The 57271-nt window shown below is 70.3% G+C and carries 47 protein-coding genes and 2 riboswitches (1 of these 49 running past the window's edge); of the genes, 32 read left to right on the plus strand and 15 right to left on the minus strand.

What is annotated here, in order from left to right:
- Positions 1-63 carry the beginning of an MATE family efflux transporter gene (locus tag ABD235_RS05230; RefSeq protein WP_344170219.1) on the minus strand. It extends 1212 nt beyond the left edge of the window, so 63 of the gene's 1275 nt are visible here — the first part of the coding sequence; the start codon lies at positions 61-63; its stop codon lies beyond the left edge, outside the window.
- 67 nt (positions 64-130) lie between these two features.
- Here ABD235_RS05230 and ABD235_RS05235 point away from each other — a divergent pair, with 67 nt between their 5' ends.
- Both ABD235_RS05235 and ABD235_RS05240 read left to right on the plus strand, forming a co-directional pair.
- Positions 131-1822, plus strand: coding sequence for an MmpA family trehalose lipid delivery protein (locus ABD235_RS05235; RefSeq protein ID WP_344170222.1), 1692 nt, complete (start codon positions 131-133; stop codon positions 1820-1822).
- 221 nt (positions 1823-2043) lie between these two features.
- Positions 2044-2211 carry a DUF2613 family protein gene (locus ABD235_RS05240; RefSeq protein WP_344170226.1) on the plus strand — a complete coding sequence of 56 codons (168 nt, stop codon included), beginning with the start codon at positions 2044-2046 and terminating at the stop codon, positions 2209-2211.
- On the opposite strand, the gene ABD235_RS05245 is transcribed toward ABD235_RS05240, so the two are convergent.
- Positions 2196-3320: a glycosyltransferase family 4 protein gene (locus tag ABD235_RS05245; protein WP_344170229.1), complete on the minus strand. Its 1125-nt coding sequence runs from the start codon at positions 3318-3320 to the stop codon at positions 2196-2198. The genes ABD235_RS05240 and ABD235_RS05245 overlap by 16 nt on opposite strands.
- A gap of 107 nt (positions 3321-3427) precedes the next feature.
- On the opposite strand from ABD235_RS05245, the gene ABD235_RS05250 reads away from it, so the two are divergent.
- Both ABD235_RS05250 and ABD235_RS05255 read left to right on the plus strand, forming a co-directional pair.
- Positions 3428-4186, plus strand: a complete 759-nt coding sequence (locus ABD235_RS05250) for a class I SAM-dependent methyltransferase (RefSeq protein WP_344170232.1) — start codon at positions 3428-3430, stop codon at positions 4184-4186.
- The gene (locus ABD235_RS05255) at positions 4183-8280 is read left to right on the plus strand and encodes an alpha-(1->3)-arabinofuranosyltransferase (RefSeq protein WP_344170235.1); all 4098 of its coding nucleotides are present in this window, start codon (positions 4183-4185) and stop codon (positions 8278-8280) included. The genes ABD235_RS05250 and ABD235_RS05255 overlap by 4 nt, the downstream gene beginning before the upstream one ends.
- Here the strand turns inward: ABD235_RS05255 and ABD235_RS05260 are convergent.
- The gene (locus ABD235_RS05260) at positions 8169-9392 is read right to left on the minus strand and encodes an acyltransferase family protein (protein ID WP_344170238.1); all 1224 of its coding nucleotides are present in this window, start codon (positions 9390-9392) and stop codon (positions 8169-8171) included. The two genes, ABD235_RS05255 and ABD235_RS05260, sit on opposite strands and share 112 nt — an antisense overlap.
- A gap of 13 nt (positions 9393-9405) precedes the next feature.
- Complete coding sequence (locus ABD235_RS05265; protein WP_344170241.1) at positions 9406-11247, minus strand: hypothetical protein; 1842 nt, start codon at positions 11245-11247, stop codon at positions 9406-9408.
- Between the two features lie 120 nt (positions 11248-11367).
- Between ABD235_RS05265 and pgfA the strand changes: the two genes are divergently transcribed.
- On the plus strand, positions 11368-12432 hold the full coding sequence (gene pgfA, locus ABD235_RS05270; RefSeq protein ID WP_344170244.1) for a cell envelope lipid trafficking protein PgfA: 1065 nt from the start codon (positions 11368-11370) through the stop codon (positions 12430-12432).
- On the opposite strand, the gene ABD235_RS05275 is transcribed toward pgfA, so the two are convergent.
- The 4 genes from ABD235_RS05275 to ABD235_RS05290 are packed head-to-tail and all read right to left on the minus strand — an operon-like array spanning position 12429 to position 15031.
- A complete protein-coding gene (locus ABD235_RS05275) occupies positions 12429-13220 on the minus strand; it encodes a class I SAM-dependent methyltransferase (RefSeq protein WP_344170247.1) in 792 nt (263 codons plus the stop codon). The genes pgfA and ABD235_RS05275 overlap by 4 nt on opposite strands.
- 34 nt (positions 13221-13254) lie before the next feature.
- Positions 13255-13893 carry a TipAS antibiotic-recognition domain-containing protein gene (locus ABD235_RS05280; RefSeq protein WP_344170250.1) on the minus strand — a complete coding sequence of 213 codons (639 nt, stop codon included), beginning with the start codon at positions 13891-13893 and terminating at the stop codon, positions 13255-13257.
- A gap of 32 nt (positions 13894-13925) precedes the next feature.
- Entirely contained in the window at positions 13926-14474 is a 549-nt protein-coding gene (locus ABD235_RS05285; RefSeq protein WP_344170253.1) for an SRPBCC family protein, read from the minus strand.
- Positions 14471-15031: a TetR/AcrR family transcriptional regulator gene (locus tag ABD235_RS05290; protein ID WP_344170256.1), complete on the minus strand. Its 561-nt coding sequence runs from the start codon at positions 15029-15031 to the stop codon at positions 14471-14473. Before ABD235_RS05290 ends, ABD235_RS05285 begins: the two co-directional genes overlap by 4 nt.
- 124 nt (positions 15032-15155) lie before the next feature.
- Here ABD235_RS05290 and ABD235_RS05295 point away from each other — a divergent pair, with 124 nt between their 5' ends.
- From ABD235_RS05295 to ABD235_RS05310, 4 genes are all read left to right on the plus strand, one after another.
- A complete protein-coding gene (locus ABD235_RS05295; protein ID WP_344170259.1) occupies positions 15156-16049 on the plus strand; it encodes an SGNH/GDSL hydrolase family protein in 894 nt (297 codons plus the stop codon).
- Between the two features lie 37 nt (positions 16050-16086).
- On the plus strand, positions 16087-16992 hold the full coding sequence (locus ABD235_RS05300) for a phosphotransferase family protein (RefSeq protein ID WP_344170262.1): 906 nt from the start codon (positions 16087-16089) through the stop codon (positions 16990-16992).
- Positions 16993-17241: 249 nt separating this feature from the next.
- Positions 17242-18732, plus strand: a complete 1491-nt coding sequence (gene rpsA / locus ABD235_RS05305; RefSeq protein WP_344170265.1) for a 30S ribosomal protein S1 — start codon at positions 17242-17244, stop codon at positions 18730-18732.
- Positions 18733-18822: 90 nt separating this feature from the next.
- Positions 18823-19173: a YrdB family protein gene (locus ABD235_RS05310; RefSeq protein ID WP_344170268.1), complete on the plus strand. Its 351-nt coding sequence runs from the start codon at positions 18823-18825 to the stop codon at positions 19171-19173.
- Positions 19174-19185: 12 nt separating this feature from the next.
- On the opposite strand, the gene ABD235_RS05315 is transcribed toward ABD235_RS05310, so the two are convergent.
- The gene (locus ABD235_RS05315) at positions 19186-22041 is read right to left on the minus strand and encodes an AfsR/SARP family transcriptional regulator (RefSeq protein ID WP_344170271.1); all 2856 of its coding nucleotides are present in this window, start codon (positions 22039-22041) and stop codon (positions 19186-19188) included.
- 495 nt (positions 22042-22536) lie between these two features.
- On the opposite strand from ABD235_RS05315, the gene coaE reads away from it, so the two are divergent.
- The 7 genes from coaE to ABD235_RS05350 all read left to right on the plus strand — a co-directional run bounded on the left by coaE (position 22537) and on the right by ABD235_RS05350 (position 30491).
- Positions 22537-23145, plus strand: coding sequence for a dephospho-CoA kinase (gene coaE, locus ABD235_RS05320; protein ID WP_344170274.1), 609 nt, complete (start codon positions 22537-22539; stop codon positions 23143-23145).
- 81 nt (positions 23146-23226) lie between these two features.
- Entirely contained in the window at positions 23227-24384 is a 1158-nt protein-coding gene (locus tag ABD235_RS05325; protein WP_344170277.1) for a PrsW family intramembrane metalloprotease, read from the plus strand.
- On the plus strand, positions 24381-25415 hold the full coding sequence (locus tag ABD235_RS05330; RefSeq protein WP_344170279.1) for a hypothetical protein: 1035 nt from the start codon (positions 24381-24383) through the stop codon (positions 25413-25415). The genes ABD235_RS05325 and ABD235_RS05330 overlap by 4 nt, the downstream gene beginning before the upstream one ends.
- The gene (locus tag ABD235_RS05335) at positions 25412-26392 is read left to right on the plus strand and encodes a hypothetical protein (protein WP_344170282.1); all 981 of its coding nucleotides are present in this window, start codon (positions 25412-25414) and stop codon (positions 26390-26392) included. Before ABD235_RS05330 ends, ABD235_RS05335 begins: the two co-directional genes overlap by 4 nt.
- Positions 26393-26447: 55 nt before the next feature.
- Positions 26448-27257 (plus strand): hypothetical protein, encoded by an 810-nt coding sequence (locus ABD235_RS05340; RefSeq protein ID WP_344170285.1) that lies wholly within the window; start codon positions 26448-26450, stop codon positions 27255-27257.
- Positions 27258-27326: 69 nt separating this feature from the next.
- On the plus strand, positions 27327-29429 hold the full coding sequence (gene uvrB, locus ABD235_RS05345) for an excinuclease ABC subunit UvrB (protein ID WP_344170288.1): 2103 nt from the start codon (positions 27327-27329) through the stop codon (positions 29427-29429).
- Between the two features lie 327 nt (positions 29430-29756).
- On the plus strand, positions 29757-30491 hold the full coding sequence (locus ABD235_RS05350) for an SDR family NAD(P)-dependent oxidoreductase (protein WP_344173660.1): 735 nt from the start codon (positions 29757-29759) through the stop codon (positions 30489-30491).
- 26 nt (positions 30492-30517) lie between these two features.
- On the opposite strand, the gene ABD235_RS05355 is transcribed toward ABD235_RS05350, so the two are convergent.
- Positions 30518-31447, minus strand: a complete 930-nt coding sequence (locus ABD235_RS05355) for a nitrilase-related carbon-nitrogen hydrolase (protein ID WP_344170290.1) — start codon at positions 31445-31447, stop codon at positions 30518-30520.
- A 137-nt stretch (positions 31448-31584) separates the two neighbouring features.
- Entirely contained in the window at positions 31585-32139 is a 555-nt protein-coding gene (locus tag ABD235_RS05360) for a GNAT family N-acetyltransferase (RefSeq protein ID WP_344170293.1), read from the minus strand.
- Between the two features lie 149 nt (positions 32140-32288).
- On the opposite strand from ABD235_RS05360, the gene ABD235_RS05365 reads away from it, so the two are divergent.
- The 3 genes from ABD235_RS05365 (at position 32289) to ABD235_RS05375 (ending at position 34858) form a co-directional block, all read left to right on the plus strand.
- The gene (locus ABD235_RS05365; protein ID WP_344170296.1) at positions 32289-33047 is read left to right on the plus strand and encodes an SDR family NAD(P)-dependent oxidoreductase; all 759 of its coding nucleotides are present in this window, start codon (positions 32289-32291) and stop codon (positions 33045-33047) included.
- 36 nt (positions 33048-33083) lie between these two features.
- Positions 33084-33452: an MmcQ/YjbR family DNA-binding protein gene (locus tag ABD235_RS05370; RefSeq protein ID WP_344170299.1), complete on the plus strand. Its 369-nt coding sequence runs from the start codon at positions 33084-33086 to the stop codon at positions 33450-33452.
- Between the two features lie 254 nt (positions 33453-33706).
- Complete coding sequence (locus tag ABD235_RS05375; protein WP_344170302.1) at positions 33707-34858, plus strand: TerC family protein; 1152 nt, start codon at positions 33707-33709, stop codon at positions 34856-34858.
- Positions 34859-34908: 50 nt separating this feature from the next.
- Here the strand turns inward: ABD235_RS05375 and ABD235_RS05380 are convergent, their stop codons facing one another.
- The 3 genes from ABD235_RS05380 to ABD235_RS05390 are packed head-to-tail and all read right to left on the minus strand — an operon-like array spanning position 34909 to position 37646.
- Positions 34909-35775, minus strand: a complete 867-nt coding sequence (locus tag ABD235_RS05380; protein ID WP_344170305.1) for a C40 family peptidase — start codon at positions 35773-35775, stop codon at positions 34909-34911.
- Positions 35772-36839, minus strand: a complete 1068-nt coding sequence (locus ABD235_RS05385; protein WP_344170308.1) for a mandelate racemase/muconate lactonizing enzyme family protein — start codon at positions 36837-36839, stop codon at positions 35772-35774. The genes ABD235_RS05380 and ABD235_RS05385 overlap by 4 nt, the downstream gene beginning before the upstream one ends.
- Complete coding sequence (locus tag ABD235_RS05390; RefSeq protein WP_344170311.1) at positions 36840-37646, minus strand: serine hydrolase; 807 nt, start codon at positions 37644-37646, stop codon at positions 36840-36842.
- A gap of 78 nt (positions 37647-37724) precedes the next feature.
- Between ABD235_RS05390 and ABD235_RS05395 the strand changes: the two genes are divergently transcribed.
- Genes ABD235_RS05395 through ABD235_RS05405 form a run of 3 tightly spaced genes read left to right on the plus strand, consistent with a single transcriptional unit; the run spans position 37725 to position 40332 of the window.
- Positions 37725-38696, plus strand: a complete 972-nt coding sequence (locus ABD235_RS05395) for a cobalamin biosynthesis protein (protein ID WP_344170314.1) — start codon at positions 37725-37727, stop codon at positions 38694-38696.
- Positions 38693-39376 carry a phosphoglycerate mutase family protein gene (locus ABD235_RS05400; RefSeq protein WP_344170317.1) on the plus strand — a complete coding sequence of 228 codons (684 nt, stop codon included), beginning with the start codon at positions 38693-38695 and terminating at the stop codon, positions 39374-39376. The genes ABD235_RS05395 and ABD235_RS05400 overlap by 4 nt, the downstream gene beginning before the upstream one ends.
- A complete protein-coding gene (locus tag ABD235_RS05405; RefSeq protein ID WP_344170320.1) occupies positions 39367-40332 on the plus strand; it encodes a DUF3500 domain-containing protein in 966 nt (321 codons plus the stop codon). The genes ABD235_RS05400 and ABD235_RS05405 overlap by 10 nt, the downstream gene beginning before the upstream one ends.
- Before the next feature lie 3 nt (positions 40333-40335).
- Here ABD235_RS05405 and ABD235_RS05410 read toward each other — a convergent pair whose 3' ends face one another.
- Complete coding sequence (locus ABD235_RS05410) at positions 40336-41598, minus strand: vanadium-dependent haloperoxidase (RefSeq protein ID WP_344170323.1); 1263 nt, start codon at positions 41596-41598, stop codon at positions 40336-40338.
- A gap of 172 nt (positions 41599-41770) precedes the next feature.
- Positions 41771-41887: riboswitch (cobalamin riboswitch) on the plus strand.
- Between the two features lie 34 nt (positions 41888-41921).
- Between ABD235_RS05410 and cobN the strand changes: the two genes are divergently transcribed.
- The 10 genes from cobN (at position 41922) to ABD235_RS05465 (ending at position 56993) form a co-directional block, all read left to right on the plus strand.
- On the plus strand, positions 41922-45644 hold the full coding sequence (gene cobN / locus ABD235_RS05415; RefSeq protein WP_344170326.1) for a cobaltochelatase subunit CobN: 3723 nt from the start codon (positions 41922-41924) through the stop codon (positions 45642-45644).
- 12 nt (positions 45645-45656) lie between these two features.
- On the plus strand, positions 45657-46418 hold the full coding sequence (gene surE / locus ABD235_RS05420) for a 5'/3'-nucleotidase SurE (RefSeq protein WP_344170329.1): 762 nt from the start codon (positions 45657-45659) through the stop codon (positions 46416-46418).
- Positions 46419-46565: 147 nt separating this feature from the next.
- Positions 46566-46701, plus strand: a riboswitch (cobalamin riboswitch).
- Between the two features lie 72 nt (positions 46702-46773).
- A complete protein-coding gene (locus tag ABD235_RS05430) occupies positions 46774-49113 on the plus strand; it encodes a magnesium chelatase subunit D family protein (protein WP_425553077.1) in 2340 nt (779 codons plus the stop codon).
- 31 nt (positions 49114-49144) lie between these two features.
- Positions 49145-49759 carry a cob(I)yrinic acid a,c-diamide adenosyltransferase gene (gene cobO / locus ABD235_RS05435; RefSeq protein WP_344170332.1) on the plus strand — a complete coding sequence of 205 codons (615 nt, stop codon included), beginning with the start codon at positions 49145-49147 and terminating at the stop codon, positions 49757-49759.
- Complete coding sequence (locus ABD235_RS05440) at positions 49756-51108, plus strand: cobyrinic acid a,c-diamide synthase CobB (RefSeq protein WP_344170335.1); 1353 nt, start codon at positions 49756-49758, stop codon at positions 51106-51108. The genes cobO and ABD235_RS05440 overlap by 4 nt, the downstream gene beginning before the upstream one ends.
- Positions 51105-52529 (plus strand): 5,6-dimethylbenzimidazole synthase, encoded by a 1425-nt coding sequence (bluB, locus tag ABD235_RS05445; protein ID WP_344170338.1) that lies wholly within the window; start codon positions 51105-51107, stop codon positions 52527-52529. The genes ABD235_RS05440 and bluB overlap by 4 nt, the downstream gene beginning before the upstream one ends.
- Complete coding sequence (locus tag ABD235_RS05450) at positions 52526-53140, plus strand: LURP-one-related family protein (RefSeq protein WP_344170341.1); 615 nt, start codon at positions 52526-52528, stop codon at positions 53138-53140. Before bluB ends, ABD235_RS05450 begins: the two co-directional genes overlap by 4 nt.
- A 274-nt stretch (positions 53141-53414) precedes the next feature.
- Positions 53415-54515 carry a LolA family protein gene (locus ABD235_RS05455; RefSeq protein ID WP_344170343.1) on the plus strand — a complete coding sequence of 367 codons (1101 nt, stop codon included), beginning with the start codon at positions 53415-53417 and terminating at the stop codon, positions 54513-54515.
- A 689-nt stretch (positions 54516-55204) separates the two neighbouring features.
- Entirely contained in the window at positions 55205-56107 is a 903-nt protein-coding gene (locus ABD235_RS05460; RefSeq protein ID WP_344170346.1) for an ABC transporter ATP-binding protein, read from the plus strand.
- Positions 56094-56993, plus strand: a complete 900-nt coding sequence (locus tag ABD235_RS05465; protein ID WP_344170349.1) for an ABC transporter permease — start codon at positions 56094-56096, stop codon at positions 56991-56993. The genes ABD235_RS05460 and ABD235_RS05465 overlap by 14 nt, the downstream gene beginning before the upstream one ends.
- Positions 56994-57271 lie beyond the last annotated feature (278 nt).

Here is a 57271-nt window from a genome sequence, read left to right on the forward strand (position 1 = left end):
GCTGCGGAGGAACGCCAGCTTCGGTGCGGCCGGCTGCTGGTCGGGAGTCGTCTCTGAGGTCATGCGGCTTCTGTTCTGCTGGTGGGTCGGCGAGTAGGTTGCGCTGGAACAGTACTGCTAGGAGGCGGTCGTGGAGGGGGGAACCAACCGGGTGGCCCGGCTGATGCCGTGGGCCTGGCCGGTGCTGCTCACTGTGCTGATCACCGCTCCGCTGCTCGCTCCGGGGTACGTGGTCGGCTACGACCTGGTCTTCGTGCCGGACCTCACGCTACGGCGTGATCTGTTCGGTGTCACAACTGCCTTACCGCGCGCGGTTCCTTCTGACGTCGTGGTCGCGCTGCTCGACGAGCTGACCGGCGGCGCGGTCCTCAACAAGGTGGTCCTGGTCGCCGTACCGCTGCTGGCCGGGCTCGGCCTGACAGCGCTGTGGCGCGAGCTGCGACTGGGTGGACCACTGGCCGGCGCGGCCGCGGCCACCCTGTACGTCTGGAACCCGTTCGTCGCCGAGCGCTTCCGCCTCGGCGCCTGGGCTCTGCTGCTCGGGTACGCCGCCCTGCCGTGGCTGGTCCGGTCGGCTCTGCGCCTCCGCAAGGGTGAGGGCTGGGTCGGCTTCCTGCTGGCCTCAGCGCTCTGCGCGCTGACGGCGTCCGGCGGCATCGTTGGTCTACTGGTCGCCGGGCTCATCCTGCTCTGGCCACGCGGCAGCAGGCCCGGCCCGCTCGTCGGCGCCGTCCTGCTCAACCTGCCGTGGATCGTCGCCGGCTTGGCCCGTACGTCGGCCGCCACCACTGACCCCGCCTCGGTAGCGGCCTTCGCCGCCCGCGACGAGGGCTTCGGGGGAGTGCTGCCGACGCTGCTCACGCTCGGTGGGGTGTGGAACGCCAACGTGGTGCCCTCGCGGCGCGGTGACCTGGTGCCGCTCGTGGTGGCCTTCGCCATGCTTCTGATCGCGTGCGTCGGTGTCGTGCTGTGGTGCCGACTCGAAAGGCTGGCCGCGAGCCTGGTCGTAGCGGCCGGCGTCGTACTGGTGATCGCGATGGCCGGTGTGGTGGCGGCCGAGCCGTTCTCGTGGGCGGTGGCTCATGTCCCCGGAGCAGGTCTGTTCCGGGATGGCCAGCGCTACCTGGGTCCACTGGTGCTGCTGGAGGCGATCGGCTTCGGCGCTGCCATCGCAGCCTTGCTGCGGGTGGCCCCGCTGACGTGGCTGGTCGGTGCGACCGCAGCCATCATGCCGCTGGCCGCCCTGCCACAGCTGGTCGGTGGCGCCTTCCACACCTCGCAGTACCCGGCCGACTGGGAGCAGGCGCGCCAAGTGCTCGGAGCGGACTCGCAGACCGGTGACCTGATGCCCTGGCCGTTCGAGAGCTACCGAGCGCCGAGCTGGAACAACCGCCGCCCGGTGCTCGATCCGATGCCGCGCTACTTCGACAAGCCTGCCGTGGTTCCGGACGAGCTGATCGTCGGCGGCAACCGGCTGGCCGGCGAGGACCCGCGCGCGGCGGCCGTCGCGAACGCGTTGCGCACCGCCGTACGGACCGGCGCCGATCCGTCGCCGGAGCTCCTGCGGCAGGGGATCGGCTGGATCGTCGTGGACCGCGAGGCCGGCGGGCCGCAGCCGCGGCAGCTGATTCCGCGGCTGACCGAGGAGTTCACCGGTCCGACGGTGAGCGTGTACCGCCTCGACGGAACGCCCGCGCAGCAGCAGCTCCCGGCCTGGCGAGTGATCCTGATCGCCGCCGCCTGGATCGCGGCGGGCGCCGTACTGGCCGTGGCCTTGCTGAGCGCGGCACCCGCCGTCCAACGCGTCCGATCCAAGCTGTAAGGGGGTAGGGAGAGCTGTCCCTTGGCGCTAGCGGCGCCCAGGCACGCACCTCGCGGCACTTGCCCAGCGCCCACGATGCTCCGCATCGAGGCCACTGACCAAGCACCGCGATGCACGCACCTGACCACCGCTATCGCTCAAGGGACAGCTCTCCCTACCCCCTAGCCGAGCGCCCGGCTCGTTGTTACTCTTCGGTTTACTTCGAGGAGGGGACACGTTTCATGGGAGCTTTGATCGGTGCTGTCATCGCGGTGCTCGCGGGGGCGGGGATCGCGTCGGCCGCGGTCATCGGCGTGGTGAAGAACGTGCAGGAAGAGCCGGCCCGGCCGGGCCCGGAGGCGGCGCAAGGCCAGGCCGACGTGCCGATCGTGAACTACGGGAACAAGTAGGACCTCTGCTGCTCGAGAGCCGGCCGGCCGGTCAGGACCCGGTCGAACGCGGTCGCCGTGGCCGTCCAGGTGTAGTTGCCCGCACTGGCCAGCGCACCTGCCGCCAGGGCCCGCCGCCGGCTCTCGTCCAGCAGCAGCGTGGTGATCGTCGCGCTGAACTCGGCGGGGTCGTCCACCAGCACACCTGACACCCCGTCCTGCACCGACTCGGTCGGCCCGCCCGCACTGCGGTAGGCGACAGTCGGTACGCCGTGGCCCGCCGCCTCGCCGACCACCAGCCCCCAGCCTTCCTTCAGGCTCGGCAGGGCCTGCACCCACGCTTCGTCGTACGCCGCGTGCTTGTCGGCCTCGCTCACGTGGCCCCGGAACTCCACCGCGTCCTGCAGGCCCAGTGAATCGACGTACTCGCGCAGCGAGACCTCCCACCAGCCGGAGCCCACGACGACGAGCCGTGCGTCGGGCAGCACCGCACGAGCAGCGGCGATGGCGTCGACCGCGTGCTCGACCTGCTTGTGCGGCACGATCCGGCCGACGCACACCACCGTCGGTACGGCAGCCTGCTGGACCTGTCGCGCCGGTGCCGGGTCGGTGCCATTGTGCACGACGTCGACCCGTTGCTGGTCGACGCCCAGGGCAACCAGTTCGTCCCGGGACGCCGACGAGACCGTGACGTACCGGCAGTCCCGGTACAGCCGCGGAGCGACCCGCGACTCCAGCCACCACCCGAACCGGCCGCGCCAACCGGGGTACACCACCTGCCACTGCTCCTCGTGGACGTGGTGGACCAGCACGACCACCCCGGTACGACGTACGAGACGGGTAAAGAATGGCAATCCGTTCTGCACGTCGACGACGCGGTCGGGCCCGCGCAGTACCGTGTGCAGCAGGCCGCGCAGGTACACGGTGACCTTGCTGCCCCGGTAGACGTACCGGACGTCGTACCGCGTGGCCTCGCGCGGACTGCCCGGGTAGGCCGCGCACAGCACGGTGACCCTCCAGCCCAGTGCCGCAAGGCCTCTCGCGACTTCCTCGACGTACCGTTCGGAGCCACCACCCTCCGGATTCGTGGTGTCCCGCCAGTTCAGCAACAGCACGCTCTGAGCACGCACTCCACAACCCCCACCCTCGACGAACTTACCCCCGGGTAATGGGGCGCGAGGTTACCAGGCAGTAACGATGTCCGCCAGAGGTCGCGAGATCAGTTATCGTCCCGCCTGTGCGCGCATCGATTCCGGACTCCGAAACCACCCTGCGGTGGACCCCGGACGTTCGCCGCGCGCTGCGGTTGTTCCGGGCCTTCGGGGTCGAGCAGAGCGACCCGGACACGTTCTACGGAACGCTCGCCGCGGACTCGGTCGGCCAGCTCTCGGCGTACGCCGATCTGCGCGGCGCACGGATGCTCGACGTGGGCGGCGGGCCCGGTTACTTCGCCGACGCGTTCCGGGCGGCCGGTGCTCGCTACTACGCGATCGACTCGGACCTGGGCGAGCTCAGCGGCCGCGGCGAGCCCTCACCGGGCACGGTGCTCGGCAGCGGGATGGCTCTGCCGGTCGGCGACCAGCAGGTCGACATCTGCTTCTCCTCGAACGTGCTGGAGCACGTGCCGGACCCGTGGTTGATGGCGGACGAGATGGTCCGGGTCACCAAGCCCGGTGGCACGGTCTTCCTGTCCTACACCGGTTGGTGGGGTCCGCACGGCGGCCACGAGACCGCTCCCTGGCACTACCTCGGGGGTGACCGGGCCGCACGCCGGTACGAGAAGCAGAAGGGGCACCCGCCGAAGAACAGGTTCGGTGAGTCGCTCTTCCCGATCACCGTGGCCGGCGGACTGCGCTGGGCCCGGCAGTGCGCGGACGCCGAGCTGGTGGCGACCGTGCCGAGGTACCACCCGCGCTGGGCGTACGGCGTACTGGCTGTGCCTGGTGTGCGTGAGGTCGTGACCTGGAACCTCGTCCTGGTGCTCCGGCGCCTATGAGCAGCTTGTTGCGAGGACCACTCAAGCGGCTGAGAGCAGGAAGCCCGGAGCAGGTGGTCTGGCGAGCACGTCTCGTCCTGGGCTGCCTGCTGCTGATCGCGCTGGCGTTCCACCAGGCGCCGGGCAAGGTCGTGCCCGACACCAAGCTGGACCTGACCGCCAACCCGGGCGCCTTCCTGGCCCGGGCACTGCACCTGTGGGATCCGCAGGGCGCGTTCGGCCAGCTGCAGAACCAGGCGTACGGCTACCTGCTGCCGATGGGACCGTTCCACTGGTTGCTGGACCTGGTGAACGTTCCTGGCTGGATGATCCAAAGAGCCTGGTGGGCACTGGTCCTCTGTACGGCGTTCCTCGGCGTGTGGAAGCTCGCCGGCGCACTCGGGTACGGCGCGCCCTGGGCTCGCTTCGCGGTCGCGCTGCTCTACGCGTTGAGCCCACGGATGCTGGGCGAGGTGGCGATCACCTCGATCGAGGTCTGGCCGCTCGCGATGGCACCCTGGGTCCTGCTGCCGCTGGTGACACCGCGAGCCCGCTCCGGATGGTGGCGGGTCGGTTGGTCAGCCGTGGCGTTCGGGCTGGTCGGGGGAGTGAACGCGGTCGCGACCGGCGCCACGCTGGTGCTGCCCGCGCTGTGGCTGCTGACCCGCCGGCTGGACCGGTCGACGCTGAAGATGGCGGCCGGCTGGTTCGGCTGCATCGTCGCGGTGTCGTTCTGGTGGCTGGTCCCGCTGCTGCTGCTAGGCCGGTACAGCCCGCCCTTCCTGGACTGGATCGAGAACGCGGCGACCACGACCAACACCGCGAGCATCTTCGAGTCGTTCCGCGGCACCTCGCAGTGGCTGAACTTCCTGGCCACCGGTGGCGGACCCAGCTGGCCCGCGGGCTGGCTGTTCGTCACTCAGCCCGCGCTGATCATGGCGACCGCTGCCGTCGCGCTGCTGGGCCTGGCGGGCCTGGCGATGGGCTCGCTCAAGCACAGAGGCTTCCTGCAGCTCTCGGTCCTCGTCGGCCTGCTCCTGCTGACGCTGGGCCATCACAGCTCCCCGCTGTCCGGTCAGGTTCAGGGCCTCCTTGACGGACCGCTCGCTGCACTGCGCAACACCCACAAGTTCGAGCTGGTCGTGCGGCTGCCGCTGGCACTCGCCGCGGCTCACGCACTGACCCGGCTGAGCAGCTGGGCGACAGCCCGCGGCGTACAGCGTCGTCTGGTGCCGGCGCTCGCCGCCTGTTTGGTCCTGTCTGTGGCGACGCCCGCGATCTTCGCCCAGCTGCCCAGAACCGAGAGCTACCAGGCGATCCCCGCGCACTGGCGCCAAGCGGCGGCCTGGCTGGACGGCCAGCAGACGAACGGCAGCGTCCTCGTCGTACCGGCTGCGTCGTTCGCCGACTTCACCTGGGGCTCTACGAAGGACGAGCCGTTCCAGGCCTTGCTCAAGCGACCGATGGCCGTTCGCGACGCCGTACCGCTCGGATCAGCCGGTACGACGCGCTGGCTGGACGAGGTCGAACGCCGACTCGCTTCCGGCGTCGGCGATCGCACCCTGCAGCAGGCGCTGGCCCGGGCCGGAGTCCGGTACGTCGTCGTCCGCAACGACCTCCGGTACGACGCGCAGGTGAGTCCGACGGTCGCCGTGCACGAGAGCCTGGCCGAGGCGGGCATCGCGCGGGCGGCGTACTTCGGCCCGGCGACCGGCAGCTCGATCGAGTCGCCCAACGTCACGCTGGACGAGCGGACCCGGCTGCCCTACCCGAGCGTGGAAATCTACGACGTCGGTGCCGACGTCACCCCGGCCCGGCTGGTCCCGCAGTCCCAGCTGGTCGCTGTGCGCGGCGGTCCCGAGGACGTGCCGTCCGTGCTGACCGCACTGGGCGGCAACCGCGAGGCCGTGCTCAGCACGGACACAGACGGTCTCGACCTGCCGCTGGTCCAGACCGACGGCCCGCAACGGCGTGAGGTGTCCGTAGGCCGCCCTGCCGACAACTACTCGCCGGTGATGACCTCGAACGATCCAGGCCGGTTGGGCCGCCGCACGCTCGACTACCTGCTCGACCCGCCGTCGCCGCCGACGACCAGAGTCTGGGCCGAGGGAGTGGCCGACGTCCGCGCTTCCTCGTCGGCAGCCGATGCCAACGCGACCCTGCGGACCGGGCCGGGCAACGGACCCTTCGCGGCGGTCGACGGCGATCCGTCGACCCGCTGGATCTCCGGCACCTTCGGCAAGAGCAGCGGCGAGTGGCTCGAGCTGGACTTCACCTCGCCGCGCAAGGTGTCCGACCTGGAGGTCCAGTTCTCGCTGCAGGCGCCGACGACCGATCCGGTCCGCACGTTGAAGGTCGACACGGACGCGGGTTCGCTGACCACCGTGGTGCAGGGCACCGACAAGCCGCAGCCCGTCCCGGCCCCGGACGGGTTCACCCAGCGGCTGCGGCTGAGTGTCGGCGTGACCGACGGCAAGAACCCGAACGGCGTCGCGATCTCCGAGGTCGTGCTGCCGGGACTGACACCGGTCAGCCGGCTCGAGGTGCCGGGCGGGCTCGGCAAGCAGCCGGACGCGCTGGTGTTCCGCAACGAGCAGATCGGCCGGTCAGCGTGCCTGCACGTCGGGATCCGCCCGCTGTGCCGGCAGGCCGTTGCGAAGGACTCGGAGGAGGCGACCGGCCTCTACCGCAGCGTGGACTTGCCCGACGCTGCGTCGTACAAGCTGCAAGGCACGGCGTTGCCGCGCGACGGCGCCTCGCTGGAGCGACTGCTGCAGGTGCCGGGTGGAATCACCGCGTCGGCGTCCTCGCGAGCAGTGACCGCGCCTGAGGGCCGGCCGGGTGCAGTGGTTGACCAGGACCTCGGTACCGGCTGGGTGGCAGCGCCGGAGGACGAGCACCCGACGCTGACCTTGAAGCTGCCGGGGTTCCGCAAGCTGCAAGGCCTGCAGTTCCTGAGCGACCCGTACCTGGCCGCTTCCCGGCCGAGTGAGGTGGAGGTCCGCTTCGACGGCGGTAAGCCGACGACCCTGCCGGTGACTCCGGAGGGGTTCGTGACGTTCCCCGATCGGTTCAAGTACGTCCGCACCTTCGAGTTGGCCTTCACCGGGACGCAGGACGTGATCGACGTGGACTCCGCGACCGGTCTGTCCCGCCGACTGCCGGTCGGCGTCGCCGAGCTGCGCGTCCTCGGTGCCAACGACCTGCGGAAGGCGATCAACCCGAAGGCGGTCACCGGAGCGGTGTGCGGATTCGGCCCGACGGTCCTGGTCGACGGCGTGCCCGCAGCGACCAGGGTGACCGCGACGATTCTGGACGTGCTGCAGCGGCGGCCGGTGAAGTACTCGCTGTGCCAGCAGCCGTCCCTGCCGTTGCAGGCCGGTCGCCACACGCTGGATGTCGTGGCCAGTAAGGACTTCGCGCCGATCGAGCTGGCGCTGACCAAGACCGACGCGGTGCAGCCGGACAACGGATCGGCGCAGGGCGTCAACGTATGGCGGCCCAGCCCGTCCGAGCTGACGCTGGAGGCGCCGCTGGCCACCGAGGACTCGGTGCTGACCGTCGCGCAGAACTTCAGCACGGGCTGGGAGGCGTACGACGGTACCGGCCGCAAGCTCGTACCGATCCGGGTCGGTGGCTGGCAGCAGGGCTGGTTGCTACCGGCAGGACCCGAGCAGCAGGTCACCGCGCGCTTCACACCCGACCGCGACTATCGAGCCGGGCTGCTGGTCGGACTGGTTGCGCTGATCCTCGTTGCCGGCTTGGCGATCTTCTCGCGTCGCCGGTCGCGGCACTCAGGCCACCGGCTGCGTGAGGCTCAGCGGCTCGGCCCCTGGCCGGCCTCGGTCCTGCTGGTGGTGGCCGGCGTCTTCATGGCCGGCTGGATCGGCCTGGTCGTCACGGTCGTCGGTGCCGCGTTGGCCTGGTACCTGGACGGCCGCAGGATCACGCTGATCGGTGCGGTCGTCGCGGCGGTTCTGCTCGGTACGGCGATCGCCGCGGTTCAGCCTTGGCCGGACGGGGACGCGGGGCTGACCTCCGGAGTCGTCCAGGGATCCGTGCTGCTCGCCATCGTGTTGGCCGCGCTGTCCAGGCCGACCGGCGAGACGTCGTAGGAGCGGTCCCGCCGTCCGAGCCGCATGATCGGCCGTTCCATCAGGTAGTAGCTCGCGGCGGCGACCGCGGCCGACACGACCAGCGTGGGCCAGAACAGCAAGGCGAAGTGGCCCTGGAACGGCTTGATGCCGAAGAGCTGCTCGACCAGGCTCAGCACGATCAGGTGGTAGCAGAACACGCCGAACGAGATGTCTCCGGCGACGTGCCCGATCCGGCCGCCGAGGATCGCCGTGGTCCGCGCCGACGGCGTGATCGCCGGGAACACCACGCAGGCGGCGATCACGGTGTAGAGCAGGCTCTTCATGAACGCCTGGCCGGCGCTCGACGACGTCAGGTCGTACGGCCCGGCGATCGGGCCGGACGCGATCACCAGCAGGACCGCCGCGACCGCCCAGATCGTGCCGGGGATCGTGGCCAGCGTGTCCAGGGCGGACGTCCCGAGCCGTCCGCTGCTGCGGGCGACCTGCCAGAGCGCGAAGCCCATGCCGACCGCGAACCAGCCGAGGTAGCCGGGCAGCCAGAGCCCGGCCATCGGCTGGTCGGTCGCGTTGACGGCGGCCATCCAGATCGGGCCGAGCAACGTGAAGCAGGTCAGCACCGCCAGCCGGCGTCGTACGGCCTTGCGGGTCGGGCGCTCGTAGCTGATCAGCAGGCGGGCCAGGAACGGCAGCAGCAGGTAGAACGCACCCTCGGTCGCCAGGCTCCACATCTGCGTCAGCCCGTCGGCGGCCGGACTGTCGACGTAGATCTGACTCAACGACGCGTGCCGCAGGTACGTCGCCCAGGTGATGCCGTCCTGGCGGGGGACCAGCAGGGCCGCGAGCACGACGGCCACCCACAGCGCGGGCAAGATGCGCAGGGCCCGGTTGCGCAGGTACGGCAGCGTCAGCGGCGGCTCGGTCTCGCCGAACCAGGCGACGACGTACGGGCGGTAGAGCAGGAAGCCGGAGATGGCGAAGAAGATCGCCACGCCGACGTCGAGCCGCGCCAGCAGGCCGGCGAAGGGTCCGTGCAGCGCGTCGCCGCTGTGGAAGCCGACGTGCGTGGTCAGCACGGCGAGGGCACCGAAGGCCCGCAGGCCGTCCAGGGCGGGGAAGCGCGTCCGTCTCATCCGGTCACCTGTGTCATTCACTCACCTGCGGAAGGCCGATTTCGATGTTGCCGATGCAGAGGTTGGTCCTCGGGTCGGTGGTCCGGATCCGGACCGCGGCCAGATCGGTCATCGGGGCCGGACCCAGGTAGCTGTTCGCCAGTCCGGCGGGCCAGGCCGCGCGTGCGGCCGGCGGTACGGCGACGGCGCGGCCGTCCGTGCCGACCAGCTCGACCGCGACGGTGTCCTCCCGACTGCTCAGGTAGCCGATCTTGACGAACCAGTTGGCCGTCGGATGCTCGGCGGTGGTCGCCCGCAACGGGAAGGTCATCGTCTCGGCGCCCTGCAGTACCACCGAACAGATGCCCTTCTCCTTGGGCGGGATGACGTCCTTGGCCCACGCGCTCAAGTGCGCCGGACGGATCCGGCCGGTGTCGTCCACCATGCGTGGCTCACTGGCCGAGGACTGCAGCTGGAAGGGGATGCCGGCCGTCCGGAGTACGGGGGAGATCCGTGGATCGGCCGACAGCGCGATCGAGAGCGATTCCGGCAGCCGCGTGTCCCACAGGTTCACCGCCGGGCCGGCGCTCTCGAGCTCGGCGCGCAGGGTGGTGAAGTACGGGCGGGACGGGTTGTCGTCCCAGGTCTGGGCGAAGGTGGCGAGCGAGACGACGCTGCCGGCGGCCCAGGCGAGCCCGACGCCGACGGCGACCAGAGGCGGGATCCGGAGAGACTTGGCGGTGAGCACCACCGCGAGAGTCAGCGGGATCGAGAGGTCCGACCAGTAGTGGTAGTGCACGGTGAAGACGTCACCGAATCCGTCGAACCGGCCGTACGACACGAGAACCAGCGTCACCAGGGTGTAGACGGCGACCGAACCCCAGAGCAGCAGCACCCGCCGGTCCTGCCGCCACGCGGTCACCAGGAGGACGACGGCGACGATGCCGCCGAGGACCGGTACGACGGCCGGCGCGTCCGCGAGTCCGAAGACGCCGGCCACCGGGCTCCAGTTCCAGGGCCCGCCGGCGAGCGCGCCGAGCGGTACGGCGAAGGACTTGCCGGCCAGCTCGACCAGGGTGCCGAAGCCCGGGAGGTGGCCCGCCGAGGGGTTGCCGTTGACGGCGTACAAGATGCCGAAGGCAATGATCGGGACGGTCAGGGCGGCGGCGTACGGCCAGGTGCGGCGCAGCCAGAGCTTCAGCGGGATCTCGCGCAGGTAGAGGGACAGGGCCAGCGCGGTGACCAGGATCAGGCCCGACTTCTCCCAGCAGGCCAAGGAGATCAGCACCGAAAGAGGGCCGTAGGCAACGGCTCGGCGACGGCGGCCGGTGGACCAGTCGACGGTCGCGTGCAGCAGCAGGAGGCCGAAGACGTGGGCCGGGAGGTTGTTGACGCCGCTGGACAGCGACATGAACGACGGCATGCTGAGCGGGGTCAGTGCGTAGACGACCGTGCCGGTCAGGACCCACCAGCTCGACCCGAGCAGACGCAGCAGGAGCAGGCCGAGGAGTGCGATCGCCAACGCCTGCAGGAGAACCCGGCTGACGACGGTGAAGTCCCAGTTCAGCGGCGCGAGCTCGGCGAAGGTCGCGTAGACGAAGCGCAGGCCCGGCGCGATGTGGTCGTTCAACGGGGTCAGCAGCTCGCGCGGGGCGAAGCCCTGGCCGCCCTGGACCAGGAACTCGAGGTCGTCGCTCAGCCAGTGACCGCGTCGCGCGAGCAGGCCGAGCACCACCGACTGGACGATCGCGACGCCGATCACCAGCGCGCGCAGGACTGTTGGATCGGGCGCGGACAGGCTGCCCGTCAGTGCCCGGCGTACCGCTGTTTCGGGCGCGGTGCGGCGGCGCGCGAGCGTCGGCTGGATCCCCCTCATGGGGCCGGACTATATGTCAGTCGAGGACGACCTCGATTGACTCTGTTCAAGAACGCTACTCGCTGGTAGCGTCCCGCGGACAGACCGGGAGGGGTTGTTGTGGGGAATCGCAGTCGAATCGTGCTGCTGGCACTGGGGATCTTCTTCGTCGGGGTGGCCGTGATGGCCAGGTTCTACGCCTATCCGACGCTCGCCGTGGCGCCGCCGGACCAGGTCGCGCACACGACGTCGAAGACCAAGGAGGACGGCACGGTGTTCGTGGTCGCGACGCAGAAGCCGACCAAGCTGCCGCTGACGTCGACCCGGACCGTGCGCGGTGACGTGGTCGCGGCCGAGAAGATCGGCAAGGCGCTGAACCGCAAGGTGGTCGTGTTCGACACCGCGGTGGTGACCGACGACGACCCGGCGTACGAGTTCCCGAGCGAGGACGATGCCAAGCGCGACGAGAAGTTGCCGCTGAGCTTCGTGCAGGAGCGGGTGGTGCTGGACGCGCACACCGGCGAGGCGATCCCCTGGAACCCGGACCAGGCCAAGGACAACAGTGGCGAGTACATCACCACGACGCTGAAGTCCGCGGACCGCAAGCGGCCGGGCGACACGGTCTTCAAGGACGGCCACGAGGGGCTGGTGCTGAAGTTCCCGTTCGGCACCGAGAAGAAGACGTACAAGTTCTGGGACAGCACGCTGCGCAAGGCCTTCCCGATCGAGTTCGAGGGCGAGACCCACCTACTCGGGCTGAAGGTCTACAAGTTCGTCCAGAAGATCCCGAAGTCCGAGGTGCCGCAGGCGGAGAAGCTGAAGGTGCCGGGTGCGCTGATCGGCCAGAAGGGGCAGCCGACGGTCGTGGTCGACCGCAGCTACGAGAACACCCGGACGCTGTGGATCGAGCCGGTCACCGGCGCGATCATCAAGGGCGAGGAGAAGCAGCTCGCCACGATCGACTACAAGGGTGAGACCAAGATCGTCGCGACCGACGCCACCATCGGGTACGACGAGGCGACGGTGAAGAAGAACGTCGAGGGCGCGACGGTCGACGGCAAGGCCGAGGGCGGGTACGCCGAGAAGGCCTCGCAGCTGCACCTGATCGGCTTCTGGGTGCCGTTGCTGTCGCTGATCCTGGGACTGCTGCTGCTCGGGCTGGCCGTGTTCCTGTCGATGGGGCCGAAGGGTCGCCGCGCCGCCTAGGCCTTGTGGGCGGACCAGATCGCGGTGCCTGGGATCAGGCGGCCGCGGTCTGGTCCCCACCCGCCCCAGACCTGGTCGTGGCCGGCCGGCCACTCCGGTTCGAGCAGGTCGTCGACCACGAAGCCGGCGCCGGTGAGCGCGCGGATCCAGTCGCCGGTGGTCCGGTGGTGCTCGGCGTAGATCGCGACACCGTGCTCGTCGACCTCGACGTACGGCGTGCGGTCGAAGTACGACTGGGTGATCCGCAGGCCCGCCGAGGTCGGGTCGTCCGGCATGCTCCAGCGGATCGGGTGGGTGACCGAGAACACCAGCAGGCCTTGGGGTTTGAGCGTGCGGGCGATCTCGCGCAGCGCGGCCTCGGCGTCGGCGACGAACGGCAGCGCGCCGAACGCCGAGCAGGCGATGTCGAAGGTGCCGTCGGCGAACGGGATCGCGGTCGCGTCGGCGGCGACCGTGCGGACCGCCGTGCCGGTCTTGCGGTCGAGCGCCTTGCCGATCTCCAGTTGCTCGACGGAGATGTCGAAGGCAACGGCCTGGGCGCCTTGCTGGGTCAGCCAGCGGGCGCACTGCGCGGCGCCACAGCCGATCTCGAGGACCCGCTTGCCACGGACGCTGCCGAGCAACTGGGCGTCGGCCTCGTCGACCCCTTCGGGACACCAGACGAAACGGTCGTCGCCGAGAAAGGCGCCGTGCTCCTCGAGGTACTCGCTCGCCGCCGAGTCCCAGTAGGTCCTGCTGGCCTTCGAGGTCTGCGCCTCGGTCAGCTCGATGCGTTGCGGCTCGACCACGCCGCCACCCTAACCCCGGGGCCCCGGGAGTTGGTCACAGGTTGGCGGCGGCGTAGACCTCCATCGCGTCGCGCAGGTACTCGACGAGCGAGTCGTCACCGTTGCCGATGGTCTGCCGGAAGCGCTCGTCGTCGACGTACATCTGCCCGAGCCCGCGATAGGCCTCGGCCGTCGGCGTCCAGAACAGGCTGGTCACCTCGTAGTGCAGCTGGACGACGTCCTGGACCCGCTGCTCGGACACATCGGCGCCGTCGGCCTTCAGTACGGCGAGCTGCTCGTGAACCCGGACGTACCCGGTCTTCGCCTTCTCCGCGTCGGCCGGCGACCAGGACCGCATCTTCCGGTAGCTCGCGTCGACGGCCTCGTCACCCCAGCGCTCCCGCGCCTCCGCCTCGTACGGGTTGTGTTCGAAGCCCTCGAACACCTTGTCGGGTGCCATCTCTCCTCCGTTCTCGATGTTCTCGATGGTGGTCTCGACGGTCCTGACCAGCCGCCCGAGCCGCAGCTGCTCACGCAGCAGCCACTCCTTGTGCTTGCCGAGCACCTCGACCGTGTCCCGCGGACTGCGGTGCGCGAGCACCTCGGCGACCACGTCGAGGCTGAGCCCGAGGTCCCGCAGCAGCAGGATCTGCTGCAACTTCAGCAGCTCCCGCTCGACGGTAGAGGCTGCCACTAGGTCAACTTCAAGCTGGTTTTCCGGCCGGACTACACCTTGGTGGCCCGCTCGGCGATCGCCTGGTTCATCGCGCGGAACTGGGGCTCGATGGTGTCGCGGAGCATGCCGGTGGTGAACGGGACGGCGACGCCGCGGAAGGTCTCCTCCTGGATCAGCTTGCTGCGGCCGTTCGGGAGCGGCTCGATCCGGAAGGCGTGCTCGCCGTCGAAGACGCCGCCGAAGCCGATCTTGCCGATCCAGCGCAGTTCGCGGCCGGGCTCGACGGCGAGCAGGGTCGGCGTGAACTCGGTCTCCGAGCCCTTGGTGTCGCGGAGCACGTTCGTGATCTTCTCGCCGATGACGAGGTCGCCGGTCGACGAGACGATGAACGGGTTCCAGTCGGGGTAGGTCGACCGGTCGGTGAGGACCTTCCAGACCTGGTCGGGGGAGGCGTCGATCTCCACCTCGGTGTGCAGCACGGTCGGCCGGGCGATGCTGAAGACGGTGTAGCCGATCAGCAGGACGAGCAGGACACCGAGGCTGGTCAGCAGGCGGCGGCGTCGTACCGGACTCTTCCGGGTGGCGGTGGCGGTGGTCATCGGGGCTCCTCAGGTCCTAGAACGCTGTCGATCAGCGTCCGGGCGTAGTCGGGGGTGAGTGGCTCGCCGGTGACGAGGAGCCGGTAGTAGAGCGGGCCTGCCAGTTGATCGACCAGTACGGCGGGCGCGACGTGGTCGAGCACCAGCCCGGCCTCCTGCGCCTTGGCGACGACCGCGGTGACGGCTTGGTGGCGGCCGGCCCAGAGCGCGCGGACGGCCTCGCCGACGCGCGGATCGCGGGCGGCCGCGGCGGCCAGGTCGGCGACCAGGCTCGGGGGAGTGGCCGCGAGGTTGGCGGCGATCGCCGTGACCAGTTCGGTCAGGTCGCGACGGGGATCGTCGCTCGGTTCGAAGGGGACGTCCTCGCGCAGCGTGGTGATCAGCGCGACGACGAGCTCGGCCTTCGACGCCCAGCGCCGGTACAGCGTGGTCTTGGCGACGCCGGCGCGTTCGGCGACCCGGTCGACGGACAGGCCTTCGTACCCACCACGCCGCAGCTCCTCGGCTGCGGCGGCGAGCACCTTGCCGTCGATCGCGGCGTTCCTGGGACGGGCCATGCAATTACGCTACCGCAGTATCGGAATGAAGTCGAGCGGTCCGAGGTCTTGCCTCGAAGGTGAGAGTTGCTCATGCTGTTGCGAACTGTTACTGGCCGGTCACTTAACGTCGAAGGGCAGCGCGATGCAGATGAGATCAGTACGGGTCCGAGTGGTCGCCGCCGTTGCCGCGGCGGGTCTGGTGGTGGCGGGGTCGGTGACGACGCCGGCGGCCGCGGCCGCGCCGGTGGTCTACGTGGCGATGGGCGACTCGTTCGCCGCCGGTTCGCTGGTGCTGCCGGCCAAGGAGGTGCTCACCTGCGCGCGCTCGGCGGTCAACTACGCGTCCCTGATCGCCCAGCAGGTGCGGCCCGCGAAGTTCCGCGACGTGACCTGCGGCGGCGCGACGACCGCACACTTCGCGAACCCGCAGTCCGGGATCATCGCGGGGACGGCCGCACCGCAGTACGACGCCCTGAGCGAGGACACCACGGTGGTCTCGGTCGGGATCGGCGGCAACGACATCGGCCTGGTCGGGCTCGCGGTCTCGTGCGTGAACCTGCTGCCGCAGCCGATCGGCACGTCCTGCAAGGCGACCAACACCGCGGGTGGCGTTGACCGGCTCGCGCAGAAGATCGACGCGTTCGCGGCGACGTACGGCACGGTGATCGAGCAGATCCGGGCGCGGGCGCCGCACGCGAAGATCCTGATGGTCGGCTACCCGACCGGGATCAAGAAGGGTGGCTGCTGGCCGGTCGTCCCGGTCTGGGGCAGCGACGCGGACTACCTGCAGTCGGCGCTGACCCGGCTGAACCTGCGGATGGCCGAGCAAGCGAACGCGCACGGCGCGACGTACGTCGACCTGGCGGCGCCCAGCGTCGGGCACGACATGTGCAAGAGCGCCGGGACGCGGTGGATCGAGGGCCTGATCCCGAGCGTCACGACGAACGGCCTGGTGCCGCTGCACCCGAACGCGGCCGGGCTGCGCAACGCCGTACCCACGGTCCTGGCGGCGATGGGTACTCCCGCGAAGGTCTGACATGGCCTTGTCGGTCGGTGCTGGCAGGATCGTCCGGGTGGATGGATTCGAGGCGATCGCTGCCAGCGCCGTACCGCTGACCGGCGGGTACGGCGGTGAGACGTTCGCGGTCAGCGCGGCCGGCGAGGACGCCGTGCTCAAGCTGTACGCGAAACGGCCGGGCCGGGCGGCCGTCGACGCGGCGTTGCTGCGGCTGGTCCGCGGGCTGCTGCCGGTGCCGCGGGTGCTCGACGCGCAGGTGGACCAGGTCGACGGCAACCCGACGTACGTGCTGACCGAGCGGTTGCCGGGGGTGAATCTCGAGATCTTCCTGGTCGATGCCGACGACCGGCAGCGCGAGCGCATCGGCGAGCAGCTGGGGGAGTTGCTGGTCCGGTTGAGCGGGATGCCCTTCCTGACGTTCGGGGAGTTCGTCGGGAGCGGGTTGGCGATCGAGTCGTTCGGGGGCGACGGGCTCGACGAGTGGCTGGATCGTCATGTCGAAGCGCTCGGGCTTTCACGCGATCAGGTGGAGAACCTGCGGGACGTCGTCGCCGAGGCCGGAGACCTGACCGACAGTGGGGTCCACCGGTTCTGCCTGGTGCACAGCGACTTCAATCCGAAGAACCTGCTGGTCGATCCGGCGACGGCGACGGTCACCGGGCTGATCGACTGGGAGTTCGCGCACAGCGGTTCGCCGTACGGCGACCTGGGGAACCTGCTGCGGTTCGGTGGTGATCCCGTGCTCGAACGGGCCGTGCTGCGTGTCGTCCGGGAGACCGGCCCGGACCTGGGGGACCGCCTGGTCGACCGCGGCCGGGCGGCGGACCTGTGGGCGCTGATCGACCTCGCCGCGCGGACCGGGCAGAACCCGGTCGCGACCGCCGCGCACGGCCTGATCACCCGGATGGCCGACACGGGCGAGCTGTCGGCGGGCCGTCCCGATCCGGACGTCGTACATTGAGATCAGCAGGACGTCGGGTGACCTCGGCGGGCGGCCGGCGGCGACCGGGTGCCCCGGGTTGTGCTGCCCCAGCCGGAACACGTATTCTGTGAGATGCGCTATGGGCCCGCGCGACCTCGGACGGAGCAGGCTCGTGCTCGCAGCAGTCGGTGGTGAATCTGTCCTCTCAGAGCTTTCCAGCGGTGTGGTGCGATCCAACGGCCCGTGCGCAGCCGTACGACACCATCAGCCCACGGAGCAACCCACCACATGACGGCCAGCATCGAGGCACCTCTCGACCCCGCAGTGCGCACCACCCCGCAGGTAGCGGTCAATGACATCGGGTCGGAGGAAGACTTCCTCGCGGCGATCGATCAGACCATCAAGTACTTCAACGACGGCGACATCGTTGAAGGGACTATCGTCAAGGTCGACCGGGACGAGGTTCTCCTCGACATCGGGTACAAGACCGAAGGCGTCATACCCTCGCGCGAGCTGTCGATCAAGCACGACGTCGACCCGAACGAGGTCGTCAACGTCGGCGATCACGTCGAGGCCCTGGTTCTCCAGAAGGAGGACAAGGAAGGCCGCCTGATCCTCTCGAAGAAGCGCGCCCAGTACGAGAAGGCCTGGGGCACGATCGAGAAGATCAAGGAAGAGGACGGCGTCGTCACCGGTACCGTCATCGAGGTCGTCAAGGGTGGTCTCATCCTGGACATCGGCCTGCGCGGCTTCCTGCCCGCCTCCCTGGTCGAGATGCGCCGGGTCCGCGACCTCCAGCCGTACGTCGGCCAGGAGATCGAGGCCAAGATCATCGAGCTCGACAAGAACCGCAACAACGTGGTCCTGTCGCGTCGTGCGTGGCTGGAGCAGACGCAGTCCGAGGTGCGGATGAACTTCCTCACCCAGCTGCAGAAGGGCCAGATCCGCAAGGGTGTCGTCTCCTCGATCGTCAACTTCGGTGCGTTCGTGGACCTCGGCGGCGTCGACGGTCTGGTGCACGTCTCGGAGCTGTCCTGGAAGCACATCGACCACCCGACCGAGGTCGTCGAGGTCGGCCAGGAGGTCACCGTCGAGGTGCTGGACGTCGACATGGACCGCGAGCGCGTCTCGCTGTCGCTGAAGGCGACCCAGGAAGACCCGTGGCAGCAGTTCGCCCGGACCCACCAGATGGGCCAGATCGTGCCCGGCAAGGTCACCAAGCTGGTGCCGTTCGGTGCGTTCGTCCGCGTCGAGGAGGGCATCGAGGGTCTGGTGCACATCTCCGAGCTCGCCGAGCGTCACGTCGAGATCCCGGAGCAGGTCGTCCAGGTCAACGACGACACGATGGTCAAGATCATCGACATCGACCTCGAGCGTCGCCGGATCTCGCTGTCGCTGAAGCAGGCCAACGAGGGGCTGGACCCGGTCTCCGACGACTTCGACCCCACGCTGTACGGCATGGCGGCGACGTACGACGACCAGGGCAACTACGTCTACCCCGACGGCTTCGACCCCGAGACGGGCGAGTGGCTCGAGGGCTTCGACAAGCAGCGTGAGGAGTGGGAGCGGCAGTACGCCGAGGCCCACGCGCGCTGGGAGGCCCACAAGAAGCAGATCGAGGACGCCAAGACGGCGGACGTCGAGGCCGGCGAGGCCTCCACGTACTCCTCCGCGACCGGTGGCGGCGCGGCTCCGAAGGACGACGCTCCCGCCGAGGGCGCGCTCGCTTCCGACGAGGCGCTCCAGGCTCTCCGCGAGAAGCTGACCGGCCAGGGCTGAGCACTTCCCTAGCAGGACCCGAGACCCCCGCACCCCCGTACTGGGTGCGGGGGTCTCGCCTTTATCCTGAGCCGTGCACGAACTGTGGCGGTGGGGAAATCTCGCGGTGGCGCTCCTGGTCGAACTGGGCGCGCCCTGATCGTCTTCGGCTGGTGGGGCTGGCACACCGGCGACGATCTCGCCGGCCGCCTCATCCTGGCCATCGGCCTGCCGGTGGCGGCCGCCGTACTGTGGGGGCTTTTCGCCGCTCCCACCGCGCGACGAGGGCAGGTGCCGCGCGCGATGGTGAAGACCTTGGTCTTCGGCCTTGCCGCGCTGGCCCTCTGGGATCTCGGCCATCCGCTGGTGGCCGTGCTCTACGCGGTGGTTGTCGTGGGCAACATCCTGGCCATCCACCTGGGCAAGCTGTCGCCGGACGTGCCCTCGGGCTCTCGCTCCTGAGCCTGCGCCTGTTCAGGACGTGAGCAGGGCCTGGAGTTTTTCGCGGTTGAGGGCGGGGGTGCCGGGGAGATTGGCCTGGGTCAAGATGTCCAGGGCACGGCGCCAGTGGGTGCGGGCCTGGGGGAGGTTGGCAGATTGCTGGAAGGCATCGCCGAGGTTGGCCTCGGCTCTGGCTTCGGCCCAGCGGTCGGAGAGGGCCTGGCTGATCGCCAGGGACTCCTGGTAATGGCCGACGGCGGTGGCGTGGTCCCCGCGGGACAGGTGGGCGGTGGCCAGGGTGTTCAGCGCGAAGGCCTCGGCGCGGCGTTCTCCTGAGGCCCGGTTGAGGTGGACCGCGCGGGCGGCGGCCTCGGCGGCTTCCTCGGGGCGGCCGTCGGACAGGTAGGTCTCGGCGAGATTGGCCAGGTTGCGGGCGGTCTCGACCGGCTCGTCGTTCGGGTCGAGGGCCTCGATCGCCTGCAGGTGGGACTGGACGCTGGCCTTCAGGTCGCCGGAGTACCGGAACAACCGGCCGAGGTCGGTGAGGACGCCGGCGCTGCCGCGCGCGTGGCCGATCGAGTCGAAGAGCTTCAGTGAGTGGGTGAGCTGCTCGGAGCTTTTCTGGTAGTCGTTCTGCTGGATGAAGGCCATGCCGAGGCCTTGCGCCAGTGCGGCTTCTCCGAGGAGATCGCCGGTACGGCGGGCCGCCTCGAGGCCGACCCGCTGCAGTTCGAAGAGGTCGTCGAGCGCCCGCAGGTAGATCAGGTAAGGCCAGAGACCAAAGGCGATCCGGTACGCCGCCTGGTCGTGCCCGTGGCGTACGGCGTCGTGCACCGCCGCGATCAGGACGTGTCGCTCGGAGGTGAACCAGCCGGCCGCCGCAGGCGTGTCCTCGAACGTCAACGGCGTGACACCGGGCAGCGGCGAGCCGAAGTCCAGCAGCGGTTGCGATCGTTCCAGCATCGCCTTGCCGCTCCGAGCTGTGTGCGCGTACCAGTCCAGCAGCCGGGCCCTCGCCGCCTCGCGCTCGACCGGTTCCTCGGTCTGCTGGATCAGAGTGTTCGAGTAGAGCCGCAGCAGGTCGTGCAGCTGGTACCGGTGGCCCGGCTGCTCCAGCAGGTGAGCACTTGTTAGCCCATCCAGGCACCGGGCGGCCTCATGCTCGGATGTACCTGCCAGTGCGGCAGCAGCTCCCAGCCCGAGGTCCTGCGCCGGCTGCAACGCCAGCAGGCGGAACATCCGTGCGTGCGGAGGCGCGAGCACCCGGTACGACCAGTCGAAGACGACCCTGAGCGCGCCGTCGTCGTCCTCGTCGACATCCAGTACGCCGAGGCGGTCGGGGTGATCCCGCAGCTCCGTGATCAGGGCCCGTACGCCGGCCGCCGGCTCCCTGGTGACTCGCTCGGCCGCGATCGCCAGGGCCAGCGGGAGGTGGCCGCACAGCTCGCTCAGCTCGGCGATCTCGGTGGCGCTCGCTTGGACGTGGTGCGGCTCGAAGGTCGCCGTCAGGTACGCCGCGGCGTCGTCCGCTCCGAACCGGTCGAGTGCTACTCGGTGAGCGCCTTCCCGGGCGGCCAGCGAGCGCAGCTGGCTGCGGCTGGTGATCAGCACGAGGCAGCCGGAGCCGGGCAGGAGTGGGCGCACCTGCTCGGCGTCGCGGGCGTTGTCGAGCAGGAGAAGAACACGGCGGTCTGCGAGAACGGTGCGGAGCATCGCCGTACGGGCTGGGCCGCGCTCGGGGATCTGGTTGCCGGAGACGCCGAGGCCGCGCAGGAGGAGGTCGAGCGCGGTGTCTGGGTCCATCGGGTCGCCGGGGCCGTAGCCCTGGAGGTTCAGGTAGAGCTGGCCGTCCGGGAACTGGTCGGCGACTCGGTGGGCCCAGTGGAGGGCGAGGGAGGTCTTGCCGACACCGCCTTGGCCGTGGACGGCGAGGATCGCCAGGGGGCGAGGGTCGGCGCTGCTATGGGCGGTGTCGCTGCCGCGGCCGGTGCTGCGGGCGCCGCCGCTTCCGTCGGGGCTTCCGCTGCCGCCAGCGCTGCCGCTGCTGATGCCGCTTAGGGTGTCGAGGCGGTTGAGGGCGGCGGTTCTGCCGGTGAAGCGGGCTGGGGCGGGTGGGAGCTGGCGTGGGGCGGACCGGGTGGTTGTGGCCTGCGTCGGGCGCTTGGGCTCGGTTGCTTCCAGCAGCTCCGCGTGTAGGCCGCGGAGTTCGGCTTCGGGGTCGACGCCGAGTTCGTCGGCGAGGCGGCGGCGCAGTTCGTCGTACAGGGTGAGTGCCTCGGCTGGTCTGCCGGATCGGCTGAGTGCGGTGAGCAGGCGGAGCCACAGGGACTCGCGCAGTGGGTGCTTGGCGGTGAGCTCGCGCAGGGGCGGCAGTACGACGTCGTGGCGGCCGGCAGCGAGGTCCAGGTCGATCCGGCGTTCGGTGGCGGACAGGTAGGCCTCGGTGAGGCGGGGTGCTTGTTCGCGCTCGAGCCAGTCCGAGCGGATGCCGCCGAACGGCTCACCGCGCCACAGGTCCAGCGCGGCGGTCAGCAGGTCACGCTCGGCTGCCGGATCGGTCGCCTGGGCGGCCTGCTCGAGCAGTTGGGTGAAGGCGAGTGCGTCGACCTGCTGCGGGTCCACGCGAAGTGCGTAGCCGCCTGGCGTCGTGTCCACACTGACGTTCGGCGCGAGCAGCGTGCGGAGCCGGGCGATGGAGGTGTGCACGCTGGGCCGCAGGTTGGCCGGCGGGTCGTCGCCCCACAGGCGCTGGCCGATGGCGTCGACGGAGACAGAGTCCGGTACGGCGAGCGCGAGGACCGCCAGCAGGGTGCGGACGCGACCGGTCAGGCCAGGAAGCGGCTCGTCGTCGCGCAGCGCCTCGAACGGCCCCAGCAGCCGGATCTCCAAGTCGTTCCTCCTGTGTACGTGCGCCCATTCTCGGGGACACCAGGGGCGAGGGTCCGCGCGAGCCGGTGGGTCGCTCGTCAGCCGGACGCACTGATGCCTCGCCCAGGCCTGCTCGGTATTGCGGGGCGGGCCCGCGCTGCCTGGTGTTGCGGGGCGGCGGCCGCGCGCCGCCCTCGTGTTGTGGACACGGCGTGGGCCAGCGCCGGTCCGGGGCATATGGCGGGCGGTAGCGTGATCAGGCCGGGCCATCGCCGCCGCACTGCCCAGCGTTGGCCGGCTCCCGCCCGGCCCTGCCCGGTGTTGCGGGGCGCGGCCCGCGCGTGCCGTCCCGCGTTGTCGACGCTGCCCTGCGTTGCCCCGCTCCCGCCTGGCATGGCCTGGGGCCCGCCGTGGGGTGCCCGGCTCCCGCCCGTGTTGGCTGGCTCCCGCCCGGCGCTGCCGCGCTCCTCGCAGCACCCGTCGGAGCGCGCGGTTCTCACTCGGTAGGGTGCAGGCGTGCTGAGAGTTGGGTTGACCGGGGGAATCGGGTCAGGCAAGAGTTCGGTGTCGGGGCGGTTGGGGGAGCGGGGGGCCGTGGTGATCGACTCCGACGTGCTGGCGCGGGAGGTGGTCGCGCGGGGGACCGACGGGCTGGCCGAGGTGGTTGCGGTGTTCGGCGACGGCGTACTGACGGCTGATGGCGAGCTGGACCGGCCCGCCGTGGGCAAGCTCGTGTTCGGTGACGAGACGGCTCGGCGGAAGCTGGAGGCGGTCATTCACCCGCGGGTCCGGGCGCGAGCGGCTGAGATCGAGCGGGCGGCGCCGGACGACGCCGTGGTGGTGCACGACATCCCGCTGCTGGTGGAGACCGGTCAGGCGGACAAGTTCGACCTGGTGCTGGTGGTCGACGTACCGGTCGACGTACAGGTCGAGCGCCTGACCACGCAGCGCGGCATGGCCGAGGACGAGGCGCGGCGGCGGATCGCGAGCCAGGCGACGCGGGAGCAGCGGCTGGCGGCCGCGGACGTGGTGATCGACAACTCCGGCAGCCTCGACGACCTCGACCGGCGGATCGACGAGGTCTGGAGCCGGCTGACAGGGCACGGAACGGACACGAAAGCGTGACCCTTGCGCGGGAAATGATGTTTCCCGGCCGGCCTGTACGAGAATCACGCCGGTCCCGCAGTTCCTAGTTAGGGAGAGAGCGTGGAGTGTCCCCGCTGCGGCTCCGAGGTCCCCGACGTCTCGCAGTTCTGCCACCACTGTGGCAACGGACTGCGGTCGGCGGACCCGGGGCGCAAGAAGGCGTACGCCGCCAGACCGGACGAGCCGGTGGCTTCGTTCAAGCTGGTGTCGACGATCATGCCGCAGGGCTCCGGCCAGCAGCCGTACACCTACAAGGTGGCGCTCGGCGTCGCTCTGCTGCTCACCGTGGTGACCGCGGCGCTCGGCGCGCTGCCGGTGGCGATCATGGTGGCCGCCTTCGCGATCCCGATCGTGTACATCCTCTACCTGTACGACGTGAACCTCTGGGAGGACGAGCCGATCCCGGTCGTCGTGGCGGCGTTCCTGCTGACCGGCGTCCTCGCGGCGGTGTTCACCTGGCTCTGGTCGGACCAGATCGGTCTGTCGCTGGACACCATCGGCAGCAATGACGCCGGTCCGGCCGGCCGTGACCTGCTGATCCTGCTGCTGCTCGTCCCAGTCGTGTCGGTGCTGATCCAGCAGGTCGGCCCGCTCTACCTGGCCTCCAGGCCCCGGTACGACGACCTCATGGACGGCTTCACGTTCGGTGTCGTCGCCGGTGTCGGGTTCGCCTGCTTCGAGACGCTGGTGCTGCACTGGGGCTGGATCAGCGGCGGGTTCGCCGGTCCGGGCTCCGGCGCGGGGACGTGGATCTCGATCGTGGTGCTGCAGGGCTTCGTGAAGCCGCTGATCTACGGGTCGGCGGCCGGACTGGCCGTGGCGGAGTTCTCCGGGCTCGGCGAAAAGTACGACGGGTTCACCGCGCGCTGGGTGATCGGTGTGCTGCAGGCGATCGCGGTGAACGCGCTGTTCCAGGGCGGCGTGTACCTGCTCGGTTTCGTCGGCGGACAGGGCTCCTGGATCGGAGCGGTGCTCGGTGTGATCTGGGGCCTGCTGCTGCTCGGGGCGCTGATCGTGCTGGTCCGGACCGTGCTGCACAAGGGCCTGCTGGAAGCAGCGCTCGAGTCGGCCGCTCGCGGTGGGTCGAACCACGCGTCGGGTGAGCAGGCGTTCTGCACGCGGTGCGAGATGCCGCTGCTGCCGCACTCGGACTTCTGCTCCGCCTGCGGCAACGCGGTGCGGTCGGTGCCCAAGTCGGAGCGAGGGGTCGTGGCATGAGCAACCAGCAACCGCCGTACCAGGGCCGGCCGCCGCAGCAGCCGCCGTACCAAGGTCAGCCTCCGCAGCAGCCTCCCTACCAAGGCCAGCCGCAGCAGCCGCCGTACCAGGGACCGCCGCAGGGTCAGCCGCCGCACCAGCAGCAGCCGCCTTACCAGCAAGGCCCTCCGCCGCAGCAGCGGCCGTACCAGGGCCAGCCGCCGTACCAGGGGCCGCCGCAGGGTCAGCCGCCCTACCAGGGCCAGCCGCCGTACGGGCCGCCGCAGCAGCAGCGACCGCCGTACCAGCAGGGCCCGCCGCAGCAGCCGCCGTACCAGCAGGGGCCTCCGCCGCAGTTCCAGCAGCCGTACCCGCCGCAGCAGCAGTGGGGTCCGCAGGGGCAGCAGCAGTTCCAGCCGCGCGGTGGCCGAGGCCAGGGCAGCAAGAAGATCCTGGCGCTCGCCGGTGGCGCGCTCGCGCTGGTCGTGGTGATCGGTGTCGTACTGGCGCTGGTCTTCGGCCGGAACGACGACAACAACGTCCAGCCCGACCCGAACCCGCAGCCGACCGGCCAGCCGAGCGAGAACCTCGACAAGGGCATCGAGGTCGGGGAGGGCGTGTTCGTCGATCCGGCCGCGGGGTACCTTCGCAAGACGATGGAGGGCTTCAAGGGCGTCTACCTGCTCAAGCAGGGGGAGGGCTACTTCATGGTGCAGACCGTCAAGGCCGGCAACGACACGGCCGACACGGTGCTGCCCATCCTGATCGCCAGTGAGAAGAAGGCGCGGCCGACCGGGTTCGAGGCCAAGCCGGTGCAGAAGGACACGCCCGACGCGGACGACAAGACCCCGGTGAAGCAGGTGTCCACCCAGGCGTTCAAGTCCACCGCGACCGGCCAGGGCGGCAGCTTCGGCGTGGTCGGGTTCATCGGCGTGATCGAGCGCGAGGACGGGATCATGACGATCGTTCAGGTGTACGGCCGGCAGGACAAGTCCGCGACGTTGCAGCCGGACACCACTGCCATGTTCAGGTCGGTGATCGCGAGCCAGTGAGTAACAAGCGCGACAAGGGCCCGGCCGACAACCCCTGGGTCCGCAAGACCGATCCGGCCGACGACGAGGGCGCGGCTCCCGAGGAGGAGTTGCCGCCGTCCCCGTGGTCGCTGGAGGTCCCGCCACGCCCGTCACCGTGGACGGACCCGGCCGCTCCGGCCGCACCGGCCAACGGTGGCTGGGGCCGGGCCACGCCGGACCAGCCGACCACACCGGCCGCTCCGGATGCCGGTACGCCGGCAGCGGGCGGCTGGGGCAAGGCCGACGGGTCCGCGGCGGGCGCTGGGGGTGCCGGCGGTGCGACCGAGACCAGCTCCTCCTGGGGCGACAAGGTCGGGCCGCCGTCGCTGCGGCGCCCGGAGCCGGTCAAGAAGAAGCCACCGGTCCCGCCGCTGCTGCTGCCGATCGCGGGTGGGCTGGCGGTGGTCCTCCTGGTCGCGGTGGCGCTCGTCGTACTGACCGGCGGCGACGACAAGGCCAAGCCGCCGACTCCCACGGTGACCACTCCGCAGGCCTCGACGTACACGCCGCCGGCGAACGCCATCGCCGTCGACCACGGCGTCTCGATCGTCCCGGCCAACGGCTGGAGCCTGCTCACCACGGAGACGCAGGGCAAGCAGCTGGTCACCTACGCACCGAACCGCGAGCCGCTGGCGTTCCTGTGGGTCCGGCAGAAGCTCAACGTGTCCGCGAACACCTACCTGCTGGGCATCGTCGAGGGCGAGACCGAGAACGAGACCACCCAGCTGGGCGCCGTACGGAACCTGCCGTGCCCGAAGGACGTCTTGGTGGAGTGCGTCGCGATCAGCTACACCTCCACCGTCGCCAAGACCGGGAAGGTCCAGGGCTCGGTCGAGGTGTACCGGCGCAAGGACGGCGTGGTGACCGCGCTGGACTTCCGCAGCAACGCGACGTACGCCGCCAAGGCCGAGTCCGAGGCGGCCCCGATGAAGCAGTCGGTCATCGACAGTCTGTGACCGCCCGCCCCCACCAGACGACACAGCACCAGACGAGACAGCGCGAGAGGCCCTGATGAGTCAGCAGTACGGACCTCCCCAGAACCAGTACCAGCCGCCCGCCCAGCAGCCGTTCCCGCCGGCCGGCCCGGGCGGCTGGGGTCCGGGACCCGGCTACCCGCAGCAGTACCAGCCGGGTGGACGGAAGAACCGCAAGACCAAGTGGATCGTGATCAGCGGCGCGGCGCTGGCCGTCGTACTGATCGCGACGGGTGCGGTGCTGCTGGTCACCGGCGGCAAGAAGGACACCCCGACCGCGCCCGTCGCAGGCGAGACGCTGACACCGGCACCGGTCGGCACGATGTACACCCCGCCCACGCCGTCGCCGACCGTCACGCAGATCACGAAGGGCCCGTACGACAAGGGCGTCGAGATCGGTGGGGGAGTCTGGTTCACGCCGGCCAAGGGCTGGGTCAAGGACCCGGACAAGACCCGGTCCGGCCACAACTACCTGCTGCCCGAGCCGGGCCGCCCGAGCGCGATCGACGGGTGGTTCTGGATCCGGCAGACCAAGCTGATGGGCGCCAAGCAGTTCGCCGAGCACCTGGTCGACGTCGAGTCGAACAACCTCGAGCACGTGGTGATCGGCAAGGGCGGCTTCCGGCCCTGCCCGAACAAGGCGCTCAAGCTCTGCTACGCGACCAACTACTCCGCCGTGGTCCCGGTCAAGGGCAAGAAGCCGGTGGTCTTCTCCGGCTTCGTCCAGACCTTCGAGGACTTCACCGGGCAGACCACGGCGACCGACGCGGCGCTGCAGCGCGAGGTCTGGCCGCGGCGCAAGCAGGAGGTCCTGAACATGAACGGCACCCTGGTCCGCTCCTTCTGACCGCTTTCCCGTACGGCGTACGGATCGCGATTTCGGAAACTGTCGGCGCGGGGTCGTACCGTGGAGGGCATGAGACAGGTCTCGGATCTCCAGCGTATGGTCGCGCCGCTGAAGGTGGTGTCCGACTTCGAGCCGGCGGGTGACCAGCCGGCCGCGATCGACGAGCTCGAACGGCGGATCAACGCCGGCGAGCAGGACGTCGTCCTGCTCGGCGCCACCGGTACGGGCAAGACGGCGACGATGGCCTGGCTGGCCGAGCGGATCCAGCGCCCGATGCTGATCCTGCAGCCGAACAAGACGCTCGCCGCGCAGTTCGCCAACGAGCTGCGCCAGTTCTTCCCGGAGAACGCGGTCGAGTACTTCGTGTCGTACTACGACTACTACCAGCCCGAGGCGTACGTCCCGCAGACCGACACCTACATCGAGAAGGACTCCTCGATCAACGAGGAGGTCGAGCGGCTGCGGCACTCGGCGACCTGGTCGCTGCTGACCCGCCGCGACGTGATCGTGGTCGCGACGGTGTCCTGCATCTACGGCCTGGGCTCCGCCGACGAGTACCTGAACCGGATGATCCACGTGAAGGTCGGCGACGAGACCGACCGCGACGGGCTGCTGCGCAAGCTGGTCGGCGTGCAGTACGCGCGCAACGACCTGGCCGGCACCCGCGGCACGTTCCGGGTCCGCGGCGACACGCTCGAGGTCTTCCCGGTGTACCAGGAGCTCGCGGTCCGGGTGGAGTTCTTCGGCGACGAGGTCGAGCGGCTGATGACGCTGCACCCGGTCACCGGCGAGGTGCTCAGCGAGGAGACCGAGCTCTACATCGGCGCCGCGACGCACTACGTCACCGCGCCGGAGAAGATGGAGCGCGCGATCAACTCGATCGAGGCGGAGCTGGCCGACCGGCTGGCCGAGCTGGAGCGCGGTGGCCAGCTGCTGGAGGCTCAGCGGCTGCGGATGCGGACGACGTACGACATCGAGATGATGCGCCAGATCGGCACCTGCTCGGGCATCGAGAACTACTCCCGCCACACCGACGGCCGCGAGGCCGGGACGGCGCCGCACTGCCTGCTGGACTACTTCCCCGAGGACTTCCTGCTGGTGATCGACGAGTCGCACGTCACCGTGCCGCAGATCGGCGGGATGTACGAGGGCGACATGTCCCGCAAGCGGACCCTGGTCGAGCACGGCTTCCGGCTGCCGTCGGCGATGGACAACCGGCCGCTGCGCTGGGAGGAGTTCCTGGAGCGGATCGGCCAGACCGTGTACCTGTCCGCGACCCCGGGGCAGTACGAGCAGGACAAGTCCGACGGGTTCGTCGAGCAGATCATCCGGCCGACCGGCCTGATCGACCCCGAGGTGATCGTCAAGCCGACCAAGGGCCAGATCGACGACCTGATCCACGAGATCCGGCTGCGGGTCGAGAAGAACGAGCGCGTCCTGGTCACCACGCTGACCAAGAAGATGTCCGAGGACCTGACCGACTACCTGCTCGAGATGGGCATCCGGACCAGGTACCTGCACAGCGAGGTCGACACGCTGCGCCGGGTCGAGCTGCTCCGCGAGCTGCGGATGGGCGAGTACGACGTGCTGGTCGGCATCAACCTGCTACGGGAGGGCCTCGACCTGCCCGAGGTGTCGCTGGTCGCGATCCTCGACGCGGACAAGGAAGGCTTCCTGCGGTCGGGCCGGTCGCTGATCCAGACCATCGGCCGTGCGGCGCGCAACGTGTCGGGTGCGGTGTTCATGTACGCCGACAAGATCACGCCGTCGATGGAGATGGCGATCGACGAGACCAACCGGCGGCGCGCCAAGCAGGTTGCGTACAACACCGCGCACGGGGTCGACCCGCAGCCGCTGCGCAAGCGGATCGCCGACATCACCGACATGCTGGCCCGCGAGGACGCCGACACCGCCGAGCTGCTCGGCAACGGCCGGACGCAGTCGCGGGGCAAGGCGCCGGTGCCAGGCGGCGGCAAGAAGGCCGGCGAGAAGGCGAAGGAACTGGCCGGCGGCCTGCCGTCGTCCGACCTGGCCGACTTGATCCAGCAGCTCACCGATCAGATGCACACCGCGGCGGCGGAACTGCAGTTCGAGGTCGCGGCGCGGTACCGCGACGAGATCTCGGAACTGAAGAAGGAGCTGCGCCAGATGGTGAACGCGGGAGCGAAGTAGGCGTCGGCGCCACCCACACGAGGGGTGAGCGCCGACACCACTCGAGGGCATCCGGACGGGTGCGCCGCCAATCCCGGCCGGGAGCACCGTTCGCGATCCTCGCCGTCGCCGGGTTCGACCTGACCGCGACTTGACCGGCTTGCCGTCGAGGGTGCCAGACCGGTTCAGGTACACCGGGCGTTCGCGTCGGTGGGCAGTTCGGTGGGGGTGCGCGGCGCGTCGGTGGGCAGTTCGGCGGGGGTGCGCGGCGCGTCAGTAGGCAGTTCGGTGGGGGTGCGCGGCGCGTCGGTACGGGGACGGGATGGCGGCCATATTCTCGATCGGGTGATGACTGAGGAGCTGGCCGGGCAACGGGCGCTGGTGACCGGGGCGACGTCGGGGATCGGGCGAGCGATTGCCCGCAGTCTGGCGGCGGCGGGGGCAGAGGTTGTCGTCACTGGGCGCCGGGCCGAGCGCGGAGCCGAGACGGTGGAGCTGATCGAAGCCGACGGTGGGCGGGCGACGTTCGTACCGGCTGATCTGGGGATCCTGGACGACGTCGAACGGCTGGCGCGCGAGGCCGGCGAGGTGGGGATTCTGGTCAACAACGCCGGGTTCTACCCGATGGTTCCGACGACGGCGCTGCCGGCCGCGGAGTACCAGTTGATGTACGACGTGAACCTGCGGAGCGCGTACTTCCTGACCGCCGCCATCGCTCCCCGGATGGTCGCGGGCAGCGCGATCGTCAACGTTTCCTCGACCGGCGCCCAGATCGGGATGGCCATCGCGGCCGGGTACAGCGGAACCAAGGCCGCCCTCGAGTCGATGACCAGGTCGTGGGCCGTCGAGTTCGGTCCGGCGGGGATCCGGGTGAACGCCGTGTGCGCCGGCATGATCCGGACGGACAAACTGCTGGAGCTCGTGCCGGAAGAAGGCTTGGCGCAGGTCAGCGTGCCCTGGCCCCTGGGCCGCCCAGGCACCCCGGAGGAGATCGCGGAAGTGGTTCTCTTCCTCGCGTCCCCGCGAGCCAGCTACGTCACGGGCGCCGTCCTGGTCGCCGACGGCGGCCAAACCATCTCCTGACCCGTTCTTCTGCGGGGCCGGAGCGGTCAGTTGGGTCGCAGGACGGTGTGTTGCGCGGTTTCGTTGACGTGCAGGGTGAAGATGTCCGGGCGGGCGTAGTGGCCGGCGGCGTCGAAGTCGAACTTGCCGCGGGCGAGGTCCTCGAGATCCAGTTCGGCGAGCAGGACTCCTCCGGCGCCGCGCAACGGGCCGGCCAGGATCTCGCCCAGTGGTGAGACGATCACGCTGCCGCCGTCGATCAGGACCGTGTCCGGCGCGTCGCCCTGGATCGGGTGCACGTCGTCGGGGAGGTCGGCGCGGGTCAGGTACTGGTTCGCGCTGATCACGAAGCAGCGGCCCTCGAGGGCGATGTGCCGCATCGTCGCCTGCCACTGCTCGCGGTCGTCCACCGTAGGTGCGCACCAGAGCTCGACGCCTTTGGAGTACATGGTCTGCCGGAGCAGCGGCATGTAGTTCTCCCAGCAGATCGCCGCACCGAGCACGCCGACGGGCGTCCGTACGGCCGGCAGCGTCGAGCCGTCGCCCTGACCCCAGAGGAAACGCTCGGCCGCGGTCGGCATCAACTTGCGGTGCTTCGCGACCAGCCCGTCGACGGGGTCGAGGAACACCGCCGTGCAGTACAACGTCCCACCATCGCGCTCGATCACGCCGGCCACGACATGGATCCGCAGCTCGGCCGCGAGCTCCGCCAGCCGCTCGATCTCCGGGCCGGTGAGCGCGACCGCGGCGTCGTAGTACCGGCGGAAGACGTCGCGTCCCTCGGGCGACCTCGACCCGACGGTGACCCCGAAGTCGAGGCCCTTCGGGTAGCCCCCGAGGAACGCCTCCGGCAGGACGACCAGCCGAGCACCGGCCGACGCGGCCTCCCGCAGGTACCGCTCGGCTTTGGCCAGGGTTGCGGGGGTGTCGAACAGCGTGGAACCGGCCTGGACCGCGGCAACGACAACAGACGTCATGGCAAGCAGCCTAGGCGGCAGCGGACGCTGTCAGGTCCAGCGGCGGGGGAGGTGAGAGCGACGATCGAGCCGCTGGGGAGGCATCGGCGCGGGCGGCGACGGTGGGCTCGTGGGCCACGGGCCAGCCGCGTGGGCGGCTAGTCGGCGATAGCTCCCCACGTGCTGGTGTCGGGCCAGACGATGCGGAGGCAGTGGGGGTTTCCGGTGAGGCGGCTCGGGTCGCCGCTTGGGGGTGGGACGGGGGCTTTCCCGACGGCGGTGCCGCCGGCGGTTCGGTAGAAGTGCTGGGCGGAGGTGTTCTGCTCCAGGACCCACAGGTACATCGCGTTGGTCGCCGCCTGCTCGGTGACGGCGGCGGCTGCGCGGGTGAGCAGGTCGGTGCCGATGCCGAGGCGGTGCTGGTCGTGGCGGACGTGGAGGTTGTCGACCAGGCTGCCCCACTCCGGGTCGTGGTCCAGCATCACGTGGACGAAGCCGACCAGGCGGCCGTCGCACTCCGCGAGCACTGTCGCCGTACCGGTCGGCGTGGCCAGCCGGGACTCCCAGACCGCGGTGCGTTCGACGGCGATGTCGCCGTCGAGGAACGCGTCGGCGTACGCGCCGCGGTAGTGCCGTCGCCAGCTGTCCGCGTGCAGATCCGCGACCGATCCGGCGTCGGCCGGGCCGGCGGAGCGGAACAGGACCGGGCTCATCGCCGCGGCTCCGAGTCGAAGGTGGAGAGGATCGTGCAAGAGGTCGCTCGCATTGTTCTACCGTTCCCGCAGGTCAGATTGTGGAATGGAGGTGTCGGTTTCCGGAAGAGCGCTGCTGGCGCTCCAGTTTTGGACAAGGTGGACACCTCATGCAGGTCGCACTGGTGACAGGTGGCAGTTCAGGCATCGGACGGGGCACGGCGCTCCGGATCGCCGCGCGGGGGATGGGAGTGATTCTCACCTACGGCGGCAACGAGCAGGGCGCGCTCGACACTGTCTCAGCGATTGAGAAAGAAGGCGGGACGGCCGTCGCGCTGCCGCTCGACCTCGGGCGGGTCGAGACCTTCCCGGCGTTCCGCGACGCCGTCGCCCGGGCGCTGCGGGAGACCTGGCAGGTGGAGACGCTCGCCGCGCTGGTCAACAACGCGGGCTTCGCGCAGACCGAGCCGTTCGGCGAGGCCACCGAGGAGGTCTTCGACCGCCTGTACGCCGTACTGCTGAAGGGGCCGTACTTCCTGACCCAGACCCTGCTGCCGCTGCTCGCGGACCAGAGCGCGATCGTCAACGTCAGCAGCAACTCCTCGATGCACACCAACGCCGAGCCGGGCTACAGCGGCTACGCCACGATGAAGGGCGGGCTCAACGTGATGACCCGCTTCCTCGCGAAGGAGCTCAGCCCGCGCGGGATCCGTGTCAACGCCGTGGCGCCCGGCTCCACGCTGACCCGCCTCGGCGGCGACGCGTTCGACAAGTACCCCGAGGTCATCCCGGCCCTGGCCGCCAAGACCGCCTTCGGTCGTGTCGGCGACCCCGACGACGTCGGCCAGGTCATCGCGGCGCTGATCTCCGACGAGACCCGATGGGTCACCGCCCAGGTTTTGGAGGCGTCCGGCGGCTTCGGGCTCTGAGCTCGCGGTCGTATCGTTCAGCCCAGGAGGTGGGCGATGCGACTGACCGGGAAGGAACTGCTCGAGCACTGTCTGGCCAAGCCGGGCGCGTGGCAGGACGAGCCGTGGGAGGGCGACGTGGTCGCGAAGGTGAGCGAGAAGATCTTCGCCTTCCTCGGCGACCAGACGGTCGGGATCAAGTGCGGGGCCAACCGGGACGAGGCCGACGAGCTGGTGAACGCCTATCCCGAGGACGTCAGCAAGATGGCCTACATCGGCCGGTCGGGCTGGAACACGGTCCGCCTGGGCGGCGCCGTACCGGATGACGAGATTCTCGAGCTGGTCGACGCGTCGTACACGACCGTGGTCGGGAAGCTGCCGAAGAGCCGGCGCCCACCAGGGCACACCACCCAGACACCAACCTGATCACGCAGCGAGGTTATTCCCGCTCCGGAGCGTGATCAGACCGACATACGGGTACCGGACCGCCGATTTGGAAACTCGGACATCGACCCGCCAGAATGGTGGCAGTTTGAAGGGGAGTATTCCTTCGCGACGGTATCGTCATCACGGTCAGGGAGTTCGTCTCCTCGCCCGGTACCGCCGGCCAGGCCCGAGAGTTCGAGCCCGGCGGAAGAGACCTTCGGAGTCCACTTTCGCTTGCGCTCCGGAGGTTGCCTGTGCACGTCCACGATTACGTCTGGTACATCACGGTCGGAGTCCTGCTCGCCCTGCTGGCGTTCGACGTCTTCATCATCGGCCGGCGCCCGCACGAGCCCACCACCAAGGAATCGGCCACCGCGATCGCGTTCTACGTCGGTCTCGCGGTCGTCTTCGGCCTCGGGGTCTGGGCGTTCTCCGGCGGTCAGTACGCCGGGGAGTTCTTCGCCGGCTGGCTGACCGAGTACAGCCTGAGCGTCGACAACCTGTTCATCTTCCTGATCATCATGTCCAGGTTCCAGGTGCCCAGGAAGTACCAGCAGACGGCGTTGCTGATCGGCATCATCCTGGCGCTGTTCTTCCGCGGCATCTTCATCGCGGTCGGCGCGGCCGCGATCAACCAGTTCTCCTGGGTCTTCTACCTGTTCGGCGCGTTCCTGGTCTACACCGCGGTGCACCTGGCGATGCAGGGCGAGAACGACGACGAGGACTACAAGGAGAACGCGGTCATCCGGTTCGCCCGCAAGCGGCTGAACGCGACCGACGAGTACAACGGCGTCAAGCTGACCGTCGTCAAGAACGGCAAGCGGCTCGTCACCCCGATGGCGATCGTCATCGTCGCCCTCGGTACGACGGACCTGCTGTTCGCGCTGGACTCGATCCCGGCGATCTACGGCCTGACCCAGGAGCCGTTCCTGGTCTTCACCGCCAACGTCTTCGCGCTGATGGGCCTGCGGCAGCTGTACTTCCTGCTCGGTGACCTGCTGAAGCGCCTGATCTACCTGTCGATCGGCCTGTCGGTGGTGCTCGCGTTCATCGGGGTGAAGCTCGTCTTCCACGCGATGCACGAGAACGAGCTGCCGTTCATCAACGGTGGCGAGCACATCAAGTGGGCGCCGGAGATCCCGATCTCGGTGTCGCTCGGCTTCATCATCGTGACGCTGGGCATCACCACGGTGCTGAGCCTGTGGAAGTCCCGCAGGATCGCGGCGGACGAGGCGGCCAACGGGACCACCGGTGGCGACGCCGTGGCCGCAGAGGCCGGCGGTGGCGAGCTGGACGAGGCCACCACCACCCAGCGCCCGCAGGACGCGGTCCACCCGGCGACCAAGGCCGAGATCGACGGCCTGTCCGAGCCGGAGCCGCACGAGACGGACTCGAAGAAGCCCTGACCTGACAGACAAATAGCCCTCACCGATTGGTGAGGGCTATTTGTTGTTCTTCAGAGTCGAGCGGCGGCGACCAGAGTTTCACGGCGTTCGGGGAGAAGAGCCTCGTTCTCCAGGACCTTGCCGGTCTCCGAGGCGTGCAGCATTCCTTCGGCGGAGACGAAGCCGACGTGGTGGACCTCTTTGCCGGGACGGGCGAAGAAGTACAGGTCGCCCGGCTTCACCTCGTCGATCGGCACCGACTCCAGCGCGTCGGCCTGGTCGTGCGCGTCGCGGGGGATGCGCTGGCCGAGCACGCGACTGACTGTGTGGATCAGACCCGAGCAGTCCAGCCCGTACGCCGAGGTGCCGCCCCACAGGTACTCGAGCCCGAGGAAGAGCGAGCCGAGTCGCAGGCGCTCCTCGGAGGTGGCCGGAGTGTTGACCACCCGAAGAGATTCGTCGGTCAACCAGCCGAAGTTTCCGTCCGCGAGAGCGACGCGGGTGAAGCCGTCGACGTGCTCGACAGACGAAAGCACCGTGCCGAAAGACAGTTCGGCCAAGGCTCCGGTGCCCGGCTCAGCGGTCAGCGACGTGACCGGGACAGCCACAGCGACCGGGGCGGTCGCGGACTCCGGCAGTTCGCCCAGGTGCGCGGACGGGACCCAGCCCGGGTAGCCGAGGTCGTCCTGGGACGACGGTTGCCACGGGGCGACGATCTCCGACCAGCCGTCGCGCTCGGAGCGGACGATCACCGGTTCGCCGTACAGGAGCTGCGTCAGCGTGCGGCCGTGCAGGCCGAGCCGGGTCTCGGTGTCCATCGACTGGGCCCACGCGGCGACGTCGGGCGCGGCGGCGACCGCGGGGGCGTCGATGTCGCGCGGTGCTTCGGGGGAGGTCCATACGGTGCTGACCGGAACCTTGGCGGCTACTACCTTCATGCGATCAAGCCTGTCACGCCGAGCCCAGGATTCGAGGGCAGGTGGATGGTGGACCCTGCATAGGTGATCCCGCCGTCGACCGGCGCTTGCCGAAGCCACCACGCGGCGTCGAGATCGTTGACGGCGGTCGTCGGGTACGCCGCGACCAGCGCGGCCGCCGCGCCGACGCCGACGTGGCTCTCCATCATCGAGCCGACGATCGCGCCGAGCCCGTGCTCGCGCGCCAGCTCCAGCAGCGTCCGGGCCGGCCCGAGCCCGCCGCACTTGGCGAGCTTCACGTTGACCAGGTCGGCCGCGCCGAGCCGGATCACGTTCACCAGGTCGCGGACGCCGTACACGCTCTCGTCGGCCAGGATCGGCGTGCTGACCCGGTCGGTGATCCAGGCCATGCCTTCCAGGTCGGCCGCGGCGACCGGTTGCTCGACCAGTTCGATCGCGCAGCCCGCGTCCTCCAGCGCGCGGATGGCGGTGACGGCGTCGCGGCGGTTCCAGCCCTGGTTCGCGTCGAGGCGGATCCGCGGCTCGGGCCCGACGGCCTCGCGCACCCGGCGTACGCGCTCGAAGTCGGCGGCCGCATCGCCGGTCCCGACCTTCACCTTGAGTACGTCGAACCCGTCGCGCACCCGGTCCTGCGCCGCCCTGACGAGCGCGTCGGGGTCACCGGCCGACAGCGTCACGTCGGTCCGTACGGTCGTCGCGGTCGAGCCGAGGAAACCGTGCAGCGTCCGCCCGACGCGCCGGGCCGCGAGGTCGTGCAGCGCGACGTCGACCGCGGCCTTCGCGCCGAAGTTGCCCTGCGCCGCGCCCTGCAGACGCCGCAGTGCCTCGGTCAGGTCGTCGGGCCCGAGCCCGTCGAGCGCGGTGGCGATCGGGCCTTCGACGCAGGCCTGCGCGCCGGCCAGCGATTCGCCGGTCACCTTCCAGACCTGCGGGGCCTCGCCCCAGCCGGTGTGCTCGCCGTCGCTGATCGACACCAGCAGCGACTCGGCGTGCGTCGCTGTCCGGAGCGCCGTGACGAACGGCGTGTGCAGGGGAGCCGAGACCAGGTGGGTGGAGAGCTTCATCTACCGCACCGCCCCGAGGTCGTGCCGGTGCTGCCAGGCCTCAGCCGCGATCGCCGCGATCAGCTGCTGCGCGTCGCGATCGGCCAGCTCGGACGTCGTACAGACGACCAGGACGAAGGGATCGGCGTCGGCCGGGCGGACGATGCCGCCGTCGTGCCGGATCCGCAGGTCCCAGCCGTTCTTGTGCTCGACGCGAGTGCCGGCGGGAACGCCCGCGGGGATCTCGCCGTTCCACTCGTTCGCGGCGAGCAGGTCGCGCAGGTACTGCCCGGACTCATCGTTGCTGACAGCAACCAGTACGCCGGCCAGGCCGGCCGGGCTCATCAGGTTGCTGATCCCGGCCTGCTGCGCGGGGGAGTCGTCGATCCCGCGCCGGATCACGCTCTCGTCCTTCCCGTACTCGGCCAGCACCGCGTTGGCAGCCTCGGCTCCGACCAGCTCCAGCACCAGGTTGGTCGCGAGGTTGCTCGAGCGCGTGATCATCTCCCGGGCCAGCCAGCTCAGCGGCACGTCCGAGCCGAGCTTCTCCCAGGTCGCCGGCGCCTCGTCCTCGGCGCGGTTCACGCCGAACCGGCCACCGGCCGCCGACGCGAAGTCGTTGTGCACGGTCACCGGCTGGTCCAGCGCGAGCTCGCCCGCGTCGACCTTGCGCAGCATCGCCATCGCGACCGGCAGTTTCATCGTGCTCGCCGAGTAGTGCGTCCGCTCCGCCTCGTGCGTGAACACCGCGGTGCCGTCCGCCCGGCCGAGCCAGACGCCGAACGCGCCTTGGCCCTCCACCCCGCGCAGCAGGTCAGCAATTCCCATGGTGGTTACTTTTCCACATCCCGGGCAGATCTGATGTAGCGGGCTTGCGGAGCGGACCGGAATGGCAGACTGCGTTCCGTGTCCAGAGCACTCGGCCTGATCCTCGGCTTCGCCGCCGACCGCGTCCTCGGCGATCCGCGGCGCTTCCATCCGGTCGCCGGCTTCGGCCGAGCGGCCGCCCGGCTCGAGGGCGTCGCGTACGCCGACTCACGAGCAGCCGGTACGGCGTACGCGGCCGTGCTGGTCGGTTCGGTCACCGCCGCGGGCGTGGTCGCCGAGCGGCTCACCAAGGACCGGCCGATCGCGCGCACGCTGGTGACGGCCGCCGCGACCTGGGCCGTGCTGGGCGGGCGAAGCCTCGAGCGCGAGGCCTCGGTGATGTCCGGCCTGCTGGAGGCGAAGAACCTCCCGGCGGCGCGGGAGCGGCTGAGCCACCTGTGCAGTCGCGACGCCACGGACCTCGATGCCGACGAGCTGGCCCGCGCGACCGTGGAGTCGATCGCCGAGAACACCTCGGATGCGACCGTGGCGCCGCTCGTCTGGGGCGGGCTGCTCGGCGTACCGGGGCTGATCGGCTACCGCGCGGCGAACACGCTCGACGCGATGGTCGGTTACAAGTCGGCGCGGTACCTCAGGTTCGGGTGGGCGTCGGCGCGGTTCGACGACCTGGTCAACCTGCTGCCGGCCCGGGTGTGCGCGGTGCTGACCGGACTCACGTCCGGCCGGCCGCGCGAGGTCTGGCGGATCTGGCGGCGCGACGCCGGCGGCCATCCCAGCCCGAACGCGGGACCGGTCGAGGCGTCGTTCGCCGGCGCGCTCGACCTGCGGCTCGGCGGGACCAACACGTACGGCGAGGAGGTCGAGGACCGCGGCACGCTCGGCGACGGACTCCGGCCGGGTGTCACGGACGTACGCCGTACGGCCTTGCTGGCCCGGCGCGTCTCGTACGGCGCGGCGGGGACCGCGGCGATCCTGGCGGTGGCGGCGACGCGGCTCGGGCGACAGGCCGGCGCCGGGAGCAACTCACGGCGTACAGGACGGGGAGCATGATGCATCTGAGTCAGCGGCCGCTGCGGATCGCGTTGATCCGGCACGGCGAGTCGGTCGCCAACCTGGACAAGAAGATCTACGAGACGGTGCCCGACCACGCCGTGCCGCTGACGCCACACGGGCACGAGCAGGCGGCCGAGGCGGGCAAGTACCTGCGCACGCTGTTCGAGGGCGAGCCGGTGCGGGTGTACGTCTCGCCGTACCTGCGGACGCTGCAGACGCTGGACTCGCTCGGGCTGGACGACCTGATCGGCATCGCGCGCGAGGAACCGCGGCTGCGCGAGCAGGACTGGGCGAACTTCCAGGACACCGAGGACATCGAGCGGCAGGAGCAGTTGCGCGACTCGTACGGGCACTTCTTCTACCGGTTCACCCACGGTGAGTCGGGCTCGGACGTGTACGACCGGGTGTCCAGCTTCCTGGAGACGATGCACCGCGACTTCGAGCAGCCGGACTCGCCGCGCAACGTGCTGCTGGTGTCGCACGGGCTGACGATGCGGCTGTTCTGCATGCGGTGGTTCCACTGGTCGGTGAAGTTCTTCGAGACGCTGCGCAACCCGGGCAACGCCGAGACGCGCGTGCTGCTGCGGCAGCCGAACTTCCGGTACAAGCTGGATCGGCCGTTCGAGCAATGGACGCACTACGAACCGAAGGATGGGGAGCGTTCGGCATGGTTGTAGAGCAGACCCGCAAGACCGCGCTGGAGTTGCTGGAGGCGCTGACGCCGGAGCAGCGGGCGAAGGCCACGGCGCCGTTCGACACACCGGACCATCGGGAGTGGACCTATCTGCCGGGGGAGCGGCCCGGCGTGCAGCTCGCGGAGCTGACTCCTGAGCAGGAGCAGCATGTGCATCGCCTCCTGGAGCTGGCCTGCAGCCGGCGCGGAGTGGGTGACGCACTGGCCACGATGGCCGCCGAGATCATCCTGCGCGAGCTGCCGGACGTCGGTGCGACCGGCGGCTGGCACGGCACGGTCGTGGGGGAGCGCTACTTCCTGCGCATCCTCGGCGACCCGTCCGGCACGGACCCGTGGGCCTGGCGGCTCAACGGCCACCACCTGGCTCTGCACGTGACACTGGTCGGCGACCAGGTCTCCTTCGTCCCCAACTTCATCGGCTCCAACCCGGCCGAGGTCCTCCAGGGCCCGTACGCCGGCCGCCGCTTCCTGGCCGCCGAGCAGGACCTGGGCTTCCAGCTCCTCCACGCCCTCGACCCGGCGCAGCGTGAGGCCGCGGTCGTCTCCGCCGACGCTCCGGACGACATCCTCACCCGCCACGACCCGGTGGCCGACGGCTCTCTCCTGCACCGAGGCATCGCGTACGGCGACCTGCAGGACTCCCAGCGGGACCTCTTCACCCGCCTGCTCGACCAGTACGTCGGCCGAGCCGCCCAGCCGATCGCCGAACGAGCCTGGGCAAGGCTGCGCGACCAGGGCCTCGAGCGGCTCACCTTCGCCTGGGCCGGAGCCCTCCAGCCCGGCGCCGGCCACTACTACTCGATCGCCGGCCCCACCTTCCTCGCCGAGTACGACAACACCCAGTCCGACGCCAACCACATCCACTCCGTCTGGCGAGACCTCGACAACGACTGGGGCCAGGACCTCCTGGCCGCCCACTACTCAGCGGGCGGCCACTAGGGATCAGCGCAGCTCGTGGGCGATGGTCCACGCGGCAGCGCGATGGCCGAGCCGGTTGCCGTCGACCATGGCCTGCCGGAAGTGCAGCCCCAGCCAGATCCGCGCGTTCATCGTCTCCGCGTCCAAAGCCGCGGTGGTCCGGTAGTGCCGGGTGGTCGCGGTGACCGAGGACGCGATGTCGACGTCGATCGAGCGGCGACCGAAGAGGTGGCCGAACGTCTCGGTCGCGGCGCCGGTCACGCAGGCGTGCCCGCTCACGTAGTCGGGGTACGGCGGCGTCGGCACGAGTGGGGTCCAGGTCGGGTCGGGCTTGGTCGCCCGGTTGCCGTCCTCACCAGCCAGCCGGATCGCGGTGATCGGCCGCCAGTAGCCGTAGTCGTACTTCGCCCGCCAGCAGGAGACCAACGCGTCAGCCGTTCCGGTGCCGAGCAGCGCGAAGGCCCGTGCGGTGCGCAGGAAGCTCCAGCCCCGCGCACCGAGCTCCTGGCCGAGCGACACCTGGTACTGCAGCACCGCGTTGGCGCTCCAGAACATCGCGGTCTCGGTCTGGGCACCCGTTCGGTGCGAGCCGGTCGCCGAACCCATCGCCTTCACCTCGGCGAATTCCCGGGCGTAGTCCTTCGAGCGCAGCGGATCCGGTCCGGGCAGCCGCAGCTGGGTCGGCGAGTTCAGCACGAGCGGCCGGACGAAGCCGAGCCAGGGCACAGCCATCGGCGCGAAGGCCTCCGGTGTCGGACGCCAGACGCCAATGGCCGGAGCCCGGTCGAAGGTGATCGCCGCTCCCCGCCCGTCGCCTTGCCGCGCGCGGATCAGCTTGGCGGCCGCAGTCCGCCCGACGGCGATTCCGGCCGTCTTCGCACGGCCGTCCGGTACGGCGTTCAGCGAGGCGGTGTGGTCGGTCGTGAGGTGTCCGGCCGAGGCAGGGAAGTAGTACCGCAGCACTTCGTACGCCGCGGTGACGGCGGCCGCCTCGGACGAAGCCCGGCCGTGCACCCGCGGCTGCCGCAGGTACGGCTGGTAGCGACCCTCGATCGCGACCACCGCGTCGTACACGGCCAGCGAGACGAAGCTGTAGTACAGCGGCGCCGCCGGGATAGGAGTGGCGTTCTCGGTGAAGATCGTCCGAGTGGCGATCGTGTTCCAGCTGATGATCACCGCTGGGTCCGAACGGGTTCCGCCGGCGGCCTGGACCGGGGCGGTCAGGACCGAAGCGGTGAGGCCGGCGGCGACCAGGATCGCCGGCAGCGAGTGTGCGGTGCGGCGCATGGCTGTCTCCTTCAGTGTGTGCCGGGTGGCCTGTACTGAAAGAGACTGCGGTGAGCCGGAGGGCGTCCACAGAACAAACCGTTGTTCTTCCGGCCCACCCGAGCCGGTCGGGCCGGTCAACCGCGTGTGGCGCTTGAAACAGATGCGCAGGCGATGCGAACCGGTCGGCTAGAGTCTCGGTGTCATCGACGGTCGTCAGCAGGAACCCGGTGTGAGTCCGGGGCGGTCCCGCCACTGTGACCACGTTCGCGTGGGAGTCAGGAACTGCAGCCGTCGAACTGCCCACCCGGGGCGTGGACACCCCGAGGAAGGACCGGACGCGCATGCCCGCGAACCTGTTGCTGCTCTCCACCGCCGACACCGACCTGCTGGCCGCTTCACAGGCCCAGGCGGGCTGGAAGGTCGCCAACCCGGCGCGGGTCGAGGTCGGCGAGCTGCCTGCGCTGCTCGACGGTGTCGAGGTCGTCGTGGTGCGCCTGCTCGGCGGTCGCCGGGCCTGGGAGGAGGGGCTCGACGCCGTCGTCGCCTCCGGGCTGCCGGTGGTGGTGCTCAGCGGTGAGGCCGCGCCGGACGCCGAGCTGATGTCGTTGTCGACGGTCCCGGCCGGCGCGGTGACCGAGGCGCTGGCCTACCTGCGCGAGGGCGGCTCGGAGAACCTGGGCAACCTGGCCGGCTTCCTCCGCGACACGATCCTGCTCACCGGCGACACGTTCGACCCGCCGCACAGCCTTCCGGCGTACGGCGTACGGGCTGGTCGTTCCACCGCGCCGGACGGTCGACCGGTGGTCGGCATCGTCTACTACCGCGCGCACGAGATCTCCGGCAACACCGCGTTCGTCGACGCGCTCGCCGACGCCGTCGACGCGGCCGGTGCGCAACCGCTGCCGGTCTACTGCGGCACGCTGCGTGGCCTGGACCCGTCCAGCGACGACAACGCCCAGCTGTTCGACCTGCTGCGCAGCTGCGACGTACTGGTCACCACGCTGCTCGCAGCCGGCGGCACGGTCGCGGCCAGTGCGAGTGCGGGTGGAGACGACTCCTGGGACGCGGGTGCCCTCGCGTCGCTCGACATCCCGCTGATCCAGGGCCTCGCGCTCACCTCGACCCGTGAGCAGTGGCTGGAGAGCGATGCTGCGATCAGCCCGCTGGACGCCGCGACCCAGGTCGCGATCCCGGAGTTCGACGGCCGGATCATCACGATCCCGTTCTCCTTCAAGGCGTACGACGCCGAAGGCATCGCCAGCTACCAGCCCGACCCGGAGCGCTGCACGCGGCTGGCCGGCATCGCCGTCGCGCACGCCCGGCTGCGGCACGTTCCGCCGGCCGAGAAGAAACTCGCGCTGGTGCTCTCGTCGTACCCGACCAAGCACGCCCGGATCGGCAACGCGGTCGGCCTGGACACTCCCGCGTCCGCGGTCGTCCTGCTCGGTCAGCTCAAGGACGCCGGGTACGACCTGGGCCCTGACCTCGACCTGGACGAGCTGCAGGGAGCCGAAGGCGCCGACGGCCTGATCCACCGCCTGATCGCGGCTGGCGGCCACGACGTCGACTGGCTGACCGACGAGCAGCTGTCCGGCGCGGTCGCGAAGATCTCGCTGTCGACGTACCAGCAGTGGTTCGGCCGGGTGCCGGAGACGCTGCGGGACGCGATGACCGAGGCGTGGGGCGAGGCGCCGGGCTCTCTGTACGTCGACACGACCGGTGCCGAGCCGGCGATCGCACTGGCCGCTCTGCGGTTCGGCAACGTCGTACTGATGATCCAGCCGCCCCGCGGGTTCGGTGAGAACCCGGTGGCGATCTACCACGACCCGGACATGGCTCCGTCGCACCACTACCTGGCGGCGTACCGCTGGCTGGAGGCCCCTGTCGAGGAAGGCGGCTTCGGCGCACACGCGGTGGTCCACCTGGGCAAGCACGGGACGCTGGAGTGGCTGCCGGGCAAGGGGATCGGCATGGCGGCGGACTGCGCGCCGGACGCCGTACTGGGCAACCTGCCGCTGGTGTACCCGTTCATCGTCAACGACCCGGGTGAGGGCACGCAGGCCAAGCGGCGTGGGCACGCCGTCGTCGTGGACCACCTGGTGCCGCCGATGGCGCGAGCGGAGACGTACGGCGACATGGCGAAGCTGGAGTACCTGCTGGACGAGTACGCCACCGTCCAGGCGCTGGACCCGGAGAAGGTACCGACGCTGCGGGCCCAGATCTGGACGCTGATCCAGGCCGCTCAGCTGCACCACGACCTGCACACCAGCGAGAAGCCGGAGGACGAGGAGTTCGACGAGTTCGTCCTGCACCTCGACGGCTACCTGTGCGAGATCAAGGACGTGCAGATCCGCGACGGGTTGCACATCCTCGGTGGCGGTCCGGTCGGTGAGGCCCGGGTCAACCTGGTGCTCGCCGTACTGCGGGCCGCGCAGATGTGGGGCGGCACGTCCGGCGCCGTACCGGGGCTGCGTGCTGCGCTCGGTGCGACGTACGGCGTGGACGAGGCGGCTCTGCTCGCCGATCCGGGTCGTGCGGTGCCTGCTGAGCTGGCAGCCCTGTCGGAGCTGGCTGACCTGCCTGCGGTGAGTGCGGCCGACGGTGTGGACCTGCTGGAGGCTGTGGCGCGCAAGCTCGTGCTGGGGCTGGAGACGCTGAGCTGGGACGCCGCGAAGGTGCCGGTGGTCGTCGGTGAGGTGCTGGGCCGGCAGTCCGAGGGTGTGGAGGCGTCGCTGCGGTTCGCCTGCGAGGAGGTCGTGCCGCGGCTGGCACGCACCGGTGACGAGCTGACGAACGTAATGCGCGCGCTGGACGGCCGCTTCGTCGAGGCCGGGCCGTCGGGCTCGCCGACGCGCGGTCTGGTCAACGTGCTGCCGACGGGCCGCAACTTCTACGCCGTCGACCCGAAGGCGATCCCGAGCCGGAACGCGTGGGACGTCGGCGTCGCGCTGGCGGACTCGCTGCTGGCCCGGCACAAGGCCGAGACGGGGGAGTGGCCACGATCGGTCGGGCTGACCGTCTGGGGTACGTCGGCGATGCGGACCCAGGGCGACGACCTCGCCGAGGTGCTGTGGCTGCTCGGCTGCCGGCCGGTGTGGGACGAGGCGTCGCGACGGGTGTCGGGCTTCGAGGTCGTGCCGGTGTCCGAGCTCGGCCGGCCGCGGGTCGACGTGACGGTGCGGATCTCGGGCTTCTTCCGGGACGCGTTCCCGCACGTCGTCGCCTGGCTGGACGAGGCCGTGCGGACCGTCGCGGCGCTGGACGAGGCTGCCGAGGACAACTACCTGCGGGCGCACGTCCTCGATGACGTTGCTACGGGCAACGATTTGCGATCCTCGACGGCCCGCGTGTTCGGTTCCAAGCCCGGCTCGTACGGCGCCGGCCTGCTGCCGCTGGTCGACGCGCGCAACTGGCGCACCGACGCCGAACTGGCCGAGGTGTACGCGGTCTGGGGCGGTTACGCCTACGGCAAGGACCTCGACGGCGCCGAGGCGCGCCCGTCGATGGAACGCGCCTACGCGCGGATCCAGGTCGCGGCCAAGAACGCGGACACCCGCGAGCACGACATCATGGACTCCGACGACTACTTCCAGTACCACGGCGGCATGGTCGCGATGGTCCGCCACCTGACCGGGTCGAACCCGAAGGCCTACATCGGCGACTCCGCCGTACCGGCCCAGGTCAAGACCCGCACGCTGGAGGAGGAGACCAAGCGCGTCTTCCGCGCCCGCGTCGTCAACCCGCGCTGGATGGCCGCGATGCAGCGCCACGGCTACAAGGGCGCCTTCGAGATGGCCGCCACGGTCGACTACCTCTTCGGGTACGACGCTACCGCCGGCGTCGTCGACGACTGGATGTACGAGACGCTGACGACGGAGTACGTCGCCAACCCCGAGGTCGCCGAGTTCTTCCGCAAGTCCAACCCGTGGGCACGGCACGGCATCGCGGAGCGGTTGCTCGAGGCGGCGCAGCGGGGGCTGTGGTCGGAGCCTTCCGAGGAGGCGCTGGAGACGCTGCGCACCGCCGTACTGGAGACCGAGGGTGACATCGAGGACCGCGGCTGATTGGGTAGTCGTATGGCTTCGCGGGTTCTGATCACCAATGACGACGGGTACCGGGCTCGGGGCATTCGGGCCCTCGGAGCGGCGCTGGCCGCGGCTGGGTACGACGTACTGGCTGTGGCTCCGCTGGATGACCAGAGCGGCGTCGGGTCGGCGCGGGCCGGGATGGTCGACCGGCCGATCCGGACGGCCTCGGAGACTGTTGATGGGGTGACCTACATCGGCGTCGACGGGACGCCGGCGCTGGCGGTGACACTCGCGCTGGTGGGGTCGTTCGGCGACGTGCCGGACCTGGTGGTGTCGGGGATCAACCACGGGCACAACATCGGCGTACCGATCCTGCACTCGGGCACCGTCGCGGCCGCGCTGACGGCCGCCGGGCAGGGGGCGTCGGCGATCGCCGTCAGCATCGACTCCGAGGACCCGAAGCATCTCGACACCGCGGGCGGCGTCGCCGCGCGGGCACTCGACTGGCTGGCGTCGGAGCCGGCTGGCACGGTCCTCACCGTGAACGTCCCCGATCGCCCGTTGGAAGAGCTGGAGGGCGTACGCCGGGCCCGGCTGGCGCCGATCGGGCGCTCGCGCATCGTCGGCGCTCAAGCGCCGACCGGTGAGCCGATGATCACCCTTGCCCCGCCGTCCGCCGGTGCGGAAGCCGACACCGACGAGGCCTTGCTCGCCGCGGGTTTCGTGACGGTCACCCCGATCGTGGGCATCCGCGAGGTCGACTCGTCGGCGGCGGCTGACTACTTGTCCCAGCATCTGGTTAAGGGCTGAGCCTCGCGTACTCACCCCGAACACGTCCCACCCGAGGTCGATCGGCCGTCGGCCACGCTCCAGCGGCTCGCCCTCTCGCGGCGGTCGACGAGCCGCCGTCCGTTCCCGCCGGGTGAGGTTGGTCTCCGGGCGGCGGGCCGACGGCGGGGATGTGGAATGATCGCCGGGACGGCAGGAGAGGAACACCGGTGACGGCCAGCACGGCCGGAGTCCGGGGCGGTCCCGCCACTGTGACCGGACGTGATCCGGAAGCCAGGACATCTCCCGCCGTCCGTCCGGAAACGCTTCTCCGCGGTCCGGGCGACCGTTGCCGACGCGGGCGTGGACACCCGCAGGACGAAGGGACCCACCGCCGATGCGGCCTGCTCCGACCTCGACCGGTTTTCCGTTCACCGCGGTGGTGGGGATGGACGACCTCCAGCTCGCCCTGATCCTGGCCGCGGTCTCCCCGGCCATCGGCGGCGTCCTGATCCGCGGCGAGAAGGGCACCGCCAAGTCGACGGCGGTCCGGGCGCTCACCGAGATCCTGCCGGCGGTGGACGTCGTCCCGAACTGCCGCTTCTCCTGCGACCCGGCGAACCCGGACCCCACCTGTCCGGACGGGCCACACGCGGCCGCCATCACGACCGTGGACAACCGCCCCGGAGACGGGGGGAGCGCCGCCGCGTCGCCGTCGAGCCGGTCGGCGGCGTCTCCCGCGCCCGGAGCCCCGCGTGAGGGCATCACGCCGGCTGAAGCCCTGGCGCCGTCCGGCGAAGGTGCGCCGCTGGGCCATCTTCCCGGATCCATCGCGTCGGGTTCCTCCGTGCCGACCTCCGTCTCCCGCCCGGCTCGGCTCGTCGAGCTGCCCGTGGGGGCGACCGAGGACCGCGTCCTCGGCTCGTTGCATCTCGAGAAGGCGTTGGCCGAGGGCGTCACGGCGTACGAGCCTGGTCTGCTCGCGGCCGCTCACCGCGGGCTGCTGTACGTCGACGAGGTCAACCTGCTGCACGACCACCTGGTCGACGTCCTGCTCGACGCCGCGGCGATGGGCCGCGCGACCGTCGAGCGCGACGGCGTCTCGGTGACGCACCCGGCGCGCTTCGTCCTGGTCGGCACGATGAACCCGGAGGAAGGCGAGCTCCGCCCGCAGCTGCTCGACCGCTTCGGCCTGACCGTGGACGTCGTCGCCAGCCGCGACCCCGCCGTCCGCGTCGAGGTGATGCGCGCGCGGCTGACGTACGAGGCCGACCCGGCCAGATTCGTGAGCCGGTACGACGGCGCGCAGCGCGAGCTCGCCGAGCGGATCGTCAAGGCGCAGAGCCTGCTCGCCGACGTGATCCTGACCGACTCGGCGCTGCGGCAGATCGCGGAGATCTGCGCCGCGTTCGACGTCGACGGGATGCGCGCCGACCTGGTCACCGCGCGCACGGCGGTCGCCCACGCGGCCTGGTCCGGGCGAACCGTCGTCGAGGTCGAGGACGTCCGCGCGGCGGCGAAGCTCGCGCTGCCGCACCGGACCCGGCGGAATCCGTTCGATGCTCCGGGGCTTGACGAGGATCGGCTCGATCAGGTGATCAACGAGAGCACGCCGCCGGAGGATCCGGACGACGATCCCGAGGGTGGGCCGGGGGGCGGCCCGGGCGGCGTACCCGACGGCGCGAGTCCGGAGGGGAGTTCCTCGGGCCAGGGATCGTCCGACCCAGGATCCGCGGACTCGGAATCCTCTGATCCGTCATCCTCGGCGTCGGACGGCCCGACGTCGTCCGCGGACCAGCCGGACAACGCCGAGCTCGACGGCGCCGACCAGGTCCCGCCCCCCGGCAAACCCGCCGACCCCGACAACCCGGGAAACCCGCAGAACGCGCTCTCCGGCGCCGCTCCCACCGGCGACGTCGCGACCAGCTCCACGCCGTACAAGGCTCGCCTCCTCAGCATCCAGTCGGCCGGCACCGGCGTCGCCGGCCGCCGCTCCCGCGCGATCACCGAGGTCGGCCGGGTCGTCGGTGACCGCGCCCGAGTCGGTCGCGAGTCCGGTCGTCCGCACCTTCTCGCCACGCTGCGCGCCGCCGCGCCGCACCAGCACACGCGCGGCCGTTCAGGACCTGGCCTCGCCGTCCGCGCCTCCGACGTACGGCTCGGGGTGCGCGAAGGGCGCGAGGGGAACCTGGTGATGTTCTGCGTCGACGCGTCGGGCTCGATGGGCACCAAGCGGCGGATGGGCGAGGTGAAGACCGCGATCGTCTCGCTGCTGCTCGACGCGTACCAGCGCCGCGACAAGGTCGGCCTGGTCACGTTCGCGCGCGCCGACGCGACGGTCGCGCTCCCGCCGACCGGCAGCGTCGAGACCGCCGTACGCCGCCTGGAGTCGTTGCCCACCGGCGGCCGGACGCCGTTGGCCGAGGGGCTGCTGCAGACCGCCGAGGTACTTCGGATCGCCGCGATCCGCGACCCGCGCCGGCGCCCGCTGCTGGTGCTGGTCACCGACGGCCGCGCGACGCACGGGGAGAGCGCGTTCGCGCGGGCTCAGCAGGCGGCCGGGTGGATCGCGCACCAAGGCATCCCGACGGTCGTCGTCGACTGCGAACCGCGGCGCGGCGTCCGCCTCGGCCTGGCCGCGGAACTGGCAACCACCTTGCGCGCCGAGTACCTCGATCTGGGAGAGGTTGCCGCGGGCAACCTCATTCGCGCGGTCACCGACCGGAGCGCCGCATGACCGCCAGCCGGACCGGGAAGGGAACGAACTGATGCCGCAGGGACAGCCGAGCGTCGTACCGAAGGACGGACTGACCACGCGGCAGCGCCGGAACCGGCCGTTGCTGATGGTGCACACCGGGGAGATGAAGGGGAAGTCGACGGCGGCGTTCGGGATGGCGCTGCGCGGCTGGAACCAGGGCTGGAACCTCGGCGTCTTCCAGTTCGTCAAGAGCGCGAAGTGGAAGGTCGGCGAGGAGAGCGCGTTCCGCGCGCTCGGGAAGTTGCACGAGGCAACGGGCGAGGGCGGCCCGGTCGAGTGGCACAAGATGGGCGAGGGCTGGAGCTGGTCGCGCAAGGCCGGCGCCGACGAGGACCATGCCGCGGACGCGCTCGAGGGCTGGCGTGAGATCCAGCGCCGGATCGCGGCCGAGACGCACGACCTCTACGTGCTGGACGAGTTCACGTACCCGATGAAGTGGGGCTGGATCGACGTCGACGAGGTGGTCGATACGCTCGTCAACCGCCCCGGTCACCAGTATGTCGTGATCACCGGCCGCAACGCCGACCAGCGGCTGCTCGACGCCGCCGACCTGGTCACCGAGATGACCAAGGTGAAGCACCCGATGGACGCGGGCCAGAAGGGCCAGAAGGGAATCGAGTGGTGATCCCACGGATCGTCGTCGCCGCCCCCGCGTCGGGTGCCGGCAAGACGACGGTCGCGGTCGGCCTGATGGCGGCGCTGCGCCGCGCCGGGCACACCGTGGCCGGCTTCAAGGTCGGCCCGGACTACATCGACCCCGGGTTCCACGCCGTCGCAACCGGCCGCCCGGGCCGCAACCTGGACGCGATGCTGTCCGGCGAGGAACGCGTCGCGCCGCTGTTCGCGCACGGCGCGGCCGGCGCCGACATCGCCGTCGTCGAGGGCGTGATGGGCCTGTACGACGGCGCGCTCGGCACCGAGGGGTTCTCCTCGACCGCGCACGTCGCGAAGTTGCTGCAGGCACCGGTCGTGCTGGTCGTCGACGCGTCCGCGGCCGGCCGCAGCGTCGGCGCGGTGGTACAGGGGTTCGTTGCCTACGACACCGGTGTGCGGATCGTCGGCGTGATCCTGAACAAGGTCGGTACGGATCGGCACGAGGCGGAGGCCCGGGCGGGCGTCGCGCCGACCGGCGTACCGGTACTGGGCGTGCTGCGTCGGGACACCCGGCTGACCGTGCCGAGTCGGCACCTGGGACTGGTGCCTGCCGACGAGCAGCGGGAGCAGGCGGCGGCTGCTGTGGATGCTGCGGCCGAGCTGGTCAAGGCCGGCGTCGATCTGGAGGCCTTCGTCGCCGCGGCTGCCGCTGCCAGTCCTCTGGAGACGGTGGCGTGGGACCCGGCAGCCGAGGTGACTCCGGCACCGGAGGGCCGACCGGTGGTTGCTGTGGCCGGGGGACCGGTGTTCTCCTTCCGCTACACCGAGACGGCTGAGCTGCTGACTGCTGCCGGTGCCGATGTGGCGACCTTCGACCCGCTGCACGACTCGCTGCCGGACGGCACTGCTGCGCTCTACTTGGGCGGTGGCTTCCCGGAGATGCACGCCGAGGCGCTGTCGAGCAACGAGGTGTTGCGTGGCCAGGTGGCGGCGGCTGTAGCCGGTGGCATGCCGGTGATCGCTGAGTGCGCCGGGCTGCTCTACCTGTGCCGTGAGCTGGACGGCCACGCCATGACCGGCGTACTGCCGGCCACGGCACGCATGACCGGCAAGCTGACGCTGGGGTACCGCACGGCGATCGCAGCCAGTACGACGGCCTTCTTCGACGAGGGGCGACGCGTCCGGGGCCATGAGTTCCACCGGACTGCGGTGACGCTGGACGCGGACGCCGAGCCGGCCTGGTACCTGCCGGACGGCGTCGAGGGGGTCACCCGGCCGTCCGTGCACGCGTCGTACCTGCACCTGCACTGGACGGCCACTCCGGACGTCCCTGCTCGGCTGGTGGCTGCAGCACGGGTCCACGTGGGGCTGGAGAAGTGACGCTCGTCCTGGGCATCGGCCTGCGCGCCGGTACGTCGTACCGAGAGCTGCGGGACCTGGTGGATCGTGCGCTGACCGGTGTGGTGGGTGCGGTCGAGTCAGTCGTGACTGTCGAGGGCCGAGAGAACGAGCCGGGGCTGCAGCGGCTGGTGGCCTCGCTGGGGGCGCAGCTGCTGGTCGCGTCGTCGGTAGATCTCGCCGATCAGCAGGTGCCTTCGCCGAGAGAGCACGTGGGGGAGTTGGCCGGTACGGCGAGTGTGGCGGAGGCTGCGGTCGTGCTGAGCGGTGCGGAGCTCGTCGTACCGAAGCTGAAGTCGGCCGGGGCGACTGTGGCCGTTGGCGTGTTGGGTCCAGCTGCACCGGGCTACTCGAGTGCGGATCGCGAGGTGGTGCACCGGGTGATCGCGGAGCGTCGCGACGTACGCCGTGGGTTCCTGGACAAGCCTGTCGACGACGAGCTGCTGACCAGGGTGCTGGAGGCGGCGCACCGGGCGCCCAGCGTGGGGCTCAGCCAGCCTTGGGACTTCCTGCTCATCCGCGACGTGGCGACGCGGCGGAAGATCCATGACCTGGCTTCGGCCCAGCGGGACGCGTTTGCCGCGTCGCTGCCGGCGGATCGGCGGTCCGTGTTCGACGGGCTGAAGATCGAGGCGATCCTGGACACCCCGCTGAACATCGCGGTCACCTGCGACCCTGCGCGTGGTGGCCGGCACGTGCTGGGTCGGCACGCGGATCCGCGGACGGTCTGGTTCTCGGCTGCTATTGCTGTGCAGAACCTGTGGCTGGCTGCTCGTGCTGAGGGGCTGGGGGTTGGCTGGGTGTCGTTCTTCGACCCGGCTGAGGTCGGGGCGGTGCTGGGACTACCTGCTCATGTGGACCTGCTGGGGTACTTGTGCGTCGGGCACGTCTCGGAGTTTGCGGCTGCGCCGGAGCTGGTGCGTTCGGGGTGGGCTGCGCGGCGTCCGTTGTCGTGGGCGGTTCACCAGGAGCAGTGGGGTTACCGCGGGTTGCCGGGTGCGGAGCCGAGCACTACTGCGGCGCTTCGGGATGCTGCTGGTTCGTCTGTTCGGGTCGGTGGCGGCTCGCAGGTGGCGCGGGTCGTGGTGGTGGACGGTGGCTCAGGTGCTGAGCACTTGGGGGCTGCGGACGTTCTCGTCGTACAGGTGGGAGCTGAGAAGCCTGCTGCGGACTTCGGCGTGCTGTGGCGACCGGCCAGGACTGCTGACGAGGCCGTCGAGCTCGGCGTCGAGGTGGCGCGCGACCTGGTGCTGCAGGGCGTCGGAGAGCTTCAGGTGTCGTCCGTCGGAGACTCGGTGCTGGCCGAAAGGCTTACCCAGGGCATCCGATGGGGTGGACTTGCGTGCGGAGCGGCAGTGAAAGGCGTGGATGAGCCCGCGGCGGTGACAGACTCACCCGCATGACGGTCCCACCGAACGGCCCAGCGCCGATGCACGTACCCGCCTTCTCGATGAAGCAGCGGATCACGATGATGGCGAACAAGTACGAACTGATCGCGACCAACCCCGACGGTACCGACGGGCCGTTGCTGGCCTTCGCCCAGCAGAAGCGGATGGCGTTCAAGGAAGAGGTCACCTTCTACACCGACGACCGCAAGGCGGAGGTGGTGTTCTCGTTCAAGGCGCGCAAGCGGCTCGACCTGGGGTCGGGGTACGACGTGTTCGACGCCTCCGGGCAGGCGATCGGGTGGTTCAAGAAGGAGTTCGGGAAGAGCCTGCTGCGGTCCAGCTGGCAGCTCACCGGGCCGGGATTCGAGGCCGACGGCACCGAGCGGAACGCGACGATCGCGATCGTCCGGCGGGTCTGGGATTTCGTCCCGGTCGTCGGCGACATCCCGTTGCCGTTCATCTTCCACTTCGACTTCACCGACCGCGCGAGCGGTCAGCCGGTGCTGTCGGTCGAGCGCAAGGTCTCGGTCCGCGACCGGTACCGGGTCTCGGTGCACGATTCGCGCGTGGACTTCCGGGTCGCCGCGGCGATGACGGTCGCGCTGGACGCGCTGCAGAGCCGCTGAGTTCGTCCGCTGCCGCGGCGGTGGACGGTCGCGCTGGACGCGCCGCAGAGCCGCCGAGTTCGTCCGCTGCCGCGACCAGCAGCGCCCGGCGCCTCCGTGTCCTCGATCGGGAGCGTGACCTCGGCGGCGGGTCGGCTTCTGTGTCGGCCCTCAGCCTGAGTTCTGCCGGTTTTGCTGGAGTCCCCCGGGTTCGCGCCCGGGGGACTCACTCTTTTGGGTGAACTGACCCTGAGAACCCTTGGTTCCGGCCGGTGCCGGTGCGAGTCTTGAAGACATGGCAGCAACGAGGCGCGGTCGACGGTGGTTGGTTCCGGTCACAGCAGTCGCGGTGGTCGCGGGCGTGGGTGCGCTCGGGCCCGTGGTCGCGGACGCGTCTCCAGACCTGCCCGGCATCACGGCGCAGGACCTGCTCGCCAAGGTGCAGACCGCCAAGGTCGACGGCCTGAGCGGCACGGTCCGCTCGGCGACCGACCTCGGCCTGCCCGCCCTTCCTGGTGTCGACGGTGGCAGCCAGGTGCCCGACCTGCTCACCGGGGAGCACACCGCGCGCGTCGCTTTCGCCGGGCCGGACAAGGCCCGGGTCTCGGTGCTGGACGACATGGCCGAGCGGGTCTGGACGACCGACGGCAAGACCGCCTGGGCGTACGACTCCGCCAAGCGCGAGGCCGTGAAGCTGGCCCTGCCGGCCCGTCCCGCGAAGCCCGAGGTCGCGCCCGAGAAGGAGGCCTACGACCCGCAGGCGGTCGCGAAGAGGTTCCTCGCCGCGATCGACCCCAGTACGGCGGTCGACGTCACCGGCACGGAGTCGGTCGCCGGCCGCGACGCCTACAAGCTGCGCCTGGTGCCGAAGACGGACAAGACGACCGTCGGCTCCGTCACGCTGGCGATCGACGCGAAGACCTGGGTCCCGCTCGAGGTGACCGTGCTGCCGCGGACCGGGAAGAACCCGGCCGTCCAGGTGGGCTTCTCGTCGGTGTCGTTCGACGTACCGGCGGCCAGTACCTTCGCCTTCATCCCGCCGGCCGGCGTCAAGGTGAGCGAGAAGAAGCTCCCCGCGATCACGCCGAAGAAGCACGACACCCCGAAGGCACTGCCGAAGGCCGACCCGAAGAGGCCCGCAAAGGCTGACCGCCCGACCGTCATCGGCCAGGGCTGGGAGTCCATCGCCGTGATCCGCGGCGTCAAGCTCCCCACCGACAACGGCCCGCTGAACCAGTTGCTCGCCAACGCGCGCACGGTGCAGGGCTCGTGGGGCTCCGGCAAGATCCTCACCAGCAAGATGGTCAGCGTCCTGATCACCGACGACGGCAGAGTCCTCGTCGGCCTGGTCACCGCCGACACCCTCGCCGCAGCCGCCCCGACGGCCCCGCGCTGACCATGCCCACCACCCCGGAGTCCCTCGACGGCTGCCCCTCGGTCGACGTAGACCCCTCCAAATTCGCCGAGGCCGGCTCCGCCTCCGAAGCCCCTCAAGACCCAGAAGCCGAAGCCCCCACGGACGACCCCGCAAGACCCACCGACCCAGCACCGGAGCCCCCGGCTGCCCCGGTGCCGGGGTCGACCGCAAGCCCTGCGCCGCGTACCACCGCGCACCCGGGCCAGGGGGCTGCCGGCTCGGTACCGCAGCAAACCGCGCCCACCACGCCGGAGCCGATCGGGTCTTCTACGCCGGAGGCGACCACTGGCTCTGGCGCCGAGGTGAACGCGTTCTCGGCGCCGGCGACCCCCACGCCGAAAGAGACTGCGATTCCCGCCCGGGCGTCAACGCCGAACTCTGCTGCCAGGCCCACCGCTCAGCCGGAGCCGCAGGATGGCGAGCACGCCGCGCCTCGCACCCCGTCGGCCGCTGCCGACGTACTTGCTGAAGAGCAAGCTGCGTTGACGCAAGCGGTCCCGCCGAGTGCTGGTGTTGCTGCGTCGAACCCAACGGCAGGCAAGTCCGGCGGGTCTGCGGATGCGCACTCGGTGTCGTCTTCGACCGCTGGATTGCCTGCGGTCGGGAGTGCCTCGGCTCCGATTGTCACTCGGGGGCTGACCAAGCGGTTTCGCGGTGGGCAGGTGGCAGTGGCGGGGATCGATCTGGAGGTTCCCGCGGGGAGCATCTTCGGATTCCTCGGGCCCAACGGCTCGGGAAAGACGACGACGATCCGGATGTTGCTGGGGCTGATCGCGCCGACCTCGGGGACGGTGGAGTTGCTCGGGCAGGCGATGCCCAACGCTCAGCTCGCGGTGTTGCCGCGGGTCGGCGCGTTGGTTGAAGGACCGGCGTTCTACCCGTTCTGGACCGGGCAGGCCAACCTGCTGCGGTTCGACGCCGCCGACCGGACCGCGGACCCGCGAACGCGGAAACAGCGAGCCGGCGAGGCGCTGGAACGTGTCGGTCTGTCGAACGCAGCGAAGAAGAAGGTGCGCGCCTACTCGCTCGGCATGCGGCAGCGACTGGCGATCGCCGTAGCGCTGATGCAGCGGCGCGAACTACTCGTCCTGGACGAACCAACCAACGGCCTCGACCCCCAGGGCACGCGCGAAGTGCGTTCCCTGATCCGCGAACTGGCCGACGACGGTACGACGATCTTCACGTCCACGCACTTGCTGGCCGAAGTGGAGCAACTCTGCACCCACGCGGCAGTGATGAGCCGCGGCCAGCTCCTGCGCCAGTCGACGATGGCCGAACTGCGCTCCGAGCTCCGACCTCGCTTGGTCGTGCGAACACCAGACCTCGAGCGAGCCGAGCAGACCCTCGCCGCACTAGGGGTCCGCGACCTCCGTAGACCGAGCGGACACCCCGCCGACGACCGGGACGGCGTACCAGCTGTAGAGGGCGATCCCGGTGAACTCCCGATAGACAAGCTGGCCGCGGCGCTGGTGACGGCCGACGTACGGCTGCACGGCTTCGGCCTGGAACGCCCCAGCCTCGAGGAGTCCTTCGTAGCGCTCACCGGGGAGGGCTTCGATGTCGCTGAATGACGTACAGGTTGTCGGTACTGAGAAGCCCCAGCGGCCTGGCGCTGGACAGGGCAGCGGCGTAGGCGTCGGTGGCGCTCGGCACACGTTGGCGCTGTTCGGGACCGAGCTGCACTTGGTCTTCGGACGCGCTCGGACATGGGTGCTGCTCGGAGTACTCGGCGTCGTACCGATGCTGGTGGGAGTCGCGATCCGGCTGTCCGGGTCGTCCGGCGACGCCGAGGGGTTCATCGGCCAGGTCGCCGGCAACGGCTTCTTCCTCATCGTCGCGAGCCTCGCGCTGTCCCTACCGTTCTTCCTGCCGACCGCCGTCACGGTGATCTCGGGAGAATCCCTCGCCGGCGAGTCGAGCCTCGGCACCCTGCGAACCCTGCTGACCGCGCCGGCCGGCCGATCCCGCCTGCTCGCCGCAAAGATGGTCGCCCTCGCGGTCTTCTGCCTGGCCGCGACATTGACAGTCTGGCTCGGAGGCTTGATCGCCGGATTCGTATTGTTCCCGGTCGGCGACGTCGTCCTGCTGTCGGGCTCGACCGTGTCACTCGCGGACGGACTACTCCGAGCCCTCGGCATCGCGGTCCTGATCGCCGCCTCACTGCTCGGCCTCGCAGGAATCGGCCTCTTCGTCAGCTCGCTGACGTCGACACCACTGGCCGCGATGGCAGCGACCTTCGGCGCGTTCATCGTCTTCGGCATCCTCGGAGCCATCCCGCAGATCGACGAGATCCACCCCTGGCTCCTGATGTACGGCTGGACGTCCTTCGCCGATCTCCTCCGCGACCCGCCGTACTGGGACGCCATCATCCGCAACCTCCTCATGCAAGGCGCCTACCTGGCCGTCTTCTACGCCGCCGCCTGGGCCCGCCTCACCAGCCGAGACATCAACGGCTAACCCACGCCGACCGCCCACAGCGGACGACCCACCCCGACGCGCCAACGACGTCATTCCGCCTTCAGACGCCGCCGTGGGTCGGCCAGCCGAGCGCCGGAGCGCAAGCGGCACCCGCGCCACCGATCCTCCGGTGCACCGCCACCGACGGTCGACCGCCGTGGGTCCACCTCCGCGGTCGTGCAGCTGGAGCGCCGCCGTACGAGGAGCCCGCGTTGCCGATCCGCGGGTCTGTCGCCACGGGCGGTCCGCCGCCGCGGTCGTCCAGCCGAGCGCTGGCG

This window comes from Kribbella lupini, from assembly GCF_039529595.1.
GTDB lineage: Bacteria > Actinomycetota > Actinomycetes > Propionibacteriales > Kribbellaceae > Kribbella > Kribbella lupini.

What these genes read in the sequence shown, in the direction of transcription:
- ABD235_RS05240 (WP_344170226.1), top strand. Translation starts at nt 2,044, where the DNA reads ATGGGAGCTTTGATCGGTGCTGTCATCGCGGTGCTCGCGGGGGCGGGG.
- ABD235_RS05255 (WP_344170235.1), top strand. Translation starts at nt 4,183, where the DNA reads ATGAGCAGCTTGTTGCGAGGACCACTCAAGCGGCTGAGAGCAGGAAGC.
- ABD235_RS05260 (WP_344170238.1), bottom strand. Translation starts at nt 9,392, where the DNA reads ATGAGACGGACGCGCTTCCCCGCCCTGGACGGCCTGCGGGCCTTCGGT.
- ABD235_RS05265 (WP_344170241.1), bottom strand. Translation starts at nt 11,247, where the DNA reads ATGAGGGGGATCCAGCCGACGCTCGCGCGCCGCCGCACCGCGCCCGAA.
- ABD235_RS05285 (WP_344170253.1), bottom strand. Translation starts at nt 14,474, where the DNA reads ATGACCACCGCCACCGCCACCCGGAAGAGTCCGGTACGACGCCGCCGC.
- ABD235_RS05290 (WP_344170256.1), bottom strand. Translation starts at nt 15,031, where the DNA reads ATGGCCCGTCCCAGGAACGCCGCGATCGACGGCAAGGTGCTCGCCGCC.
- ABD235_RS05295 (WP_344170259.1), top strand. Translation starts at nt 15,156, where the DNA reads ATGCAGATGAGATCAGTACGGGTCCGAGTGGTCGCCGCCGTTGCCGCG.
- rpsA (WP_344170265.1), top strand. Translation starts at nt 17,242, where the DNA reads ATGACGGCCAGCATCGAGGCACCTCTCGACCCCGCAGTGCGCACCACC.
- ABD235_RS05330 (WP_344170279.1), top strand. Translation starts at nt 24,381, where the DNA reads ATGAGCAACCAGCAACCGCCGTACCAGGGCCGGCCGCCGCAGCAGCCG.
- ABD235_RS05340 (WP_344170285.1), top strand. Translation starts at nt 26,448, where the DNA reads ATGAGTCAGCAGTACGGACCTCCCCAGAACCAGTACCAGCCGCCCGCC.
- uvrB (WP_344170288.1), top strand. Translation starts at nt 27,327, where the DNA reads ATGAGACAGGTCTCGGATCTCCAGCGTATGGTCGCGCCGCTGAAGGTG.
- ABD235_RS05350 (WP_344173660.1), top strand. Translation starts at nt 29,757, where the DNA reads ATGACTGAGGAGCTGGCCGGGCAACGGGCGCTGGTGACCGGGGCGACG.
- ABD235_RS05355 (WP_344170290.1), bottom strand. Translation starts at nt 31,447, where the DNA reads ATGACGTCTGTTGTCGTTGCCGCGGTCCAGGCCGGTTCCACGCTGTTC.
- ABD235_RS05360 (WP_344170293.1), bottom strand. Translation starts at nt 32,139, where the DNA reads ATGAGCCCGGTCCTGTTCCGCTCCGCCGGCCCGGCCGACGCCGGATCG.
- ABD235_RS05365 (WP_344170296.1), top strand. Translation starts at nt 32,289, where the DNA reads ATGCAGGTCGCACTGGTGACAGGTGGCAGTTCAGGCATCGGACGGGGC.
- ABD235_RS05370 (WP_344170299.1), top strand. Translation starts at nt 33,084, where the DNA reads ATGCGACTGACCGGGAAGGAACTGCTCGAGCACTGTCTGGCCAAGCCG.
- ABD235_RS05380 (WP_344170305.1), bottom strand. Translation starts at nt 35,775, where the DNA reads ATGAAGGTAGTAGCCGCCAAGGTTCCGGTCAGCACCGTATGGACCTCC.
- ABD235_RS05385 (WP_344170308.1), bottom strand. Translation starts at nt 36,839, where the DNA reads ATGAAGCTCTCCACCCACCTGGTCTCGGCTCCCCTGCACACGCCGTTC.
- ABD235_RS05390 (WP_344170311.1), bottom strand. Translation starts at nt 37,646, where the DNA reads ATGGGAATTGCTGACCTGCTGCGCGGGGTGGAGGGCCAAGGCGCGTTC.
- ABD235_RS05400 (WP_344170317.1), top strand. Translation starts at nt 38,693, where the DNA reads ATGATGCATCTGAGTCAGCGGCCGCTGCGGATCGCGTTGATCCGGCAC.
- ABD235_RS05405 (WP_344170320.1), top strand. Translation starts at nt 39,367, where the DNA reads ATGGTTGTAGAGCAGACCCGCAAGACCGCGCTGGAGTTGCTGGAGGCG.
- ABD235_RS05410 (WP_344170323.1), bottom strand. Translation starts at nt 41,598, where the DNA reads ATGCGCCGCACCGCACACTCGCTGCCGGCGATCCTGGTCGCCGCCGGC.
- cobN (WP_344170326.1), top strand. Translation starts at nt 41,922, where the DNA reads ATGCCCGCGAACCTGTTGCTGCTCTCCACCGCCGACACCGACCTGCTG.
- surE (WP_344170329.1), top strand. Translation starts at nt 45,657, where the DNA reads ATGGCTTCGCGGGTTCTGATCACCAATGACGACGGGTACCGGGCTCGG.
- ABD235_RS05430 (WP_425553077.1), top strand. Translation starts at nt 46,774, where the DNA reads ATGCGGCCTGCTCCGACCTCGACCGGTTTTCCGTTCACCGCGGTGGTG.
- cobO (WP_344170332.1), top strand. Translation starts at nt 49,145, where the DNA reads ATGCCGCAGGGACAGCCGAGCGTCGTACCGAAGGACGGACTGACCACG.
- ABD235_RS05450 (WP_344170341.1), top strand. Translation starts at nt 52,526, where the DNA reads ATGACGGTCCCACCGAACGGCCCAGCGCCGATGCACGTACCCGCCTTC.
- ABD235_RS05455 (WP_344170343.1), top strand. Translation starts at nt 53,415, where the DNA reads ATGGCAGCAACGAGGCGCGGTCGACGGTGGTTGGTTCCGGTCACAGCA.
- ABD235_RS05465 (WP_344170349.1), top strand. Translation starts at nt 56,094, where the DNA reads ATGTCGCTGAATGACGTACAGGTTGTCGGTACTGAGAAGCCCCAGCGG.